Annotated in this window: 54 protein-coding genes and 3 tRNA genes (2 of these 57 cut by a window edge); 32 read left to right on the top strand and 25 right to left on the bottom strand. The window is 41.8% G+C overall.

Annotated features, from left to right (window positions below; genetic code table 11):
* From IQ31_RS01800 to IQ31_RS27825, 7 genes are all read left to right on the top strand, one after another.
* Window positions 1-31, top strand: partial view of a transcriptional regulator gene (locus IQ31_RS01800; protein WP_145326927.1) — the final stretch only. The gene continues 620 nt to the left of window position 1, outside the view; the window shows 31 of its 651 coding nt (coding positions 621-651); its start codon lies off the left edge, out of view; it ends in the stop codon at window positions 29-31.
* A 152-nt stretch (window positions 32-183) separates the two neighbouring features.
* The gene (locus IQ31_RS01795) at window positions 184-960 is read left to right on the top strand and encodes an SDR family NAD(P)-dependent oxidoreductase (RefSeq protein WP_088161796.1); all 777 of its coding nucleotides are present in this window, start codon (window positions 184-186) and stop codon (window positions 958-960) included.
* Window positions 961-1,018: 58 nt separating this feature from the next.
* Window positions 1,019-1,945, top strand: coding sequence for a helix-turn-helix domain-containing protein (locus IQ31_RS01790; RefSeq protein WP_145326926.1), 927 nt, complete (start codon window positions 1,019-1,021; stop codon window positions 1,943-1,945).
* 444 nt (window positions 1,946-2,389) lie between these two features.
* The gene (mdlD, locus tag IQ31_RS01785; protein WP_145326925.1) at window positions 2,390-3,709 is read left to right on the top strand and encodes an NAD(P)-dependent benzaldehyde dehydrogenase MdlD; all 1,320 of its coding nucleotides are present in this window, start codon (window positions 2,390-2,392) and stop codon (window positions 3,707-3,709) included.
* 442 nt (window positions 3,710-4,151) lie between these two features.
* On the top strand, window positions 4,152-4,907 hold the full coding sequence (locus tag IQ31_RS01780; protein ID WP_145326924.1) for an SDR family oxidoreductase: 756 nt from the start codon (window positions 4,152-4,154) through the stop codon (window positions 4,905-4,907).
* A gap of 203 nt (window positions 4,908-5,110) precedes the next feature.
* Entirely contained in the window at window positions 5,111-5,953 is an 843-nt protein-coding gene (locus tag IQ31_RS01775) for a helix-turn-helix domain-containing protein (protein WP_145326923.1), read from the top strand.
* Window positions 5,954-6,345: 392 nt separating this feature from the next.
* Window positions 6,346-6,549: a cyclic nucleotide-binding domain-containing protein gene (locus IQ31_RS27825; RefSeq protein ID WP_236586045.1), complete on the top strand. Its 204-nt coding sequence runs from the start codon at window positions 6,346-6,348 to the stop codon at window positions 6,547-6,549.
* 411 nt (window positions 6,550-6,960) lie between these two features.
* Here IQ31_RS27825 and IQ31_RS01765 read toward each other — a convergent pair whose 3' ends face one another.
* The 7 genes from IQ31_RS01765 to IQ31_RS01735 form a co-directional block, all read right to left on the bottom strand.
* On the bottom strand, window positions 6,961-9,291 hold the full coding sequence (locus IQ31_RS01765) for a GAF domain-containing protein (RefSeq protein ID WP_145326922.1): 2,331 nt from the start codon (window positions 9,289-9,291) through the stop codon (window positions 6,961-6,963).
* Window positions 9,292-9,311: 20 nt separating this feature from the next.
* Window positions 9,312-9,677, bottom strand: a complete 366-nt coding sequence (locus tag IQ31_RS01760; RefSeq protein ID WP_145326921.1) for an NHL repeat-containing protein — start codon at window positions 9,675-9,677, stop codon at window positions 9,312-9,314.
* Window positions 9,678-9,704: 27 nt separating this feature from the next.
* Window positions 9,705-10,589, bottom strand: coding sequence for a serine hydrolase domain-containing protein (locus tag IQ31_RS01755; protein WP_145326920.1), 885 nt, complete (start codon window positions 10,587-10,589; stop codon window positions 9,705-9,707).
* Window positions 10,590-10,893: 304 nt separating this feature from the next.
* Window positions 10,894-11,565, bottom strand: coding sequence for a diacylglycerol/polyprenol kinase family protein (locus tag IQ31_RS01750; RefSeq protein WP_145326919.1), 672 nt, complete (start codon window positions 11,563-11,565; stop codon window positions 10,894-10,896).
* A 10-nt stretch (window positions 11,566-11,575) separates the two neighbouring features.
* On the bottom strand, window positions 11,576-12,286 hold the full coding sequence (locus tag IQ31_RS01745; RefSeq protein WP_145326918.1) for a phosphatidate cytidylyltransferase: 711 nt from the start codon (window positions 12,284-12,286) through the stop codon (window positions 11,576-11,578).
* Between the two features lie 2 nt (window positions 12,287-12,288).
* Complete coding sequence (locus IQ31_RS01740; RefSeq protein ID WP_145326917.1) at window positions 12,289-12,870, bottom strand: CDP-alcohol phosphatidyltransferase family protein; 582 nt, start codon at window positions 12,868-12,870, stop codon at window positions 12,289-12,291.
* A gap of 1 nt (window position 12,871) precedes the next feature.
* Window positions 12,872-13,993 carry a hydroxymethylglutaryl-CoA reductase gene (locus IQ31_RS01735; RefSeq protein WP_145326916.1) on the bottom strand — a complete coding sequence of 374 codons (1,122 nt, stop codon included), beginning with the start codon at window positions 13,991-13,993 and terminating at the stop codon, window positions 12,872-12,874.
* 126 nt (window positions 13,994-14,119) lie between these two features.
* On the opposite strand from IQ31_RS01735, the gene IQ31_RS01730 reads away from it, so the two are divergent.
* Both IQ31_RS01730 and IQ31_RS01725 read left to right on the top strand, forming a co-directional pair.
* Window positions 14,120-15,073 carry a hypothetical protein gene (locus IQ31_RS01730; RefSeq protein ID WP_145326915.1) on the top strand — a complete coding sequence of 318 codons (954 nt, stop codon included), beginning with the start codon at window positions 14,120-14,122 and terminating at the stop codon, window positions 15,071-15,073.
* Between the two features lie 141 nt (window positions 15,074-15,214).
* Window positions 15,215-15,811, top strand: a complete 597-nt coding sequence (locus tag IQ31_RS01725; RefSeq protein WP_145326914.1) for an FMN-dependent NADH-azoreductase — start codon at window positions 15,215-15,217, stop codon at window positions 15,809-15,811.
* 88 nt (window positions 15,812-15,899) lie between these two features.
* Here IQ31_RS01725 and IQ31_RS01720 read toward each other — a convergent pair whose 3' ends face one another.
* The 13 genes from IQ31_RS01720 to pfkA form a co-directional block, all read right to left on the bottom strand.
* Window positions 15,900-17,135, bottom strand: a complete 1,236-nt coding sequence (locus IQ31_RS01720) for an RNA polymerase sigma factor (protein ID WP_235032732.1) — start codon at window positions 17,133-17,135, stop codon at window positions 15,900-15,902.
* A gap of 5 nt (window positions 17,136-17,140) precedes the next feature.
* The gene (locus IQ31_RS01715; protein ID WP_145326913.1) at window positions 17,141-17,479 is read right to left on the bottom strand and encodes a YciI family protein; all 339 of its coding nucleotides are present in this window, start codon (window positions 17,477-17,479) and stop codon (window positions 17,141-17,143) included.
* 164 nt (window positions 17,480-17,643) lie between these two features.
* Window positions 17,644-18,552, bottom strand: a complete 909-nt coding sequence (locus tag IQ31_RS01710; protein WP_145326912.1) for an SMP-30/gluconolactonase/LRE family protein — start codon at window positions 18,550-18,552, stop codon at window positions 17,644-17,646.
* Window positions 18,553-18,565: 13 nt separating this feature from the next.
* On the bottom strand, window positions 18,566-19,669 hold the full coding sequence (gene arsB / locus IQ31_RS01705) for an ACR3 family arsenite efflux transporter (RefSeq protein WP_145326911.1): 1,104 nt from the start codon (window positions 19,667-19,669) through the stop codon (window positions 18,566-18,568).
* A gap of 22 nt (window positions 19,670-19,691) precedes the next feature.
* Complete coding sequence (locus IQ31_RS01700; RefSeq protein ID WP_075992911.1) at window positions 19,692-20,111, bottom strand: arsenate reductase ArsC; 420 nt, start codon at window positions 20,109-20,111, stop codon at window positions 19,692-19,694.
* A gap of 15 nt (window positions 20,112-20,126) precedes the next feature.
* Window positions 20,127-20,696 (bottom strand): DUF6428 family protein, encoded by a 570-nt coding sequence (locus tag IQ31_RS01695; RefSeq protein WP_145326910.1) that lies wholly within the window; start codon window positions 20,694-20,696, stop codon window positions 20,127-20,129.
* A gap of 38 nt (window positions 20,697-20,734) precedes the next feature.
* Window positions 20,735-21,064 (bottom strand): ArsR/SmtB family transcription factor, encoded by a 330-nt coding sequence (locus tag IQ31_RS01690; protein ID WP_075992909.1) that lies wholly within the window; start codon window positions 21,062-21,064, stop codon window positions 20,735-20,737.
* Window positions 21,065-21,253: 189 nt separating this feature from the next.
* A tRNA-Leu gene (locus IQ31_RS01685) sits at window positions 21,254-21,338 on the bottom strand.
* Between the two features lie 5 nt (window positions 21,339-21,343).
* Window positions 21,344-21,416, bottom strand: a tRNA-Gly gene (locus IQ31_RS01680).
* A gap of 50 nt (window positions 21,417-21,466) precedes the next feature.
* Window positions 21,467-21,542: transfer RNA gene (locus IQ31_RS01675), tRNA-Phe, on the bottom strand.
* A 175-nt stretch (window positions 21,543-21,717) separates the two neighbouring features.
* Complete coding sequence (gene gap / locus IQ31_RS01670) at window positions 21,718-22,716, bottom strand: type I glyceraldehyde-3-phosphate dehydrogenase (RefSeq protein WP_070561154.1); 999 nt, start codon at window positions 22,714-22,716, stop codon at window positions 21,718-21,720.
* A gap of 4 nt (window positions 22,717-22,720) precedes the next feature.
* Window positions 22,721-23,572, bottom strand: coding sequence for a hypothetical protein (locus tag IQ31_RS01665; RefSeq protein WP_075992907.1), 852 nt, complete (start codon window positions 23,570-23,572; stop codon window positions 22,721-22,723).
* 17 nt (window positions 23,573-23,589) lie between these two features.
* Window positions 23,590-24,567 carry a 6-phosphofructokinase gene (gene pfkA, locus IQ31_RS01660; protein WP_075994837.1) on the bottom strand — a complete coding sequence of 326 codons (978 nt, stop codon included), beginning with the start codon at window positions 24,565-24,567 and terminating at the stop codon, window positions 23,590-23,592.
* Window positions 24,568-24,752: 185 nt separating this feature from the next.
* On the opposite strand from pfkA, the gene IQ31_RS01655 reads away from it, so the two are divergent.
* From IQ31_RS01655 to IQ31_RS01625, 7 genes are all read left to right on the top strand, one after another.
* Window positions 24,753-25,424, top strand: coding sequence for an NUDIX hydrolase (locus tag IQ31_RS01655; RefSeq protein WP_075992906.1), 672 nt, complete (start codon window positions 24,753-24,755; stop codon window positions 25,422-25,424).
* 255 nt (window positions 25,425-25,679) lie between these two features.
* Complete coding sequence (locus tag IQ31_RS01650) at window positions 25,680-26,279, top strand: TetR/AcrR family transcriptional regulator (protein WP_115049042.1); 600 nt, start codon at window positions 25,680-25,682, stop codon at window positions 26,277-26,279.
* A gap of 28 nt (window positions 26,280-26,307) precedes the next feature.
* The gene (locus tag IQ31_RS01645) at window positions 26,308-27,624 is read left to right on the top strand and encodes a TolC family protein (RefSeq protein WP_145326909.1); all 1,317 of its coding nucleotides are present in this window, start codon (window positions 26,308-26,310) and stop codon (window positions 27,622-27,624) included.
* A gap of 14 nt (window positions 27,625-27,638) precedes the next feature.
* Entirely contained in the window at window positions 27,639-28,694 is a 1,056-nt protein-coding gene (locus IQ31_RS01640) for an efflux RND transporter periplasmic adaptor subunit (protein WP_145326908.1), read from the top strand.
* A 64-nt stretch (window positions 28,695-28,758) separates the two neighbouring features.
* Complete coding sequence (locus IQ31_RS01635; protein ID WP_145326907.1) at window positions 28,759-31,941, top strand: efflux RND transporter permease subunit; 3,183 nt, start codon at window positions 28,759-28,761, stop codon at window positions 31,939-31,941.
* A 150-nt stretch (window positions 31,942-32,091) separates the two neighbouring features.
* A complete protein-coding gene (gene glmS, locus IQ31_RS01630; protein ID WP_145326906.1) occupies window positions 32,092-33,933 on the top strand; it encodes a glutamine--fructose-6-phosphate transaminase (isomerizing) in 1,842 nt (613 codons plus the stop codon).
* 8 nt (window positions 33,934-33,941) lie between these two features.
* Entirely contained in the window at window positions 33,942-36,122 is a 2,181-nt protein-coding gene (locus IQ31_RS01625) for a DUF4954 family protein (protein WP_145326905.1), read from the top strand.
* Between the two features lie 166 nt (window positions 36,123-36,288).
* Here the strand turns inward: IQ31_RS01625 and IQ31_RS01620 are convergent, their stop codons facing one another.
* The 5 genes from IQ31_RS01620 to lgt all read right to left on the bottom strand — a co-directional run bounded on the left by IQ31_RS01620 (window position 36,289) and on the right by lgt (window position 40,076).
* Window positions 36,289-36,855 (bottom strand): helix-turn-helix domain-containing protein, encoded by a 567-nt coding sequence (locus IQ31_RS01620; RefSeq protein WP_145326904.1) that lies wholly within the window; start codon window positions 36,853-36,855, stop codon window positions 36,289-36,291.
* A gap of 422 nt (window positions 36,856-37,277) precedes the next feature.
* The gene (locus IQ31_RS27820) at window positions 37,278-37,397 is read right to left on the bottom strand and encodes a L,D-transpeptidase (RefSeq protein WP_342212499.1); all 120 of its coding nucleotides are present in this window, start codon (window positions 37,395-37,397) and stop codon (window positions 37,278-37,280) included.
* 56 nt (window positions 37,398-37,453) lie between these two features.
* On the bottom strand, window positions 37,454-37,819 hold the full coding sequence (locus IQ31_RS01615) for a L,D-transpeptidase family protein (RefSeq protein WP_244294291.1): 366 nt from the start codon (window positions 37,817-37,819) through the stop codon (window positions 37,454-37,456).
* A gap of 94 nt (window positions 37,820-37,913) precedes the next feature.
* A complete protein-coding gene (gene trpB, locus IQ31_RS01610; RefSeq protein WP_244294290.1) occupies window positions 37,914-39,104 on the bottom strand; it encodes a tryptophan synthase subunit beta in 1,191 nt (396 codons plus the stop codon).
* Between the two features lie 156 nt (window positions 39,105-39,260).
* Complete coding sequence (gene lgt, locus IQ31_RS01605; RefSeq protein ID WP_145326903.1) at window positions 39,261-40,076, bottom strand: prolipoprotein diacylglyceryl transferase; 816 nt, start codon at window positions 40,074-40,076, stop codon at window positions 39,261-39,263.
* A 271-nt stretch (window positions 40,077-40,347) separates the two neighbouring features.
* Between lgt and IQ31_RS01600 the strand changes: the two genes are divergently transcribed.
* From IQ31_RS01600 to IQ31_RS01525, 16 genes are all read left to right on the top strand, one after another.
* The gene (locus IQ31_RS01600; protein WP_145326902.1) at window positions 40,348-41,466 is read left to right on the top strand and encodes a M42 family metallopeptidase; all 1,119 of its coding nucleotides are present in this window, start codon (window positions 40,348-40,350) and stop codon (window positions 41,464-41,466) included.
* Between the two features lie 36 nt (window positions 41,467-41,502).
* Entirely contained in the window at window positions 41,503-41,844 is a 342-nt protein-coding gene (locus IQ31_RS01595; RefSeq protein WP_046672455.1) for a DUF3467 domain-containing protein, read from the top strand.
* Window positions 41,845-42,261: 417 nt separating this feature from the next.
* Window positions 42,262-43,770 carry a carbon-nitrogen hydrolase family protein gene (locus tag IQ31_RS01590; protein WP_145326901.1) on the top strand — a complete coding sequence of 503 codons (1,509 nt, stop codon included), beginning with the start codon at window positions 42,262-42,264 and terminating at the stop codon, window positions 43,768-43,770.
* A gap of 29 nt (window positions 43,771-43,799) precedes the next feature.
* Window positions 43,800-45,842: a M13 family metallopeptidase gene (locus IQ31_RS01585; protein ID WP_145326900.1), complete on the top strand. Its 2,043-nt coding sequence runs from the start codon at window positions 43,800-43,802 to the stop codon at window positions 45,840-45,842.
* 160 nt (window positions 45,843-46,002) lie between these two features.
* Entirely contained in the window at window positions 46,003-46,314 is a 312-nt protein-coding gene (gene rplU, locus IQ31_RS01580) for a 50S ribosomal protein L21 (protein WP_028068281.1), read from the top strand.
* Window positions 46,315-46,358: 44 nt separating this feature from the next.
* Complete coding sequence (rpmA, locus tag IQ31_RS01575) at window positions 46,359-46,622, top strand: 50S ribosomal protein L27 (RefSeq protein WP_046672918.1); 264 nt, start codon at window positions 46,359-46,361, stop codon at window positions 46,620-46,622.
* A 324-nt stretch (window positions 46,623-46,946) separates the two neighbouring features.
* Window positions 46,947-47,690 carry a hypothetical protein gene (locus IQ31_RS01570; RefSeq protein ID WP_145326899.1) on the top strand — a complete coding sequence of 248 codons (744 nt, stop codon included), beginning with the start codon at window positions 46,947-46,949 and terminating at the stop codon, window positions 47,688-47,690.
* A 5-nt stretch (window positions 47,691-47,695) separates the two neighbouring features.
* Entirely contained in the window at window positions 47,696-48,286 is a 591-nt protein-coding gene (locus IQ31_RS01565; RefSeq protein WP_145326898.1) for a hypothetical protein, read from the top strand.
* Between the two features lie 236 nt (window positions 48,287-48,522).
* On the top strand, window positions 48,523-49,491 hold the full coding sequence (locus tag IQ31_RS01560) for a formylglycine-generating enzyme family protein (protein ID WP_075992891.1): 969 nt from the start codon (window positions 48,523-48,525) through the stop codon (window positions 49,489-49,491).
* Between the two features lie 26 nt (window positions 49,492-49,517).
* The gene (locus IQ31_RS01555) at window positions 49,518-50,831 is read left to right on the top strand and encodes a Gfo/Idh/MocA family oxidoreductase (RefSeq protein WP_046672915.1); all 1,314 of its coding nucleotides are present in this window, start codon (window positions 49,518-49,520) and stop codon (window positions 50,829-50,831) included.
* Between the two features lie 12 nt (window positions 50,832-50,843).
* The gene (locus IQ31_RS01550) at window positions 50,844-51,866 is read left to right on the top strand and encodes an FAD:protein FMN transferase (protein WP_145326897.1); all 1,023 of its coding nucleotides are present in this window, start codon (window positions 50,844-50,846) and stop codon (window positions 51,864-51,866) included.
* A 15-nt stretch (window positions 51,867-51,881) separates the two neighbouring features.
* Entirely contained in the window at window positions 51,882-52,805 is a 924-nt protein-coding gene (locus tag IQ31_RS01545) for a hydroxypyruvate isomerase family protein (RefSeq protein ID WP_145326896.1), read from the top strand.
* A gap of 95 nt (window positions 52,806-52,900) precedes the next feature.
* Window positions 52,901-54,139, top strand: coding sequence for a nucleoside permease (locus IQ31_RS01540; RefSeq protein WP_145327011.1), 1,239 nt, complete (start codon window positions 52,901-52,903; stop codon window positions 54,137-54,139).
* Window positions 54,140-54,181: 42 nt separating this feature from the next.
* Entirely contained in the window at window positions 54,182-55,867 is a 1,686-nt protein-coding gene (locus IQ31_RS01535) for a GMC oxidoreductase (RefSeq protein ID WP_145326895.1), read from the top strand.
* A 19-nt stretch (window positions 55,868-55,886) separates the two neighbouring features.
* Window positions 55,887-57,320 carry a Gfo/Idh/MocA family protein gene (locus tag IQ31_RS01530; protein ID WP_075992887.1) on the top strand — a complete coding sequence of 478 codons (1,434 nt, stop codon included), beginning with the start codon at window positions 55,887-55,889 and terminating at the stop codon, window positions 57,318-57,320.
* Window positions 57,321-57,339: 19 nt separating this feature from the next.
* Window positions 57,340-57,671, top strand: partial view of a gluconate 2-dehydrogenase subunit 3 family protein gene (locus IQ31_RS01525; protein ID WP_145326894.1) — the 5' portion only. The gene runs 298 nt beyond the window's last position; 332 of the gene's 630 nt are visible here — the first part of the coding sequence; the start codon lies at window positions 57,340-57,342; its stop codon lies off the right edge, out of view.

The raw sequence follows: 57,671 nt of genomic DNA, 5'->3' as shown, positions 1-57,671 counted from the left end.
TCCAGCGCCAACGTATCCCGCGCGCAATTAATCATTCCACATTAATAAATAAAGTACAGTCGCCCAACCGTTGAATCTGAATCTGAATCTACCCTTATTTTGGTTAGAAATATCCTCAATTCAGCTACAATTGTCCGCCCATAGTTGCGGAACTTTGTCCTGTTACATTTAAATAAGTTTAACATGCAGACAAATGAAATAAAAGTAGCCCTAGTTACAGGTGCCAATACAGGTGTTGGTTTTCAGATTGCCAAAGCTCTTGCTGAAAATGGATATCATGTGTTTGTTGGATCACGAGATTTAGAAAAAGGAAAGGATGCCGCCAATCAGATAGAAGGTGAAGCGCATGCCATTCAGCTGGATATTACCGACAATAATTCAATCAGGAATGCTGTCAGTAAAATAGAAAATGAGTTTGGGTACCTTACTTTGCTGGTCAATAATGCGGCGATTTCAAACGCAGGGATCCCCGGCCGTACAATGTGGGAAATTCTGAGTGCGCAGAAGGCAAGCGTCACATCCATAGCTGAAATGCGCCAGGTTTGGGAAACCAATGTCTTTGGCACGCTTGCCATAACACAGGCCTTATTGCCCTTCCTCCGGAATGCAAAACAATCTAGGATCGTAACCGTTTCAAGTTCTCTAGGCTCACTAACCCTGAATGCAGATCCGGACAATACATTCCGTAGTGGATTTGATGCCGTATATGGCGCTTCGAAAACCGCTTTAAATGGTGTTTTCCTTTCTCTTGCAAATGAATTGGAAAATACAAATGTTAAGGTGCATCTGGTAAGTCCGGGTTTTACAGCGACAGCCCTGAATAACTTTGAAGGTACAGATACGGTGGAGGAAGGCTCACTTGAACCGATACGCGTGGCACTGGCGGAAGATATACCCAATGGAAGCTTTACGGGACCGGCGACCTATCGCACAGAACAAGGCGATCAAGTGCCATGGTAGAATCACACAAAGGAAGACCTGTAGCTATAAGCTACAGGTTTTTTTATAAATTTATTGTATGAAAAAGAAAGAGGATAAGTTAAAACGCTTTATTTCTATATCCGAGAGTCACGAAGCTTTTGGCCTGCCAAAACCGCAGCATCCCCTGATTAGCCTGGTCCATTTCAATCAGGATAATCCATTCAATACCGATATGGCACCAATATACGATGTCCTAAGTTTCTACAAGATCACTTTTATAACAAAAAACAGCGGAAAACTCAAGTACGGCAGGGGTTATTATGATTTTAATGAAGGAAGTATGCTTTTCTTTGCGCCCAATCAATTGGTGGGTAGCACAGAATATAATAGGGATACCTATGCTTATCTGCTGCTGATCCATCCTGACTTTTTCCTGGGTTCCCCTTTAGCCCATAAAATTAGGAAGTACGGCTATTTCTCCTATTCTGTGAATGAAGCGTTACATTTATCTGATCAGGAAAGAGAAACGATGATAGCGATCTTGAATTTCATGAAAAATGAACTTGACAACCGGATAGACGAATTTAGCCAAGAAGTCATTATCTCGCAGGTGGAGTTGATGCTGAGCTACGTCAACCGGTTTTACAAGCGGCAGTTCATTACGCGGAGAAATATCAACAATGATATTCTACTGAAGGCAGAAGCGCTGCTGGATGATTATCTGGATCAGGATCATTCGGTAATTCAGGGAGTTCCAACGGTCCATTTTCTTTCGGAGCAGTTGAATGTGTCTGCGGGTTATCTAAGCGATATGCTACGTTCGCTCATTGGCCAGAGCACGCAGCAGTATATCCACCATAAACTTATTGAGCGAGCAAAAGAGAAATTATCAACGACACAACTTACCGTAAATGAAATTGCTTACGAACTGGGTTTTGAGCATGCACAGAGTTTCAGCAAACTGTTCAAAAAGAAAACCGCCCAGACGCCACTGGAATTTAGAGGGATGTTTAAATCAAAGTAAAAATATATGTTCGGAGTATAAACGAGCAGATCAAGTTCTGCCTGATTGGCCCAGATTATAACCCCTTCGCTGTTGACCCAATGCAGGGATAGGGAGGTTTTATTGTTGCAACCCTTCAAAGGTATTGATGTCCGCCATAGATCTTTCAGATAGAAAATTTTATTCATGAGCCTAAAATAGGTGTTACAGTCCAGTTTTGAATGGGCAAAATTACGTACTCTGCAAGGGTAATAATAACGTTAAACTGCGGTATGAATACAGGTTTCAGCTAATATATATGACAATATTATGTTTTGCGCAATATAAAATTATTTTAACTTTGTTTTGTATCAAAGCATCTTAATCTTGTTCTACAAGATATAAAACACACTAGACACTTTTACTTTATTAAAACAAACAGTTTATGCGCTAGGTGTGTTTTAAAATGCATAAAATCACAAACAAATGACGACAGAAATTAAAAACAGAATAAAAGAAGTATTCGAAAAACAGAAAGACTTTTTCGGCACGCAAGCAACGAAGGAAATCACATTCCGTAAAAGACAGTTGCAAAATTTCCGTAAAGTTTTTGCGAGTTATACGGATGCGATCTGTGAAGCAGTGAATATCGATCTTGGAAAAAGCAGGGCAGAAGCAGAATACGTTGAAGTTCAGATTGTTCTCGATGAACTCGACGATATGATCGAAAATATGGAAGAATGGGCAAAACCAACCTATGTCAAATCAAAACCGCATGCTTCGGGAGCGGAAGTCATCAGTAAGTACATTTATGAGCCCTACGGTGTAAACTATATTATAGGTCCCTTCAATTACCCGGTGCAGTTGACTTTCAGTCCGCTGATCGGGGCCCTGATGGCCGGAAATACGGCTATCATCAAACCTTCTGAAAACACGCCCCATGTTGCCCAGGTGATTGAAGATATTGTTAGCGAAGCTTTTGATGAACAATATGTTGCCGTTTTTCAGGGCGCTATTGAAGAAAACACCTATTTATTGAGCCTTGCTTTTGATTACATCTTTTTTACGGGAAGCCCTAATGTTGGCAAAATTGTTATGAAAGCCGCTGCCGAACAACTGATTCCGCTTACTTTGGAACTGGGCGGAAAATCCCCAACGATCGTACACCATGATGCGGATATCGAAAAAGCCGTTCAGCGCATTTCTGCCGGCAAATGGATCAATTGCGGACAGACCTGTGTTGCTCCGGATTACGTGTATGTGCATGAATCTGTGAAGGGCGCCTTTATCGATCAGTTGAAATCTTATCTTAAAGCTGCGTACAACGACGAATCTTTAGGGAAAATCGGTAAGATTGTAAGTCAGCATCAGATCGGGAATTTAGCGGGATACCTGAATGCCGCTCCCGAAAAAGTTATTTATGGGGGAAAATATGATCTGGAAACACGCCATTTTGAAGCAACCTTGATGGACGATGTCAACTGGAATGACGCGGTGATGCAGCAGGAAATTTTTGGTCCGATCCTTCCTATTTTAACTTACAGCAATATCGATGAAGTGCTGAAAGAGATTAATAGCAGACCCAAGCCATTGGCGCTTTATGTGTTTTCTGAAAGTCAGCAATTTGCCGATGACGTGATCGCAAGAACCACCAGCGGCGATGCGGAGATCAATAGTACATTGATCCACGTCGGATCGCATTATCTTCCTTTCGGTGGCGTAGGTGCTTCGGGAATGGGAAAATATCACGGCAGATTTAGTCTGGAAAACTTTAGTCACCAGCGTTCGATCCTGCAGGTAAAATAGAGATAATTCACGCAATGGCTATAATTCACGCATACAATTAATCAATTAATCAGGACCACCTCAACGGGTGGTCCTTTTTTGGGGGGGATATTTCCGGACGTTATATTTCCGTTCCAATCTCAGATCGGGTTAGTTAACTGTTGAATCCTCAGATCAGATTAGTTAACTGTTTAATGAAAATCACTTCGACCTAGCTACTCTTTCTAGCAATCGAAGCATATGGATTGATAACCACGGGACTACCTGCTATTTTGATAAGTGTGATAGCAGTGTGAAACCCTGTTTTTTTTGATTGGCAGCTCAATTATTGATATTTGGTTTGAGAGATTCTAGCGGGGTAAAATGGCTTTGAGAGGCCAGAATAAGCGCTGATAGAATCTAAACCTGTAATCCAGCACGTCCACGGCAAATCAGTGGGCGATGGATTCAAATTTTCAAATTTATGGCAAATCAAGAAGTAAATGGAAAAGTAGTTTTGATCGCAGGTGGTGCGAAAAACTTAGGGGGACTGTTGAGCCGGGATTTTGCGTCACAAGGAGCAAAGCTTGTCATTCACTACAATAGTGAGAGCACAAGAGCCGAGGCAGAAAAAACATTGTCGGATGTAAAGGCGTTTGGTGCCGAGGGACTGCTTGTCCAGGGCGACCTTACACAGCTATCAAATATAAAAGCGCTATTCGACAAAGCCGAAGAAAAGTTCGGTAAGGTTGATATCGCAATCAATACAGTCGGTAAAGTACTGAAAAAACCATTTGTGGAGACTTCAGAGATTGAGTACGACAGCATGAGTGATATTAATTCGAAGGTCGCTTATTTTTTTATTCTCGAAGCCGGCAAGCGGATCAACGATAATGGCAAAATCTGTACTGTCGTTACGTCTTTATTAGCAGCCTATACAGGCCTTTATTCGACGTATGCGGGAATGAAAGCTCCTGTAGAACATTTTACAAGGGCTGCTTCTAAGGAATTCGGACCGCGTGGAATCTCAGTTACGGCGGTAGCTCCTGGTCCGATGGATACACCTTTCTTCTATGGACAGGAATCTGAAGATGCTGTGGCCTATCACAAGTCGGCGTCTGCGTTGGGTGGACTGACCGATATTAAGGACATTGCACCACTGATTGAGTTTCTGGTAACGGATGGCTGGTGGATAACCGGACAGACTATTTTCGCCAATGGCGGGTATACCACAAGATAACATGTGTAAGCAAAAGGCAGTCAAAGCTGACTGTCTTTTGATACACAGATAACAGAGCATGATAACATAGCACAGCTTCATAACATAGCACAGCTTCCAATCCGATGTGGGTTCCAAATAGGATCAGCTTATGATCTCAGACAAGTGAAGATGATCTGCAGGAGGTTTTAGTGCTGATAACTGTATAAACGCTTATCGAGACGATGATGAATAGTAAGGACCTAGAAATAGGGCTACAGGATTTTGGGATTTGTACACTCGCCGAATTCCAACAAACCGAAAGTGATATAGCAAGTGATACTTATTACATCATAAAAATAGATGAACCGATCGTCATTGCTGTAAATAGGGAGTTTTATACGCTGAATAGCGGACAGCTACTATTTGTAGGGCCTAGAAAGCGAATCAAATTCATGAACGATGCGCCAATAGGGGGCTATGTGCTATCATTTACCGCGGCGTTTTATCTGAGATCGAAATCCGACGTGAAGATGCTCAACTCCATATTGTTCTATGGCATTCAGAATGCCATACAGATTGAAGGTAAAATGGGAAATCAGGCCTATTTTGATACGGCTATTATTGAACGCATAAAAATGGCGCGGGTACAGGGACCGGAAATATTGGATCTGGTCGCTCATCACTGTGTCGAGTCAATTTTGCTTGAAGGGCATTACAGGCTCTCTCTTCAGGGGATCCTATCAAAGCTGTGCAGTTCATCGGAACAGATCGTCTTTAATAGCTTTAACATTCTGGTATACAAGTATTATCGTGAAAGTACGTCCGTCAGTTTTTATGCTAATAAATTAAAACTTACAAGTAGAAGGCTTTCCGAGCTCTGCGCAGCGAATAGCGGGAAATCTGCAAAAGCATTCATTTCTGGAATTGTAGTCCGGGAGGCTATCCGCTTGATCAGACATTCGAATCTATCCATTTCGCAGATTTCTTTCGAAATAGGTTTTAGTAATGTCGCAAATTTCAGAAGTTTCATCAAGAAACATACCGGCAAACAGCCCCATTTGCACCGTAACGAAAGAGATAATTAATTTTGGATAACGTATATCATTTGCGGTCTAAAGGCAGGGATGAGTATAAACCAGACAGACCGGTGAGGGCAAGCAACCGCAAACCCTAAATGGCATTTCGCAAAGACTATTTTTTCAATGACGCAGCCCCCGGGCTGCTTCATTTGTTATGAAGCAATATCCACTGCTTCATAAAAGGCTCTCGCAAAGCGTGACTTTGCTTTTTCAAATCCTGATTCAAATCAAGTATTTATTTCAATAAATTGATATTTGTTTACTAATTTTATTAGTATGTCAATCGCTTTTAGTATATTTGTTTAGTCAACGAAACGTTTCCCCGGATGCAATATCACGCTCAAAGCATGAGGAATGTACATAGCGCAAGGGTGAGGGGCACGAATAAAATAGATACAATGCACGCAAAGTTTATTCAGCTTATCAAACAACACTGCCAGTTATCGGAGGCAGAAATTGATCTGTGTAAGAACTATATGGAGCCAGTGCGCTATGCCAAACATCAGATCATCGAAGAGGAGGGAAAAGTACCGGCTTACCTCTATTTCGTTGTATCGGGCTTTGTACGTCTTTTCATTATAACGATAAAGGCGACGAACTGACGACACATATCAACTGTCCCCCGGGATTTATATGCTCTTACCAGAATTTTAGCAATCAGACGCGTTCCGAAGAAAACCTGGAAAGCATCACCGACTGCGAACTGCTGCGTATCACTAAAGCAAACCTCGATATGCTAACTGCACAATCGCCTGCATTTAAAGACTTTAGTGTGTATGTGTTTCAGTAAGCCTTGAGTTATAATGAGAAGAGATCGAAAGAGCTAGCCACGCTTACGGCCGAAAAACGCTACCTCAAGCTCATGGCCGAACAGCCAGATCTGCTGCACAACGTACCCATGCAATATATCGCATCGTTCCTCGGCATGAACCCCAAAAGTTTGAGCCGTATCCGCAAACAGATCATTAGATGATACTCTTCTTGGCCTACCTGATGGAACACCAGGAATTACTTTAGTGCAAATCTTGAAAATTGAATCCCACACGGATCGCTTTCAGGCCAACCAGTCCCTGCAGATCTTCCACCTCAAACTGCTCGATATTTTCGTCGAGTAATCCTTTGTGCTGTAGTAGGTTGATGTATCCCATATATTCTGTTTCTTCATGTACATTGGAGTAGACAACAACCAGTTTGCCTTTTTGTGTGATGCGCTCCGTCGAGCCCTTGATCTTGGCTTTATCAATGCGTTTCTTGGCAATCTCGTAGCGTACATTATAGGATCCATCGATATCAAACTGCTTCTCGTCCATGCGAAAGCGGATGGAAATGGGGGTGGCAAAGACCAGTACCAATGAGGTCACTTCCAGCTGATGCGGAAGGGCGGGCTGGAGCTGCCTAAACTCGCGTTCCATCGCGCACATCACCTGCAGCTGCCACAGCCGTAAATTGCGTAGGTAGTAGAGCTCAAAATTCCGACCGGGAGCGATGGAGGCCCCGATATACATGTTGTGCTCGATACCGTCTGTCTTGTAGCGCTCGTAGTAATGTGGAAAGTATTCTTGGGCTTCCACCTGCTTTTCGTCGAGGATGGCCACCAGCTTTTTATTGATCAGCGTGATGGAGTTGTCATAATCCTGTCGGGCCTCATAAAAACCGCCGATAGAGAGGTTGATTCGCTCAAAATAGCGGTCGATGGCTTCGGTGGCGACGCTATTTTTGTTGTTTTTCCTGAAATTTTCTAGAATAGGGTGAATATCCTGGTTAAAATAATCGAGCATAAGCTGTTCCGTATCGGTCAGCAGCGCTTGCTGCAGCGTAGTCAGGTTTCTTTCCAGATCGAAGACCTTTTGCTCAAAGAGCGGTAATCGCTGCGTTTGGTTGATCGCCGTGAACAATGCGATCAGTTCCTTGCTCTGATTGATGAGGTCCTGACGGATGGCCTGATTGCGGGATTCTGAGGAGCCCTGTACGTCGATCTGCCCATAGAGCGGATAAACATGGTCAAAGACGATTTCCTGCAGGGCATAGTCTTTTCCAAAGGCGCGGTCGTTGAGGAAATGCATGGCTTCTTCCTGAAACCGCCATTTAACACTCGGGTGTATAGCGGTATATTCCTTTTGGATCACCGCTTCGATCTGATTTTCAGTTTCGGCAAAGGCTTTCGATACTTTATCTTTGATAAAGGGCAAGATGAAGTTGAGCTTGTTGGCATTGACCGAATTGAGTTCCCGCACCTTGGATGAGGACATTTCCAGTAGACCCAGCACTTTGTCGCCTTCGACGAGGGGAACAAAAATAAAGCTCTTCACCTGTTGCTGCTTGAGCTTGTTGATAAAATAGGCCTGCTTTGGATCATCCAGCGACAGCTTGTCAATATCCGGTACAACAAAATATTCGTCCTTGGTGAGCAGGTTCTCCAAGGTCTCGCTGCAGAGCATGTTTTCACATTCCTCGATCGTCGAGTCGTAAAGCAGATGACTGTACAGCTGTTTTTCGACAATCCGTAAGTTGTACTCGTTCCTGACCTTTTCAAAGGAGGTCAATCCGATGCGCAGATCATTTATTTTATAAATCGACCGGAAAATGCTTTCTATTTCTGCCAGCTGGACAGCGCTTTTTTCGCGCAGCAGATTGCTCTTGAAGCTGGATACCGCATTTTCAATGGTCGCATCAAAAAGCGTCATAATGGAAAAACCTTTCAGGATCCAGCTCTGCTCGGGGAATTTGGACTTCCATAGGGCAATATCCGAAAAGTTGTCGACCAGTTCGGTAATATCTTCAACCGTAAGATCGAGTGCCCGTTCTGTCGGAAGGACATCGATAAAATCGGCATTGAATAGGACGCGGTAATGATGGATGATATTATCCTTGTCTGGAATATCCAAAAAGAGGGGAGCATCCATGGCATCCACCTTAAACCCATAATACTGGCTGATGATAACGCAGCAATTGAGAATATAATAGGTATCGGGCGAGATATCACGAAGGCTAAATTCATAGTGATCGCCGGCATCCGCTAATATTTTTTCCAGTCTTGCGGTATGGTTGAACGTATAGAGATGGAAGGGAATGGTGACGGCCTTGATCTCATTATGTGTCAGTGAGCTCGGGAACAGGTCGGCCAGCAGCACCTTGATAATAGGCTCATAGCGCAGCAGGTCTTCTGCTTTTTCGACCCCATCGATAAGTTCGGGGTATTTGCTGATTTCTTCCAGCAGCGATCGGGCATAGCTGGCCTGAAAGCCAACCGGCGATAGGGCCGCTGCTTCAAAGGATGGTATAATCTTATGAAAAGCGATCAGGGTTTTAAACGGACTGGAATCAAAGGCGAAGTTAAACTGCATAATGGTTGTTCCCGACTAAATTAGATTATTGCTGGAAGATGTACAAAAATATAAAATAATCGGCGAAAAGAAAACCCAAAGCGGACGGATAAAAACACTGCAATGACATTGGCGCCATTGAACTGTGCTGCTTTTCCGATACCGTCTTTGCTGCTGTTGGTCGGGTTGTTGCCACCAGCAATGGTGGTCACTACACCATAGCTATTGACAACCCGGATACTATAATAATGGTTGTTGTAGTCGTTATCACAGACGACAATATACTGGTCTGACCACAGGGCTATACCCATCGGACTGCCAAATAATGCGGCATTGCCCTGGCCATCCTTGGCGGGTTTATGGTTGTTATTATTGGCTCCGGCAAGGAGGTAAAAGCAAAACTGCACAAATTTGTTGCCGGACGGCGACGCTAGCTATTCGGTAAGCCAAGTTCGTCTGATGTTATCCTTCAGTTCCGCTAATCTGTCCTGGCCGCTACTATCGTTTGCAAGGATGATAATAGCGGTATTCTTTTCGGGGTATAGGTAGCATAGTACAGTGAAGCCACAACCGTCGCGCCCCGTGTGCATAAGGTAGGAGATACCATTTTCCTCCTTATCCATCATCCAACCCAATCCCATGTGCATACCGTCGGGCCTTGTAAACGTAGTTTTATGACTTAGTGCAATGGCTGCATGGTTGTTCTTTAGATTAGCGGATGCATACTTGAGCATATCACCGAGTGTTGAAAACATGGAGGGAGCAGCTCTGTAACCATAGTCTGGAATAAAGGGCAAGATTTTGTCACGTTCGTCATGACCGGCGATGAGCCTCCGCTCATCCTTTGCTAAGAGTTGTGGTTTTGTATCCTTCATACCCAGTTGATCTGTTAAATATGATGTTACCAGATCGTTGTAGGGTTTATGATAAACGCGTTCCAATAGGGCAATCAACACCATCATCGCATTTCCATTGTAGTGGAATTTTGTGCCAGGAACCGTATCAAGCACAAATTTGTGCATATCCCGGAACATGCTGTCGGCGGTATAAACACGGTAAAACTCCCGAAATGCTTTGTGGGGCAATTTGGTGATGCTATCGAGATATTTATCATCATAATTTCTCGACATCGAAGGTAGGGCTGAAGTATGGTTTGCCAGATCTACCAGTCGAACAGGATGCCCCTTATACTGCAAATTTGGATAATCCCCAGGCAAATATTTTCGGATATCATCATTCAGATTTACTTTCTTTTCGATGACGGCCTGCGCAAGCATTATGCCGACGAACGTTTTTGCAATGGAACCTAAACCGAAAATGGTATTGCTGTGCTAAATCGCCTGTTATTATTCCGATTGATAGGTCAACGGTAATCGGAGATTGTAGATAGTGTTCTGCCGACCGTTGAACTAAGCTATCCAGCGAAGTTTTCAAAGGGTTGCTGCTTAAAATCGAGTCCTGAGAAGTTTGGCCGAAACAGAATTGTATCGTGAGAATGAAAAAAACAATAACTTTTAAAGGAGTTGATTTCATATAGATCTAACAATGATAGCATAAATATAGCCAAAGAATTCGTATTCAATAACTTTGCAAACGAAATTAAGATTTCTGGACTGTTCGTTATCAGGGAAATAGAATATACAGACTGAGCATGCTACTGACCGGAATGCTTATATTGTCGTAACCGTCTTTGCTACATGCTTCGGCTATGGTCACGACGAGAGCCAGGGTACATATCATGGTGATTTCGCTCATGTGCAGGCTTGGCTCTTGCATATAGTGTCCAATTACAATCACGGTAATCAAAGCGCATACAAAGAACACTGCGGACCCTAGTAGTGTTTTTCGCGCACCGAATAGGCGGTAAGAACCATAAGGCCATTTTTTGCCAGATAATGCTGCCATCGGATCACATATTGCCAAGGTGAGCAAGGGCAAATAATAAAAAATAGACCCTTTGTCCAACAATACCTGTGCGAGAAAGCAAAGATAGACTGCCGCAGGATAGGCCAGGCTACCGACAGATTTTCGGTCGATTGCATGGATAGATTTCAATAAATCGAACTTGATGGACAGCAATAAAATCAAAGTGAACAATCCGCATAGGATGAAAACAGACCAGTGGCTGCTGATCAAAATCGGAAATGACATGCAGATTATCCCCGTACCTACATGGACGAGTTTTCGGGTAAACTCAGCTTTGACCTTAAACTGTTGATACAATAGTTCAGCAAGTCCGAATAGCAGCAAGAAAAGGGTGCCTAATAGGAGCATGTTCTCTAAATCGTTTTTCATGATGTTGTTTTTAAAGATAAATTAGTCCGTACATGGCTCCGCTGAATATAAAGCTGTCAAATCGATCCAGTATTCCGCCATGCCCTGGAATGAGGGTGCCGTAATCTTTAATTTGACAGCTTCGTTTGTACCACGAAGCCAATAGATCGCCCAGCAATGCGGAAAAGCAAATAAAAAGGGCGGTCTTTAAAGTTTGCGTGATGGACAGGTCGATGGATGGAAAGAGGAAAAGGCTGGTGCCAGTGGCAATGACCAAAGCGCCAATTAGACCTTCAACAGTTTTATTGGGACTAACCGAGGGAATAAGTTTTCTTTTGCCGAATAATTGACCGCAGAGCTGGCTGAATCCATCAAAAATCACCACCATAAAATACATAAAACAAACCTTTTCTGTCGATGCCCTATGCCCGAAGTTTATAAACGCCGCTATAAGAGCGAGATAAAGGACCACTACAGGACATAAGAATAGCAGCGGTCGTTCTGAATTTAGGTGGGCCTTGACAATTTCGTAAAAACCGACTATTCCAATGCAAATAGCCAAAAGTCTGACATAGTCCGTATAAATGGAAAAAAAGACAAGGATTAAAATCAGAAAGTAAAAACCCAGTTTTAACCAGCGTTCTCTGGCTTGCGCAACTTGACTATTCTTATTGAGATAGCCTGTGACCAATGCCCCGATGCCAAAAAATAACAACACTATATTCGCCATCAATACATACATAATCAAGCTTTTTTTTGTAATTGGATAAGGAATATACTTTTCAGATTGGATTGCAGCTTCGGGAGAATAATCACGAGGACCAATTCTTCCAGGTAGGCCAAATAACTTACGGTTAGCATCAGGTGGAAATAAAAACTGTTAAATCCGAATACAAAATAGCTAAAGATAAATATGCCCTGGAGATAGCCCGTTAATTTATAGGACCATAAATGGAAGCTGGGAAAGCGTTTAAATCGGATAAGAGCATAGATCTGGGGAACAATCCACAGGGCAATAAGTAGGATAAATTCGATTTTATAGGCCATTACAAATTCTTTTTCCAATGTTATCATCCCGATGAATGCCATGAGGTATGTTCCGATATCTGCGATCGAATCTATTTTGGCGCCAAATTCCGTCTGAAGGTTAAATAGCCTGGCGATTAATCCATCGAGGATATCGCTAATCAGGTTGATGGACAGCAATAGGATAAAGAGATCCCTGTCTGCCGTTAAAAGGGCATAGCTGATAAAGGGTAATGCCAGTATGCGGTAGGCGGAAAGTGCATTGGGCACATTCCATCTGTTTTCTTTTTTAGTTTCCATTTTATAGTGATTTTTTTCTGCCTAATTTTTGATGTGCCTGTGTAAAATGACCTGCCGAAAGGGCCGCGGCAATAGATAATTCTCCTGCGAGTGCAAGGGCTGCAGCTATTTCGGCATATTTTATGGCCTTCCCTTCGCCATAACAGTCCATCATTTCCAGGCACTCTCTTTGGGTCGGAAGTGCTGTTCCACCACCGATAGTGCCGACAATAAGATTGGGTAAAGTCACGGCTGCATAGAGTGATCCGTCTTTATTCTGCTCCATTCGCGTGATACCCGTTGCCGCTTCGGCGACACAGGCGACATCCTGACCTGTTGCCAAAAACAAAGCGGCCAATCCATTGGCATAATGCCCCTGTGCACCTATAGCTCCACTTTGGATAACACCCATGGTGGACGTACGCCAATAGCGATCCATCAGCTCGGCTGAAGTTTTAAGGATTTCGGACACGATGTTGGCCGGTAATGTTATTTCAGCTGTTACCTTTTTACCCCTGACATGATTGAAAGCCGCGGCGGTCGCTTTTTTGTCTCCCGAGCTGTTTCCCTCAATAAACCAGTGACTTGGCTTAATAGGACAAGAGTCAATCATAAACCGGCAGATGGCCTCTGTGCAGATGGTAACCATATTCTGGCCGGCCGCATCGGCAGTGAAATATTCAAAGGATATGGTTAAATGGTTGCCTTCAATCTGTATGCGGGTATCGGTTAACTTAGCAAATCTGCTTGTGCGTTTGACGATTTCCTGAAAGTTTTCTTTCTCTGCGAGGAACCAGGAAACAAAAAGACTTAAATCCTTGATGTTCTCAAATTTGAATACGGGGCTTCTCTGAACCCCTTCTTGCAGACAGATCGATGTAATCCCGCCAGCGAGCAAACAGGCTTTAGATCCGCGGTGATAGGATGCAACCAATGCACCCTCAGTTGTGGCAAGGGGAATATGGTAATTTCCGTTGGCTGAAGTGCCATGAACTTTAAGGGGGCTGATGACCCCTGTAGGGATTTGACTCATGCCGATGAAGTTTTCAATGTTGCCATGGAAGAGCGATGGCGATAGACGGGTGTCTGTCAAGATCGGGAATCGGCTTGCGAATTCCTCTTGTTTATTTAATACGGTTTTCATAGCTGGCTTTTAATAAAATAAATGTGTATTGTCTTCCAAAGTTATTGTGATAATCGCAGTTAAAATTGTGGGAAACAATAATATAAATTTTTATTTTTGTGATTATCGCAAAAAAATAGTTGGCTTATGTATCAGGAAAAGTTGATTCAGGAAATACAGCGAAAAATTGATCCCTCGAAATCTCTTATTGAGGTGATTGCAGACGCGCTTGATATTAGTTATGATGCGGCGCACCGCAGAATTTCAATGAAGAGCAAATTTTCAATAGGAGAGACGGTGCAGCTTGCAAATCGCTTTTCAATTTCTTTGGATAAGCTATTTCAGCAAAGTGATCACATCTTAGTAAAAAAAACAGCGGAAATCCAGTCCTTTAATGATCTTTCAAATTATCTGGAGCATTCGTTTAAATCGTTAACGGAGTTTGAACCCAATCTTCAGACTTACCTGTATTACTCGGCAAAGGATATTCCGATCTTTTATACCATCAATACAGGGCTTTTGTCTATATTCAAAAAATATGTATGGCTCAATTTATTGAGTCCAGACGGTTTGGAGTTGTCTTTCGAATCTTTTTTGTCGAAAACACCCATCGATAGTAGGGGGCAGAAGCTTTACGATTATTATTCGTCCATCCGGGTGAAAGAGATCTGGAATGATACCACAATTAACAGTACACTCCAGCAGATCATCTATTTTTCCCAGGCCGGCTTACTGACCGCCGAAAACGGAAAGATGCTCTGTGAGCAGCTTAAAGAACTGCTGTTTTCACTGGAGAAAAGTTGTGTGCCAAACAATGACCAGTACCAGCTGTACTACCATGAGCTATTGATTTTAAACAATAATGTCCTTGTTGGAAATAACGACAGAAAGTCATTATTCGTTCCGCATACGATGCTGGGCTATTTCATTACCAATGATAAAGACAGCTGTCGACACGCTTTCAATTTCTATCAGCATCAGCTCAAAAATTCCAGGTTGTTAAATACGGCCGGAACACGGGACAAGAAAATGTTTTTTAACAAAGTTTACCAAAAGATTGATCGCTATAAGGCACAGGTAAGTGCGGATAATGGAATGTAAGAAGAGAGCGCGATTGGTACATCGTTAAGGTTGAATTGGGTAATCGGAACGAGAGTGATGTTCGGATTGGGTGTTATTTCGAAGAATGGAGTGTCCCCTTTTGTTTTTCTTGGTCGTTAAGTCGTAAAATAGTTAAAACGAATGAAGACCATTTTACACATTACATCAAGTGCAAGAGCAGACAGCTCCTATAGCACAAATTTGGGCAAAGAAATTATCGATCGTATCAGAAAAAAATACGGCTCAATCTCCGTGATCACATGGGATCTGGTTGATACACCTCCGCCTTTGTATACCCATGAGATGGTTCAGGGATTTTATACTCCAGTAGATACGCCAGATTATTGTTCGATTAAGTCATTGGCCTATGCGAATGATTTAATTGAGCGAATTAATGCGGCAGACATGCTCGTCATCAGTACGCCAATGCATAATTTCGGCATTTCTGCGCACCTTAAAGCATGGATCGATCAACTGGTTCGTTTTGGTGTTACCTATACGTATGATGGCACGGGTAATCGTGTTGGACTTATCGCGGATAAAGATGTCTATTTGGCTATTGCTTCCGGTGGAACGCAAAGTTCATCGCCGGTACAAGACTACATCGCGGATTATTTAACTGCTGTCTTCCGAACATATGTTGGGATAACGAAAATCCAGACTTATCGGATAGAAGGTACGGCCTTCCCTAATTTTTCACCCGATTACAACGCGATATTGGCTGACTTTCCACACTAAGGTCAAAACAAGGGAATAAAGCTGATACCTTAACCGTTGTTTTTAGCCCAGATCCCAAGTCTTTTGCTTTGGGATCTGGTATCGATTATCACCGGATTGCAAGGATTTGTTTTTGGTAAACATCCTGTTCAGTTAATGAAGAAGCTAAATTCAGCGCTTTAGTGTAGTTATCAATTGCTTCGGCTTGGTCAAGATCCCGATAGAGGTAGCCCAGTAATCCAAAATAATGGGACATTTTAATGAGATTAAGCTTTTTTGTTTCCTCGATACCCGCCTCCGCCCCATAGACCTTGGCATAGGCAAATGCCCGGTTGAGGGCCGTCACAGGCGAGTATTCGATCAGAATCAACTGATTATAAAATTTTAAAATGTATTCCCATTTCGATTGGTTATCCACCACGGTGTGCCAATAAGCGATGGCTGCTTCGATATGGTATTTGGAGGTTTCCTGCGTATCGGTCGCCTGTACCATATAGAAATTACCTTGATCGATCATATCGCTATCCCATTGTTGCACATCCTGTTGTTCAAAAAGTACGATTGCCCCATCCTTATCCATTCGGGCATCAAGCCGCGAGCTTTGGTAACACATCAACGCTATTAAAGCGTTGGTCTGTGGCAGGTTGGTTGTTTCATGTGCTGTCAATAGGAGAGCTAATCGTATGGCCTCCATGCATAGTTCTTTTCGAATGATGTGATTTTCATGTTGAGCATAATATCCTTCGTTGAAAAGAAGATATATCGTTTTCAATACTGCGGCTAGGCGAGCGCTTATTTGGCTATCGGATAATTCTTTTAGTTCAAATTTGCTATCCCTTAAGGCTGTTTTTGCTCTAAATATGCGCTTCTTAATGGTTTCTTTATTTGTGAGCAGCGCCTGGGCGACCTCTAGGATACTAAATCCGCATAAGATCTGCAATGCTAAACTAATCTGTCCCGCTATGGGTATTATCGGGTCACAGATGGCAAATAGCATCGCCAATTGGCTGTCGCTAATGGTACGTTGGTCTATGTCGTCTGGCAGCGTCTTTTTATTCAGTTCCTTTAAGATATTGTCTTTGACTTTAAGTTCAAAGACAGCCTTATGTTTAAAGTAATCTTTTACCTTGTTTTTGGCGACAGTGTAGAGCCAGGCCTGTGGGTTTGCTGGGATGCCGGTAATCGGCCAGACTTCCGAAGCTTTTAAAAATGTATCGCTCGCAATATCTTCCGCAAGCTGGATGTCGGACAATCCAAAATGACGGCATAATACAGCCGTCATTTTGGAATATAGGTCGCGAAACAGACCTGGTATCAACTCAGCTGTTGATGTAGGCTTTTCCAACGGAATTAGGATTTTAGGAGCTCACGCACTTCAATACTTCCTCCAATTTTAAATATTGGATTCTGTTTGGCAATTTCTACAGCTTCATCAATGTTTTCGGTCCGCACCACAATAAAGCCACTGACGTATTCCTTTAATTCGGTAAAGGGGCCGTCGGTAACTACTTGATCAGCGGATATATGTCGTCCACTGTCGATCGTCGGTAAAAGTGTTTTTCCCTTATCCACCAATTTTTCCTGAGCAGCGATACTGGCCAGCCAGTTCATACGCTCCTGCATTTGTGCTGGAGAAGGCTTGAAATCAGCGCTGGCCTTTAGTCTGAAGATTAGCATAAATTCTTTCATCGTTTTTAAATTTTAGTATTTACCATCAAACGATCGAGCATTACAAAAGGGGACATCTGTGCTGATAATTGAAAAAAATAACATTGGAAACAGTCCATTTTAAAATGCTGCGGTGTATGGCAAGTTACGAAATATCAGGTGATTGTTTTTTTCTTTCTTTGGTATTAATCCACTCCCTGGGTATGCATGGGGATCCTATAGATGGCTGTTGAAGCGGTGATAAATAAAACCGTACGATCTTTACCTCCAAAACAGACATTGGATGTCCATGGTTCATTTACTTCAATATGGCCGATCAGCAGGCCTTTCGGACTATAAATAAAAACGCCTTTGCCTGTCAGATAAATATTTCCGTGATGGTCCAATGTCATCCCGTCAGATCCCTGATCGATAAGCGCTGTCTGTCCGCTGAGCTTGCCGTCAGATTCAATGGTGTACCTGTACGTTTTATTCCGTTCGATATCTGCGACATAGAGGTATCTTCCATCGGGCGAGCCGACAATGCCGTTCGGTTTGCTTACATCATCAGCTACTACGATGGGTTTTTTCGCTTTTCCTGGCGGAAGGTAGTAGACTTTTTGCCCCGCTATTTCTGGCTTTTTCCGGGTCCAATAATCGCGCAGATAAAAGGGGTCTGTAAAGTAGATGCCACCTTTCTTGTCTGCCCAAAGGTCATTTGGACCATTCAGTTTCCTTCCGTCGATAGCTGTCAGCAGGACGGTAACCTGACCATCTTTGCTGATTGACCAGATTTCGTTCTTTTCGTCGGCACAGGCAAGGAGCTGACCCTGATGGTTAAAGTACAATCCATTTGCGCGGCCTGCAGAATCTTTAAAAAGCGAAAGTTGCCCTTTGGTGCTATATTTCCAGATTTTGTTATTGGGCTGGTCGGTAAAATAGATGTCCCCGGCCTTGTCCACTGCCGGCCCTTCGGTAAAGGCAAACTGTCGGGCTATTAATTTTAGGCTGTCCTGATGAAACAACTGTGCGCTGAGATCTAAGCCATTTAAGGAGAAGAGTACGGACAGCAAGAGTGTAGGCCAGTGCCTGCGAGAATGAGCTGAATGGAACATATCAACTAATTTATCAATTTTCCGGGAATAAATAATTTTCTTGGGCTACCACCTGGCCTTTGTAATATTTCTTTCTTAACCAGAAAGCTACATTGACTAAGGCAATCAATGCGGGTACTTCCACGAGCGGACCGATGACGCCGGCAAATGCCTGGCCACTGTTGATGCCGAAGACGCCAATAGCAACTGCAATAGCTAACTCAAAATTATTACCAGAAGCTGTAAAGGAAATGGCTGCATTTTTGGAATAATCTGCGCCCATTCGTTTACCGATAAAAAAGCTCACCAGGAACATAATGGCAAAATAGATCACCAAAGGACCCGCAATTCTGACAACGTCCATAGGAATCTGAACGATCAGTTCACCTTTCAGGCTGAACATGACTACAATTGTAAATAATAATGCGATTAAGGTGATGGGAGAGATCAGCGGCACAAATTTGCTTTGGAACCATTCTTCTCCATTTAACTTAATCAGGCCATAACGGCTGATTATGCCCATTGCAAAGGGAATACCCAAATAAATTCCGACACTTTCCGCAATCTGACCGATCGAAATATTGACATCAAGACCTTTCATCCCAAATACTTGAGGCAGAACGGTGATAAAGATATAAGCATAGACACTGTACAATAAAACCTGAAAAATGCTATTGAGGGCGATGAGTCCTGCAGCATACTCGCGGTTTCCTTCCGCTAGCTCATTCCATACAACGACCATTGCAATGCAGCGGGCTAGCCCGATAAGAATAAGGCCGATCATATATTCGGGATAGCCCCGAAGAAATACAATCGCCAGGATAAACATTAAAATAGGCCCTATGATCCAGTTCAGGAGTAGGGAAGTCCCCAGTATCTTTGTGTCCTTAAATACGTTGCCCATATTTTCATATTTCACCTTGGCAAGTGGTGGATACATCATCAGGATCAGGCCAATGGCAAGTGGAATATTGGTGGTGCCGCTCGAGAAAGAATTGATAAAATCAGATGAAGACGGGAAAAGGAATCCAATAGATACTCCGATTGCCATCGCCAGGAAAATCCATAAGGTAAGGTATCGGTCGAGGAAACTCAGTTTTTTCCTTTCATGTGCTGGGGCGCAGTTGTTGGCTGACATATTTTTTTGTTAGTGGGTATGTTTATTTATCGAGATTTTCCGCTACAAATTCAGCACTGTATGTTTTGATAAGATCACGTACCCTTCTGAATTCATTCATAACTTCTTCCTCCGTCCCGGTAGCTTTTGCCGGGTCTGGGAAATTGTAATGTAGTTTTTTAGCCCTTGAAGGAAAATATGGACAACTCTCTTTGGCATTATCACAGACCGTAATTACATAGTCAAAGTCTATTGCCGCATACTCATTGACATGATTAGAGGTGTGGGATGAGATATCAATGCCGGCTTCAGCCATAACCTGAATGGCTTTAGGGTTAACGCCATGCGTTTCTATACCGGCGCTATAAACCTCGGCTCGGCTACCTGCGAAATGTCTTAAAAATCCTTCTGCAATTTGGCTGCGGCAACTGTTGCCGGTGCAGAGTACCAATATTTTTTCCATTTTTTAATGTTTTGATTAGCAGCAGCCGCCACCAGGTTTACAAACGGGGCCATCAGCAGCCAGATTAACCATTTCCAGCTTTACAGGTTCGGCTTTAGCAACGGGTGCGCAGCATTCTTCTCCAGCTGACGTGTTGCCACAGCTTCCTCCACGGTTAATGGCTTTGCACTGGGTATAATCTGGAGTAAGGTTAACGATTAAATCTTGTCCGGACACGGTAAAATTACCCGGATACATTTGGCGTGTATCGAACTGCGAGTTGCCAAATTCAATTTTTACAATAGCATTGGGATTAAGCGGCAATTTCTTTTCAACGATATCCACGATAGACATCGCTTTACTTGCTTGCATTGCACGGCCTTCTTCTGTTTCCCTTGGTTCCCATAGTTGGACAATGATTTCAGTCCAGGAGTTCATTACGCCACCACAATCGACGGATATGATCGGAGCCTGTTTGATTTCTGTAATATGGTAGGAGGGATCTACCCATTTACCTTCTGCATATTCAAATTGTAAAATTTGATTCGGGTTTTGCTGGAGCTGCGTTTTAAACGTTTCCCAGTTGATAAATGCGGAGTTGTTCATGTTATATTGCAATTTAACGATTAATTGATGTAAATTTTTTAGCAACAGTTTGTGTTCTCTTTATAAGAGTCAAAGAAAGCTGCCAGGTTTGTTTTCAATAATTTCCAGGCTTTAGGTTCAATGCAATAGCATACCCGTACACCTTCAATGGTGCCCTGGATAATACCCGCATTCTTCAATTCTTTAAGGTGCTGGGAAATTGTTGGCTGTGCCAATCCTAGTTCCTCAACCAGATCACCACAGATACACGAATTTGCACGGATGATAGATTGAAGGATCGCAATACGAGCAGGATGGCCCAACGCTTTGAGCATTGTAGCGAGCTGATTCTGCTCTTCTGTGAATATTTCTGTCTTAGTAAGTCCCATAATGTTATTGCAATATTACGATTAATTTTTTTGAAATCCCAAATTGGCAACATAAAAATTATGCTACGATGATATTAATCGTAGTATTGCGCTCAAATCGAACTCGAAATGGCCTAATATTAAATTTGGAGCAAAGGGTTATATTGGTATAAAAAAAAAGAGACAACCGATATTCGGCGTCTCTTTTTGTACCTAGGGCGGGAATCGAACCCGCACTCCCTTAACGGGAACAGGATTTTAAGTCCTGCGTGTCTACCAGTTCCACCACCTAGGCAGGTGAGCGAAAAACGAGATTCGAACTCGCGACCCCAACCTTGGCAAGGTTGTGCTCTACCAGCTGAGCTATTTTCGCATTGGAATTATTATTCTTTCAATCTGTCAGAACCTTGCGTTCTTCCTTTTTGGTGGTGCCAGCTGGATTCGAACCAGCGACACAAGGATTTTCAGTCCTTTGCTCTACCAACTGAGCTATGGCACCTTTTCAATTTAGCTGTCTGCCTTATTGATGATGCAAATATAGACGGATTATTTGAATTACGAAAGCTAAAAGCGCTTTTTTTTGCGTTTAAACGCCAACCTGCTGATTTTTAAGGAAAAAAAATAAGGGGCTATTCTACACGAATAGCCCCTTTATAGGATATTGGTCGAGTTGATTAAGACAATTTACCAACTTCTAATACCAAGTCAACGATTTTGTTTGAATATCCCCATTCGTTGTCATACCAAGATACAACTTTAACGAAGTTATCATTCAATGAAATTCCTGCTTTTGCATCGAAGATTGATGTACGTGCATCACCTAAGAAATCTGAAGAAACAACTTCGTCTTCAGTATAACCTAAGATACCTTTCAATTCACCTTCAGAAGCTTCTTTCATTGCAGTTTTGATTTCTTCATATGAAGCACCTTTGTTCAAACGTACTGTTAAGTCAACAACTGAAACGTCTGCTGTAGGAACGCGCAATGACATACCTGTCAATTTACCTTTCAATTCTGGAAGAACCAAACCTACTGCTTTAGCAGCACCTGTAGATGAAGGGATGATGTTTTGGTATGCACCACGACCACCTCTCCAGTCTTTTACTGAAGGACCGTCTACAGTTTTTTGTGTTGCGGTAACCGCATGTACTGTTGTCATCAAACCTTCAACGATACCAAATTTATCGTTTAATACTTTAGCGATAGGTGCTAAACAGTTTGTTGTACATGAAGCGTTTGAAACGATGTGTTGATCAGCTTTCAATTCTTTGTGGTTTACACCCATTACGAAAGTAGGGGTGTCGTCTTTCGCTGGAGCAGACATCACTACTTTTTTAGCACCTGCATCGATGTGTTTTTGAGCCAACTCTTGAGTCAAGAAGAAACCTGTAGATTCGATGATTACTTCAGCACCTACTTCATTCCATTTCAAGTTTGCCGGATCTTTCTCAGCTGTAACACGGATAGTTTTTCCGTTAACAACCAAATTACCGTCTTTTACTTCTACAGAACCGTCAAATTTGCCATGTGTTGAATCATATTTCAACATATAAGCCATATAATCTGGTTCAACTAAGTCATTGATACCAACAATTTCAATTTCTGGACGATTGATAGCCGCTCTAAATGCTAAACGACCAATACGGCCAAATCCGTTAATTCCAATTTTCATATTCTTAATTTTTATTGATATAATATTTAATTAAATTATGTATCGGTTCTTTTACAACAGTACCAATACTGATATTAAATTCGTCTGTGGCAACTTCCCGAAGCAAGTGCTCATAATTAAACGCTACTGAACCCGTAAAGTTTACGTCACTGTCCGGATATTCTTTCATTAAGGGCTTGATGTAGGTTTTTATAAACGTACGAAGCCCATTTTTAACCAATTGACTAATGAATAGATGATCCTTATTTTCGAGGACAAAGTCTGTAAATGAATTCAGAAAATTTGTCGGTTGTGGGGAAATATACACCCTTTCCAAAATGGTTTTCTTATCGATGTTAAATTCTCTTTCCAGTTTGTCCCGCAGATCAACAGGTAAGGTATCCGTCATGTAATGTTTGAGCAGCTGCTGGCTATTCCAGTTTGTCGCCCCCTCATCGGCCAGAATATAACCTAGACCATAGTTATTGTCAATGATTTTTTTCCCTGTATAATAAGCTGCATTTGATCCACTCCCAATGATGCCAATAATTCCTCTTTCGTCGCCGAAAGTGGAAATTGCCGAAGCAATGACATCATGATCAACCCGTACGCGCGCATTGACGAAAAAACGTTCGAGGACGTTTTTTATTTTATCTTTACGTTCCTTCGACGAAGATCCCGCTCCGAAAAAATAGATCCGTCTGATTTTTTCGGCGTTGTTGATCAGGTTGGTGTTTTTATGCAAATGCTGTAGTATGGAGCGCTCATCCTGAAGATAAGGATTGATCCCGTTCATGCGGAACCCCGTAGTGATCCGCCCCTTGTCGGCCAACCGCCAGTCTGAAAATCGAGATCCACTATATACTACTGCTATCATGTCTGTTCAAATTACGATTATAAAATCTCAGCCATTTCCAATAAATCAGGGCTAAGTTTAATTTCCTTATTGCTGATTGCTTCTTCAATTGGAGTTGTCTTGATTTCATTACCACGAAGCCCAACAGTAACTCGTGTGTTTCCGGCCAATAATTCATTGACCGCAGCAAAGCCCAATCTACTCGCAAGCACGCGGTCGAAACTCGTCGGAGAACCACCCCGTTGCAAATGCCCTAATATACTAACTTTCGTGTCGTAATGATCAAACTTTTCTTTTACTTTTTTTGCGACATAATAAGCACCACCATTTTGGTCGCCCTCTGCAACAATAACTATAGATGACGATTTCTTCTTAATGGCACCGTCTTCTAAATGACGGATTAGATCGTCAATGGCCGTTTCTTTCTCTGGAAGTAAAATGGCTTCGGCTCCGCCAGCAATACCGGCATTTAAGGCGATACAGCCTGAATCACGGCCCATCACTTCAACAAAGAAAAGACGTTCATGTGACGCCGCAGTATCTCTGATTTTATCAATAGCTTCAATGACTGTATTGTTGGCCGTATCATAACCGATGGTATAATCAGAACCGTAAAGGTCATTATCTATTGTACCAGGTATACCTATAATAGGTATCTCAAATTCTTTGGAGAAAAAATTAGCCCCTGTAAAGGTACCGTCACCACCAATGACCACCAAGGCATCTACACCGGCAGCGATCAGATTGTCATAGCCTTTTCGACGGCCTTCCGGCGTCTTAAACTCCATGCAACGCGCGGTTTTTAATATTGTACCACCACGTTGTATAATATTGCTGACCGAACGCGTATCCATTTCAATGAAATTTGCGTCGATCAAACCTTGGTATCCTTGATAAATACCCGTTACTTGCAATCCTTTATGTAATGCTGTTCGAACGACAGCACGAATACAGGCATTCATGCCAGGAGCATCACCTCCCGACGTCAATACACCTATTTTTTTAATTTCTTTTATCACACGCTATATTTTAGGTTTTACGAATATAAGATTTTTATAGTGTATATTCTACACTTTGAATAAATTTTTCAATATTTTTTTGCGCATCACGTTTAGGAAGCGTATAATTGTTACAGATAACCCGATGATTAGTAACCGCTAAATTTAGCTCAGTATATTGCACATAAATAAATTTAGAAGTTTTGTATAGTAATTTTACCGTTGACTGTGTCATATTAGGCTTTCACGAAGGAGAATTAAAAGTTCTTTTGGCCGAAAGAAATGAATATCCTTTTAAGGATTGGTGGGCATTGCCAGGTTTTTTCGTGGATAATGACGAAGAGATGGAAGATGCCGTAAAACGAATTCTGTATGAGAATACAGGTTTGAAAGATGTATTTATGGATCAGCTGCATTCCTTTGCCGGATTAAAACGGCATCCAAAGGGGCGCATTCTGACGGTGGCATATTACGCCCTCGTGCAGCTGGATAATACCAAATTGAAAACCAAACCTGTTACAAACTATATGAAGCAGGCCAAATGGTTCCCCGTTCGGAATGTACCTGAACTGGCCTTTGACCATAAGCAGATTTTGGACCTCTGTCTGGAGCGGTTGCAGCGCCGCCTTGCCTATAAGCCGATTGCTTTCGAGCTGCTGCCTGAAAAATTTACACTCACCCAGTTACAGCTGGTGTATGAGGGAATCTTGAATAAACCACTCGATAAACGCAATTTTAGAAAGAAAATGCAAAATTATGGCTTTCTAAAAGAGCTCGATGAAGTGCAGACTGGAGTAGCCTATCGTGCAGCAAGGCTCTATAAATTGGATAAACGAAAGTTTTTAAAACATTTTCAGAACACGGTCGCATTCTAATAGATCTGTTCGTATAATAAAAGGCAAACTTTCGAGTTTGCCTTTTTTTTTCTGAAAGTGTATGATCTTATTGGCCAGAAAGAACATTCAGTTTACTTTCATTGCTGTTGGTGCGGCGAAGTCATGAAGGTTTTGTTGTCAGGTTAATATCAAAATTATTACAATTTCAAAATTTATTTTGTATAACATGTTACTTTTTATATTTTTGAACAATTTTTGATAAAAGTCAGAAAGTAGAAAGGAGTTTTTTGAAGAATGGAAGATAGAAAAGATCAAATCATTCATGCGGCGATAAGACGCTTTATGCATTACGGTTTTAGTAAGACTACGATGAATGAAATTGCGGAGGATATAAAAATTACCAAAGCGAATTTGTATTACTATTATTCGGAAAAGAATGAACTTATACGGGATGTGATTGTGCGTTTGACGGATGAATATAGGGAAGAGGAGGAGAAGATGGTGGCTGTGCATGTGGGCACCACCTACGAGCTGATCATTAAAATTTTGGAACTGCGCGATGCATTTGTCCGGAAATACTATATGTTGCACATGAATGAAAATCTGGAATGGATCAAGGGACTTTCCATGCAGGATTTTTTCCAGTGCCTACACGACCGTGATGTGAAAGCCTTGTTTGAGATCCTTGAGATCGGTGCCGAAAAAGGTGAAATCGATGGGGAGCATCTCTATGAAACGGCCGAAATCTATGTGGAATTGATGAAAAGTTTATCCCTGATGTGCAATATCTCCGATATCATTTCGGGAATTCCTAATCAGGATCGTTTTGATGAAGTGCTGCAAAAGCAAAAGCTGGCTACCAAGCTCTTTTTTAATGGTATAAATAAAAAGTAGATATAAAATTAGGATAAATAAATTAGGAATGAAAACAATCAGAATACTAGCCAGCCTTTTATTAGGTACGATGGTTTTCCAGAGTCATGCACAGCAACAATTGAGCTTAAGTGATGCGATTAAATTTGCTTTGCAGAACAAAAAGGAAGCTAAAAAGGCAAAGTTAGATCTCGAAAACTCGCAATACCAGATTGATGAGGTTAGGGGGAGCGCGTTGCCACAAATTACAGCAAATGGTTCCTTAAAATACAATGTGTTAATTCCAGAAATGGTATTGGAAGCCGGTGGTCAGACTCAGAAAATTAAAATGGGACAACCCTGGAATTCTACAGCGGCCATTTCCTTAAATCAACAGCTTTTTAATCAATCGATCTTTACAGGCTTGAAAGCTGCTAAGACAACAAAAGAGTTTTACCAAATAAATGCGCAGTTAACAGATGAACAGGTGATCGAAAAAGTAGCAAATGCTTATTATGATATCTACCAAGAACATCTGAAACTTCAAACGATAGAAAATAATTTGCAAAGTACCACAAAAACGAAAGATGTGACGGAAGGACTTGTCAAAGCTGGACTTGCAAAAAAAATAGATTTAGATCGCTTGGTGGTTAATGTGAATAACCTAGAGGCACAAAAACAACAAACAACCAACGCTGTACAGATCAAAGAAAATGCATTGAAATTCGCAATCGGAAAGCCGATCGAGGAAGATATTGAATTATCTGGAGAGACGTTTGATATCAACGTAGCACTGGCGGTAGAATCGGATAATGTAGAAAATAGGACTGAGGTACAGTTGATGAAAAAGCAAATTGAGCTTTACGAACTGAACAAGAAATCGAAAGTTGCTGATCTATATCCTAAATTATCCTTAGGTGGAGATTTTGGTTTTAATGGATTTGGTAAAGGCTTTCCAATTGGTGGCGATTTTAGCTGGCCAAAGACCTCGAGCATAGGTTTAAATCTTTCGGTTCCAATCTTTACCGGAGGAACAACAAAAGCGAGAATCAACCAGGCCGATATTCAGATTAGACAAGCACAGGTTGATCTTGAGGATACCAAATTGGGCCTTAATCTGGCGAAAGAAAATGCCAAATCACAGATTAAGATTAGCTTGTTGACGATCGACAATAATCGCCGGAATGTTAAATTGGCCAAAGGTGTGCTAGATGATACCAAAAACAATTTTAACAATGGTTTAGCAACTTTAACAGAATTACTTGATGCTGAAAAAGCATTAGCTGATGCAGAAAATAATCTAAATACGAGTCTGTTGAACTATAAAGTAGCCGAAGTACAGATTATTAAGGCAAATGGCGAATTAAAATCACTAATTAAAGAATAATTGACTAATACAATATGAAACGCGGAATTATTACCTTACTTATTATTGCTGCTGGTCTAGCAGGAATATTTTTTGTGTTAAATAAAAATAAAAAGAAAAATGAGGCCGAAACTGCAGAGGTAGCAAAGAAAAATGTGGCTATTGCAGTGCGTATCGATACGGCAAAAGTATCTTCCATGGACTTACGCTATACGGCTAACGGAACATTTTCTCCGAAACAAGAAGTAACTGTTTCAGCTGAAACTGCAGGTAGAGTGGTGAAAGTATTGGTTGATGAAGGTTCTCATGTAAGTGCCGGACAGACTTTGGCGATCATCGAGGGCGATAAACTGAATGTGAACGTAGCGAATGCGCAGGCTGCATTTACCAATGCGCAGGCCGATCTGCATCGCTTTGAAAGTGCCTTCTCTACAGGTGGTGTAACCAAACAACAGTTAGACCAGGTGAAATTGCAATTTGAGAATGCGAAAAATAACTTAAAAGCGTCTAAATTGAATGCTGGCGATGTGACCATCAAAACTTCGGTTTCGGGTATCGTCAATGCACGTAAAATCGAACCGGGTACTTACCTAAATGTGGGCGCTGCAGCCTTCGATATTGTCAATGTTGCCACCTTGAAATTGCGTGTCAATGTGGACGAAAAGAATGTGGCTACCTTAAGGATCGGTCAATCTGTTGATGTGACAGCGAGTGTGTATGCAGACCAACGCTTTAACGGTAAAGTAACTTTTATTGCGCCTAAATCGGATGGCAGCTTAAACTTCCCGGTGGAAATCGAGGTAAATAATGCATCGAACCAATTGCGTGCTGGTATGTACGGTACAGCCATCTTCGGTGAAGGTGTTGCTAGCAATACGTTGATCGTACCTCGTAATGCCTTTGTGGGTAGTGTGAGCGACAACAAGATCTTTGTGCTGAAAAACGGTAAAGCCATCGAAACAAACGTCAAGTCAGGCAGAAACTTTGGTGATTACATCGAGATCTTAGGTGGTTTGCAAAATGGGGATCAAGTGATTGTTTCGGGTCAGATCAATCTATTTGACCAAAGCCCTGTAGAGATTATTAAATAGAGCATACTGTAATCGGTAGCAGATGGAACCTCGGTTGCATAGCTATTAAAAATAAATTATTCGAATGAAAATTACCGAAATATCGATAAAACGCCCCAGTATAATTATCGTATTATTTATAATACTGACATTAGGCGGGTTGTTTTCTTATACGCGATTGGGCTATGAATTGGTCCCTAAATTTGAAATTAACGTCATTACGGTACAGACGGTCTATCCGGGAGCTTCACCTGCAGAGGTGGAGAGTTCGGTGACCAAAAAAATAGAGGATGCCATTTCATCCTTGGAAAGTATCAAAAAGGTGGAGTCGACTTCCCTTGAAGGGGTATCGATTGTCATGATTACCCTCAACAACGGTGCGGATGTCAACTTCCTGCTTACGGATGCTCAACGGAAAATCAATGCCGTGATCAACGATCTGCCGGATGATGTAAAGACACCTTCACTCTCCAAATTCTCCCTGGATGATGTGGCCATCATGAGTTTGGCCGTCACGTCCAACTTATCGGAAAAAGAACTCTACGATCTTTTGGACAATAAAATCCAGCCGGTCTTTGCGCGGATCAATGGTGTTGCCAAAGTGGACCTGATCGGTGGTGAGGAACGGGAAATCCAGATCTCTGTAGACCCGAAGAAAATTGAAGGTTATGGACTGACAATTTCGCAGGTACAACAAATTGTAGCATCATCCAATCTCGATTTCCCGACAGGTAACGTCAGTACTCGTGATAACCGGACAACCATCCGTCTTTCGGGTAAAGTAACTTCGATCGAGGAGCTGCGTAACCTCCCGATCACAACGCCGGCAGGGGTGCAGATTTATCTGCGCGATATCGCCGATGTGCGGGATGGTATCAAAGAGATTGAAAAAGTAGCCCGCCTGGACCGTCAGAATACAATCTTATTGCAGGTCTTTAAACAGTCTGATGCAAATGCGGTAGCGGTGTCCGAAGCGGTCAAGAAAACCATTGCGGTACACGATAAAGACGGAAAAGTAATTTCTGGTGTAGAGAAGGATTATGCGGCACAGAATATTAAAATTCTGGTGGCCAATGACTCTTCAGAATTTACCTTGAATGCAGCTGATAACGTGATCCATGACTTAATGATTGCCATCGCATTGGTGGGCTTTATCATGTTGTTCTTCTTACAAAGTTTACGTAATGCGGCGATTACCATGGTGGCGATTCCTTTATCTTTGATTGCTACCTTTATTGGCTTGCTTTTGATGGGCTATACCTTAAACTTGATGTCTTTACTCGGTTTATCCCTGGTAGTAGGTATTCTTGTGGATGACGCGATCGTTGTTATCGAGAATATTCACCGCCACATGGAGATGGGTAAAAACAAGGTGCGTGCGGCCTATGATGGTGCTTCGGAAATCGGATTTACCGTAACGGCGATCACCTTGGTTATCGTGGTAGTGTTCCTGCCGATCGCGATGTCTACGGGTTTGGTGGCCAATATCCTGGCACAATTCTGTGTGACGGTAATCATCTCGACTTTATTATCCTTATTGGTGTCATTTACGGTAGTGCCTTGGTTATACTCGCGTTTCGGTAAATTGGAGCACTTGAGCAAAACTTCTTTCTTTGGTCGTATTATTCATGGTTTTGAAAGCGGTTTGAACAGCTTTACACATTGGGTTGCTGGATTGTTGACCTGGGCTTTAAAGAACGTCGGTACGAAATTGGCTACGTTGTTTTTGGCAATCGGTTTACTTGTTGCATCGTTTTTTTTGGTCGGTATGGGGTATATTGGTTCGGACTTCTTCCCGAGTATCGACCGTAAGGAGTTTTTCATCCAGTTGGAACTCGATAAAGATGCTTCCCTGGAGAAGACCAACTTGTTGACGCAAAAAGCGGAGGCTTATATTAAATCGAAACCTGATGTCAAAGAAATTATTACGACAGTGGGGCAGTCTTCGGACGGTATGGCTTCAACAACGGGTTCGCGTTATAAATCGGAGATCCACGTGATCCTCGACAAGGAAAATTTTGAGGGTAACTCACAGGTGTATTCAGCGACGCTGAAGCGTGAACTGGAAAATAAACTGATCGGTGCAAAAATCAAAACCGTCAACGTGGGTATCATGGGAGCGGAGCAGGCACCATTGAAGCTGACCATTATCGGTGCTTCTGTCGAAGATGCACAGGAATTTGCAGAGAAGGCGGCAGATCAATTACGTAAGATTCCTGGGGCAGCGGGTGTCAAATTGACTTCTGAAGCGGGTAACCCTGAGATTAATGTGAAGATCGACCGTGATAAAATGACCTCTTTGGGACTGAATGTCTCTACTGTGGGGATGACAATGCAGACGGCATTTTCAGGAAATACGGATAACAAATACAGAGCGGGTGATAACGAGTACGATATCAATATCCGCTATGCGGAAAATGGTCGTGCCAATATCGACAACGTACGTGATCTGAAATTTATCAATAATCAGGGTGCCTCTATTTCTTTGGATCAATTTGCCAATGTAACTTTTGGTTCGGGACCTACGTTGTTGGAACGTCGCGACAAGTCGCCGGCAGTATCCATTCAGGGACAGGCAATCGGTAGACCAATGGGTACCGTAGCGCAAGAGTGGCAGGCACAGTTTGAAAAACTGCCGCGTAAACCGGGTATCGTCTTTATCTGGGGTGGTAATATGGAAAACCAAACCGAAGGTTTTGGTACTTTGGGTATTGCCTTATTGGCATCTATTATCCTAGTATACTTGGTAATGGTTGCTTTATACGATAGTTTTATCACACCATTTGTGGTCTTGTTTTCGATTCCATTGTCGTTTATCGGAGCCCTATTGTTCTTGGCGCTGGGAAATCAGACCTTGAATATCTTTACGATTTTGGGTATCATCATGTTGATTGGTCTGGTGGCCAAAAATGCGATCATGCTGGTTGACTTTGCCAACCATCGTAAGGAAGCTGGCGATAATACACACGATGCGTTGGTGGCAGCCAATCACGCGCGTCTTCGTCCGATTTTGATGACGACAATTGCCATGGTATTTGGTATGATTCCTATCGCAATCGCTACTGGAGACGGTGCCGATATGAATAGAGGTCTGGCGATCGTTATCATTGGTGGTTTGTTATCTTCTTTATTTTTAACCTTGGTTGTTGTACCGGTGGTGTACTCCATATTTGACAGTCTTCAACGTCGTTTTGGAAAGAAAGAAAAGACAAATTATGAAGCCTTGATGAAGGAAGATTATGACCATGTCGACGTGGCAGAACATTAAAAAATAATACATTTTACAATAGAAAAAGGCGGCTAATAAAACATTAGCCGCCTTTTTTGTGTTAATTTTAGGTTAATCAATCGATTGCGTAAATATTTTTTATTACATTGCGGCGCATTAACAAAATATACACTTAAAATTGAGACATACATGTGTGGAATTGTAGGATACACAGGTTATCGTCAGGCGTATGGTATCGTCATTGACGGATTACAAAAGTTAGAATACCGTGGTTATGACAGTGCTGGAGTGGCATTGCATAAAGGTGAGCAGATCGATGTTTACAAAAAAACAGGTAAAGTCGCAAACTTGGAAGAGTTTGTGTACGGAAAAGATCTACAGTCGACCACAGGGATAGGCCACACCCGTTGGGCTACCCATGGTGAACCTTCTGATCGGAATGCACATCCGCATTATTCCAATAGCCGACGCATCTCGATGATTCATAATGGCATCATTGAAAACTATGCTTCCTTAAAATCAGAATTAATCAATAAAGGTTATACGTTTAAAAGTGATACCGATACAGAGGTTCTGGTCAACTTTATCGAAGAAATCCAATTGCAGAATGAATGCTCGTTAGAAGAAGCGATCCGTATTGCTTTAAAACGGGTCGTCGGGGCCTATGTGATCCTCGTATTGGAAGCTGGTCATCCGGATCGTATTATTGCAGCACGTAAGGGAAGTCCTTTGGTAATTGGTATCGGTAAAAATGAGCATTTTTTGGGTTCAGATGCTTCCCCGATGTTAGCGTATACCAAAGAAGTTGTTTACATCAATGACTATGAACTGGCCATTATCACACCGGAGGAGTTGATCCTTAAAAATTTGGGTAATGAGCGCATCACACCTTATGTCCAAAAATTGGATCTGGAACTGTCAGCTATTGAAAAAGGAGGCTTTGATCACTTTATGTTGAAAGAGATCTTTGAGCAACCGCAAACGATCTTTGACTCCATGCGTGGACGTTTGGATCTGCAATCTCATCAGATTACACTCAGCGGCATTGAAAAATTTGCCAATGAGATCAGCAATACCAATCGCATTGTAATTGTTGCCTGCGGTACCAGCTGGCATGCCGGACTTATTGCAGAATATGTTATTGAGGAATTGTGCCGCATAAATGTAGAAGTTGAATATGCATCGGAATTCCGCTACCGTAATCCGGTTATTCATCCAGGAGATGTGATCCTGGCGATTTCCCAAAGTGGTGAAACGGCTGATACATTGGTTGCGTTGGAAAATGCAAAAAAACAGGGTGCTATTATATTGGGTGTGGTCAATGTTGTTGGATCTTCTATCGCCCGACTTTCGGATGCAGGTGCCTATACCCATGCTGGACCAGAAATCGGCGTAGCAAGTACAAAAGCATTTACAGCACAGTTGACTGTATTGAATCTGATTGCCTTAAAGATTGCTTCTTTGAGAGGCTCCATCAGTGAAGAGCGTTATCAAAAACTCGCAAAGGAATTAAATGAAGTGCCTGAAAAGGTGGAGTGGATTTTGGATACGCAAGTTGATAAAATTAAAACCATTGCCAAAAAGTACAAAGATGCCCGCGACTTTCTTTTCTTGGGTAGGGGATATAATTTCCCGGTTGCTCTGGAAGGTGCGCTTAAACTCAAGGAAATTTCCTATATCCATGCCGAAGGTTACCCTGCAGCAGAGATGAAACATGGACCGATCGCATTGGTTGATGAGAACTTGCCTGTTGTTTTTATCGCTACAAAAGATGCTTATCACGAGAAGATTGTTTCAAATATTCAGGAGATCAAAGCACGTAAGGGAAAGATCATATCGGTGGTTACCAAGGGCGATACCGTTTCTGAAAATCTATCCGATGATTTTATGGAAATTCCGGAGGCCGATGAGATTATTGCGCCATTGATTTCGGTTGTACCATTGCAACTGCTATCGTATTATATTGGTGTAGAACTCGGATTGGATGTGGACAAACCACGTAACCTGGCGAAGTCGGTAACTGTAGAGTAAGGAGGCCTATGAGTGTATTGAAGAAGAAACCTTTGGAACAGCTGGGCTATGGATTTATCCCAGATGAATTTATTCCAGCAGGACAAGATGAATATACCCTGCGCTTTCAGCAAAACCCGCGTAATGACTACCGCGATCTGACGGAAACGGAGATTCAACAGTTGATTCATAACGGTAACTGGTCAAGCGACTGGGCCAAGGTCAAAGTATCGGCAGTCTTCGATCCGAATCAGGTGCAGCACTGTAAGTTCTACGGTCTGGTCCGTATCGGCAATTTGAGTCCGAGTTACCTGGATTACCGCAATTTGCAGCTGCCCATTGGCCTGTACCATTCGACGATCATCAGCTCGGACTTTGGTGACGATGTTGCTGTTCATTATGTGGGCTACTTGTCCTACTTTATTGTTGGTAATGAAGTGCTGTTGAGCCAGATCAAGGAAATGGAGACCGGTAGTACAGCCAAGTTTGGTAATGGCATCCTCCGTGACGGTGAAGAGTCGGAGAAACGGATCGAGCTGGAGCTCTGCAACGAAAATGGTGCCCGCTCGGTTTACCCTTTTGATGGCATGCAGGCTGCAGATGTATACCTTTGGACCCGCAATCGGCATGATCATGCTTTACAGCAGCGATTTGGAGAACTGACGGATCAAAAATTTGGAAGTCAACGCGGCTATTACAGCCAAATTGGCGACCGTTGTGTCATCAAAAATACGTTAACGATCAAGAATGTCAAGATTGGGACTGATGTTTATATCAAAGGGGTCAGTAAGCTGAAAAATGTAACCGTCAATTCCTCACAGGAATCGTATACACAGATCGGTGAGGGTTGTGAGCTTGTTAATGGAATTATTGGCTATGGCTGTCGTATATTTTACGGCGTTAAAGCTGTACGTTTTATCCTGGCTTCCTATTCGCAGTTGAAATATGGCGCGCGCCTGATCAACTCTTATTTGGGAGACAACTCGACAATTTCCTGTTGTGAAGTATTAAATTCCTTGATTTTTCCAGCACATGAACAGCACCATAACAACTCGTTTTTATGTGCGGCATTGGTGATGGGCCAAAGTAATATGGCTGCTGGAGCAACCGTAGGATCTAATCACAACTCCAGAGCTGCGGACGGTGAAATTATTGCGGGACGTGGTTTTTGGCCTGGACTCTGTGTGAGCCTAAAACACAACTCCAGGTTTGCATCGTATTGCCTTATTGTAAAAGGGGATTTTCTGCATGAACTGGATATCAAGTTGCCTTTTACCTTAGTGAGCAATGACGTACAACATGATCAACTGGTCTTGATTCCGGGGTATTGGTTTATGTACAATATGTATGCTTTGGTACGGAATGCCAATAAGTATGCGGCGCGGGACAATCGACATTTTAAAAACCAATATTTTGAATACGATATGTTGGCACCGGATACGGTGAATGAAATGTTTGAAGGGATGGATATGCTGGCCTTGGCCGTGGCAGATAGTCTCCACACTGCAGTTGGGAAGGATAAGCACGAACGTATTGTTGCGGGCCGGGCACTGCTTGCCAACAACATGGACCTAAAAGATCAGACAATTGTGCTGCAAGGAGCCGAAAATTCACGAAGACCGACTGTTATTCAGAAGGTTGGCGAGGCTTATCATTTATATCGTTCGTTTATTAAATACTATGGTGTACTGCACCTGATGGATGCGCTCGAGGAAGGCCTGTCACTGCAGGATATTATTGAAGCCTTATCGGGTAGATCGCGTACGAGCTGGGAAAATATAGGTGGACAGCTGATCGAAAGCAATGCCCTGCAAACTTTCCTAGATGACGTCAAATCAAAAAAAATAGATTCATGGGATGGTATTCATGAATTCTATCACGATAAAAGTAAAGCATACCCCTTAGATAAACGTGAACATGCACTCTTGTCTTTAATAGAAATCTTAAATTTGGAAGGTATGGTTTTATCAACAGATAAAATTGTATCTTTGTTGGATCAGGCGCTTGGACACCGGATCTGGATTGGTGAACAGATTTATAAATCCCGTGCCAAAGACTACAAAAATCAGTTCAAAAACATGGTTTATGCCAATGATGAAGAGCGTGATATTGTGGTAGGAAAACTGGAGGAAAATTCTTTTATCAATCAACAACAAAAAGAATTAGAGATATTTAAGATAAGGGTTGCTAATTTGAAAGGGCAATTTTAAAAGAAAGGCTTCCGCTCGGAAGCCTTTTCTTTTTTTTTGAACCACGGATTAACGGTCTTGACAGTTGGTAATGTCCCAAAAGTGGTTTTGTAGATTCTTTTTCTGCGATAGCCAGAAGCGGTCAAACTTTGATTTCTTCCTGCGCTGTGAAGCGCATCGCAGGTCCTTAGTCGTTGATCTTATCAAGTGGTTTGCGTTTATTGTCTTTGATTTGCTTAAAGTGGCTTGGCGTCAATCCGGTTACTTTTTTGAATTGATTGCTTAAATAAGCAACACTGGAGTAATTGAGTTTATAGGCAATTTCACTCAAGGTAAGTTCATCGTAAACCAATAACTCTTTGACATATTCAATTTTCTGGCCGATGAAGTATTTTTCGATGGTTATGCCTTCAACATCCGAAAAAAGATTGGAGATGTAGTTGTAATCATGGTGCACTTTCGTGCTGATGATTTCGGAAAGATTAAGGGGGGTGTCGTTATGTTGATTACGGATAAGATCCAATACGACATGTTTTACCTGTTCGATGATGACGGTTCTTTTATCGTCAATCAATTCAAAACCAAGTGCCGAAAAATTTGAGGCAAGTTGCTTGCTCTCCGCTTTGCTCAGCTCTTCTTCAATCTCAACCTGGCCCAAAGAAATATGCTTAACATGGAGATTGAGCTTAGCCAATTCATTTTCAACAACCATAATGCATCTATTGCATACCATATTCTTTATTGCAAGTTTCATATCTAAATTATTACTGATTTAAGTCTGCATCCAATGGTATTTATGAATGCTTCGCATGTTGTCTTTTAGAGGTCCTATGGAATATCCTGTTGATTTTGTGCAGGTGTATTTAATTCTTGGATGCCGTGCATGCTGTGATGTGGTCATCGGTATTTGTGTTTATCACATTGGATATTCCATCGGAATTATTTTAAATACAAGTTACTAATGTAAACTCAAAAATCGATAATTTATTAGACATGGGGTTGTAATATTTAGGGTTTATCTTGTAGTATTTTGAAAACGAGGTATAGGGTAAAATAGGGGGAACGGCTAAGCGGCCAGCGGATGAGCGTAATGGACGGGCCATTCGGCGCTTTAGCCTTCAGGTCGTTAGGGGTGTGTTCCAGCCAAGAGTTGTTTTAGTTAAGTCTTTATTCCAGTTAGGGTTTTATTTCAATAGCTGCACCTATGGGAACAGCATCAAAAAGTTCGTCAATCTCTGCATTTGTAAGTGCCATACAACCGAAAGTCCAGTCCATGTGGCGCTGCAATTTACCAATAAAGCCTAGTCCGTTTCGAAGTCCGTGGATCTTGATGTCGCCACCGGCCTCTTTTCCTAAACTTTTGGCGTGGGCAATATCCTGTTCATTTGGGTAGGAGACCCCAGGTTTTTGTGATAGCTGCTATATTGATTTTTATCGTTGATCGTGTAAAGCCCTTCGGGTGTTTTTAAATCGCCTTCAAATTCTTTGGCGCCCACAGGTTGGCCGCCCAATGAAATACGGTAAGATTTTAGGAGCTTTCCCTTACTATAGGCCAATAGTGTTCTTTTTGATTTATAGACGATAAGCTTGTCTACTTTGGCATGCTGATCCAACGTTGGTTCTGGATAAAGATTATAGCCTATCAGGCCCAGGCAAAGTAAGATGACGAGGCTGATTACTGTTTTTAAAACTATTCGACGATTTCTTGGTCGCTTCATCTTGGAGATTGTTAGCTAATGGATAAAACGTTTAGACCGAGTGCCTAACCTAGGGCCCTGCACTCGGCCTACTCATGTATTTTGATGCTGCCTTCTAGAATTCGCGGTCAACATCTTTGTCGCCACGTCCCGAGAGGTTCACAATAGCGACTTTGTTTTTGTCTTTTAGCAATTTCACCGCAAGGGCAACAGCATGTGATGATTCAATGGCAGGAATAATACCTTCCAGTCGGGAAAGTAACTTGTAGGCATCGATAGCCTCCGCATCTGTCACGGGGTGATAGTTTGCACGATTGCTATCTTTTAGCTGGGCATGTTGTGGCGATATCCCCGGGTAGTCAAGGCCCGCAGACACCGAGGTTGACGGGATCGGATTGCCCTCATCATCGACCAAACAGTACGAAAAGGTTCCCTGGAATACGGTTGGTTTGCCAAAAGAAAGTGTCGCAGCTGTTTTTGGATAAGTTCCGGTTCCACCGCCTTCGCCACCATGAATCTCGACGTCATGATCATCGAGAAAACCCGAAAATAAGCCAATAGCATTTGAGCCACCACCTACACAGGCGAAGATGCTGTCTGGAAGGCGCCCTTCCTGATCAAGTATCTGCTGGCGTGCTTCCTTACCGATAACGCTTTGAAAATAGCCGACCATTTTTGGATAGGGGTGCGGGCCGACATGCGATCCCAGTAGATAATAGGATGTTGGATTTTCAACGTAATACATCAAGGCCGCATCGACGGCATCCTTCAATGTACGGCTACCTAAGTTGGTCGTTACAACTTCGGCGCCTAACAATTCCATGCGTTTGACGTTCAGCGCCTGGCGTGCAGCGTCGATTTCGCCCATAAATACTTTACATGGTATGTTTAACAATGCTGCCGCTGTTGCTGTTGCAACACCGTGTTGACCGGCGCCAGTTTCGGCAATGATCTCTGTTGCTCCCATCTGTTTGGCCAGAAGAATTTGACCGATACAGTTGTTTATCTTATGGGAACCCGTATGGTTGAGATCTTCCCGCTTTAAATAGATTTTGGAGCCAATATACTCACTTAAATTCTTCGCGTAATATAAAGGTGAGGGACGACCGACATAATGTTTTAAGATCGCAATAAACTCTTTCTGAAATTCTTCTTTTTGGACATGGCTATCGAAAAAAGAAGCCAGTTTATTTAATTGCTCTTCCAGTACCGGGGGGATATAAGATCCGCCGTACGCTCCATATTGGCCATTGTATTGAAGCATCTTTTCGTTTGCTTCGACAGATGCTGCTTGTGTTAGACTCATTTTAGGCTTAAGTTTCTTGTTGTAAAAGGATATATTATTTATTGAAGCCTAATATAGTAATCTTTGTAGGTATTGGGAAAAAAAACCAGGCATCTTTTCTAGAAAAGATGCCTGTTAAATCTTGTATTTGCAAACAAGGATATATTGCGCCCTGTTTTAAGCTTTGGTTTTCCGGAAGATAAAGTAGAAACCCACCAGGATAAAAGGTATACTCAGTAATTGGCCCATGTTTAAAGCCATACTTTGCTCGAAGGCTTCCTGATCAATTTTAAAATGTTCCAACACCATACGTGCACCAAATAATAAGACTAGGAATATGCCAAATAATTGACCTTTTTGGCGATTGGGATTCGATTTGAATAGGGAACCGATGATAATAAAGATCAAAATATAGGCGATTGCTTCATAAAGCTGTCCCGGGTGGCGCGGTACATTGTCGACACGTTCAAACACGATAGCCCAAGGTAAATCTGTAGGCGTACCAATTATTTCAGAATTGAAGAAATTTCCGATACGGATAAGTGCACCGGCAATAGGGACTACGACAACCAATCGGTCCGCTAGCCATAGAAAGTCGGTTTTTGTTTTTCTGCAGAATAAATATAATGCGAGGATAATTCCGATGGCGCCACCGTGAGAAGCCAAACCTGCAAAGCCGGTGATATGAAATCCTGTTTTATCCCATTTAAATGGAAGGAAGATTTCAAGTATATGATCTTTGTAATAGTCAAAATCGTAAAATAGGCAGTGTCCTAATCGAGCTCCGATCAAAGTGCCCAGGAAAATATAAATTGAAAGCTGATCCAGCTTTTCTTGTGTGCGGCCTTCCTTTTTGAATATACGCAACATGATCACGTATGAAACAAAAAACGCTAATAACCAGCATAAGGCATAATAGCGAAGGGCAAAGGCGCCAAAGTTGAACATTTCAGGGTCAATATTCCAATGTATTGCACTTAATATTGAATTCATAAATTTTATAGCTGTTTAAATTACTTTGGAGTAAAGATAAGCTTTAATCTCATTTTTTATTCCTACAATTTGTTTTTAAATATAATATCATTGGGCTGCGAACTTAATTGATTCATCGTGAATGAAATATTGTCTTTTGCTGATCCTTTTTACTAAAATAAAGGGCTATGATCTAAAATAAATTGCGCAAACAATATTTCAAAAAACATTTTTACTTTTGCATTTCATTGAAATTTTCATATTTTGACGAAAGTAAATAGAAAAGGAAAAGATGGCAGAAAAAAACAAGAAAAAAGAGCCGAAGCACAACGCGGTTGTGACTAAAGATTCGCTTTCATTTTTTGAAAAATATATCAATAATGCTTCTCCTACAGGATTTGAGTGGGAAGGACAGCGACTGTGGTTGGATTATTTGAAGCCTTATGTCGATGATACATTCGTTGACAACTACGGTACAGCTGTAGGGGTAATCAATCCAAAAGCGGAGTACAAGGTCGTTATAGAGGCTCATGCGGATGAGATTTCTTGGTTTGTCAATTACATTACCAAAGATGGACTGATCTATGTGATTCGTAACGGTGGTTCGGATCACCAGATTGCACCGTCTAAGCGCGTGAATATCCATACGGAAAAGGGCATTGTCAAAGCTGTATTCGGCTGGCCGGCAATTCATACACGTTCGGGAGAGAAAGAAGAAAATCCTTCGCTGAAAAATATCTTTTTGGACTGCGGCTGTAGTACCAAAGAAGAGGTTGAAGCCCTGGGTATACATGTGGGTTGTGTTATTACCTACGAAGATACATTCTCTATCCTCAACGACCGTTATTATGTTGGGCGGGCTATGGACAATCGTGCCGGTGGTTTTATGATCGCTGAGGTTGCTCGTTTGCTAAAAGAGAATAAAAAGAAATTGCCATTTGGATTATATATCGTAAATTCGGTGCAGGAAGAGATTGGTTTACGTGGCGCCGAAATGATTGCAGATCGTATCAAACCGAATGTCGCTATCGTAACCGATGTGACACATGATACACAAACTCCGATGATCAATAAGATCACGCAGGGAGATCTGTTTTCAGGAAAAGGCCCTGTATTGTCTTATGCTCCAGCGGTTCAGATCAATCTGAATAAACTGTTGGTGAAGGTTGCTGAAAAGAATGATATTCCTTTCCAGCGTCAGGCTTCCTCTCGTTTTACAGGAACTGATACGGATGCATTTGCCTATAGCAATGGTGGTGTACCGTCGGCATTGATTTCCTTACCGCTCCGTTATATGCACACAACAGTGGAGATGGTACATAAAGAAGATGTTGACAACGTGATCAGATTGATCTACGAGACATTATTGAATATCGAGAACGGACAAGACTTTAGAACATTTACAAAGTAGAATTTAAGAATATATTAACTTATCATTAGAATTATTATGGAAAATAACCAAAATCAAAACGAATTGAGCATTGAGTTGACAGAAGAAGTAGCAGAAGGAACCTACTCAAATCTTGCGATTATCACTCACTCTAATACTGAATTTGTGGTTGACTTTATCCGTGTGATGCCAGGAGTGCCAAAAGCAAAAGTGAAATCAAGAATCGTTTTGACTCCAGAGCATGCAAAACGCTTGTTAGGTGCATTGGTTGATAACGTGAACCGTTTCGAAGCATTAAATGGCCCAATTAAAATGGACTTAGGTGTTGCTGAACAACCTCAACAAGGTGGCGATCCTACAGTTGCATTCCCTTTTGGAACGCCACAAGGTCAAGCATAGTTGAGAGCAGCTATCATTGAGATATCAGAAGCGCCAATTGAACATTGGCGCTTTTTTTTGGCTTTATTTTTAGTATGTCTTTCCGATGCTCCGATTCGGTTTATGTATGAAAAAGACGATGATCCTAACTGCCTGTTAAGATATTGGATCATCAAGATCTATATTAAAATTGAAACATCTGCATACTAGGTAGTAACTATTAACATTTTTTAATCAATGTTTAGACAGTAATAAGTCAGTGCATATTCAGTGTACACTGAGCAAGCACTGAACGAGCACTGAACAATCACTGAGTAAGCACTGTCTAAAATACGAAATTGTATGCCATCTGGTGTTCGCTTGTTGCCTATTGCTAGTTTTGGACTTGGCCTTTACTTTTACTAAATTTAAATAACTAATTTCAAAAAGGAGATTTATATGGATATTCAAGTGCGGAACTTGACAAAGAAGGATTATGTTGATTTGAAAAAATCGATGGAACAGGCATATGATGGTGTTGGTGAGACCTGGTCAAAGGAAAATATTCAGGATTTGATAGAGTTATTTCCTGAAGGGCAGCTATGTGTGGAGATTGATGGACATGTGGTCGCTTGTGCCTTGTCGATTATCCTGAATTCAAAGAAGAATAATATTTACGATAGTTATTATGATATTATCGATGACGGTAAGTTTACCAAACATAGTGATGATGGAGATACACTGTACGGAATAGAAGTGTTTGTTCATCCGGCACATCGGGCCTTACGTCTTGGACGCCGTCTCTATGATGCACGTAAGGAGCTGTGTGAACAGATGAACCTCAAATGTATTGTTGCCGGGGGGCGTATTCCCAATTACCATAACTATGCGGATAAAATGAGTCCGCGGGTTTATATCGAGAAAGTCAAACGTAAGGAGATCTATGATCCGACGCTGACCTTTCAGCTATCGAATGATTTTCATGTCAAAAAAATACTTAAGCACTATCTGCCCGAGGATGCTGAATCGATGGAGTTCGCTACCCTGTTGGAATGGAATAATATTTATTATGAGCCCGAGACAAGGTCTATTTCGACGACTAAGCAGACAATCCGTTTGGGACTGGTGCAATGGCAGATGCGTTTATTTGATAATCTTGAGGCATTTTACGATCAGATAGAATTCTTTGTGGATACGGTGAGTGATTATGGAACCGATTTTATCATGTTTCCGGAATTCTTTAATACGCCGTTGATGAGTCCGTATAATGATCTTCCCGAGCGCCTGGCAATGGAGAGGCTTGCGCAGCATACCTCGGAGATTATCGATCGCATTCAACAGTTTGCCGTTTCCTACAATGTGAATATCATTGCCGGGTCGATGCCTTTGGTGGAAAACAAAAAACTCTATAATGTTTCCTACCTCTGCCATCGCAACGGTAAGCTGGATGAGTTTAAAAAAATTCATATCACACCAAATGAATTTAAATATTATGGTATGGTGGGCGGAAGTGAGGTGAAGGTGTTTGACACCGATTGTGGTAAAGTGGGGCTGTTGATCTGTTACGATGTAGAGTTTCCTGAACTGAGCCGTATTTTGGCCGATCAGGGGATGCAGATCCTATTTGTGCCCTTTATGACGGATACTCAAAACGGATACATCCGGGTGCGTACCTGTGCGCAGGCTAGGGCGATAGAAAATGAATGTTATGTGGCCATTGCAGGCTCCGTGGGCAATTTGCCGCGTGTGAATAATATGGATATACAATATTCGCAGTCCGCTGTTTTTACCCCTTCGGACTTTGCTTTTCCCAATAATGCCATTAAAGCTGAGGCGACACCGAATGCTGAGATGGTGCTTATTGCCGACGTTGATCTTTATGCCCTACGAGACCTGCATGAGTACGGTACCGTTAAAGTCAAGAAGGATAGACGGAAGGATTTGTATGAAGTGAAACTTTTGAAGTAAATTTAAATACTCTTTTAATCTCTTAAAATATGATACAAAAAGTCAAATGGGGGACGCTATCCATGGTCTTAATGATGATGTCATGTCAGTCAAATAAGAAAAGCGATACTGCTCAGGAGGTCCGCACAAATTTTTTTGATGTCTCAGGCATGGACACCACAGTGAATCCAGGAGATAATTTCTTCCAATATGCGAATGGAAGCTGGATGAAAAATACCCAGATCCCGGCTTCTGAAACTGGCTGGGGTTCATTTTATATTCTTGCTGATGAAAACCTGGCAAACCTGAAATCTATTTTGGAGGGTGCGGCGAAGTCTGACAACAAAAAAGGTTCCGATCAGCAAAAGGCCGGCGATTTCTATGCGAGTGGTATGGATACGGTGACGATTGATAAATTGGGCGCGAAACCGATCGAAGGGGCTATTCAAAAAATCAATGGGTTGAAAAGTATGGATGAATTGATCGCTTATGCTGCGGATGGATTTAAAGAGGGTGATGGTGATCTTTTTACATTTTATGTAGCAGCAGATGACCGGATCAGCACTAAAAATGCATTGCAATTTTTCCAGGGGGGACTTAACCTGCCTGAAGCAAGTTATTACTTGGATCAGGATGACAAAGCGAAGAAAATCCGGGAGGCCTATGTTGCGTATCTGGTAAAATTATTCGGACTGATCGGCGAAGGGGCAAATGCGCAAAAGTCGGCTGAGGAAGTGCTGCGCTTGGAAACAGAAATAGCCAAATCGCATGCTACACCGGTGGAATTGCGGGATCCCATCAAAAACTACCATAAATTTGCGGTACAGGAATTTCAAAAACAAACACCAAACCTCAATTGGAAAGATATTTTGCAACGTTTGGATGTGAAGACCGATACCATTTTGGTACAGCAACCCAAATTTTATCTTGCTCTGAATAATTTGTTGAAATCACAGTCCTTAGCTAGTTGGAAAACAAAACTAAAAGCAGATTTAGCGAATGCTTCTGCGACGGCACTGAGCAAAGGTTTCAGGGATGCAAAGTTTGAATTATTCGGAAAAACCCTAAATGGACAGAAGCAGGAGAAGGAACGTTGGAAGCTGATGGTGAGCTCGGCCGACGAGAACCTTGGCGAGATTGTCGGAAAGTTGTATGTGGATGAGTATTTTAAACCCGAAGCAAAAAAACGAATGCTCGAATTGGTCGATAATTTGCAAAAAGTCTATAAGAGCCGTATCGAGAAATTGGACTGGATGACACCTGAAACCAAAAAGAAAGCGATTGAAAAATTGGAAGCATTTACCAAAAAAATCGGTTACCCGGAGAAGTGGAAAGATTACAGTGATGTGGAGGTTGCCAAAGATACCTACTATGCCAATTTACAGTCTGCTGCAAAGCATGCCTATAAAGAAATGGCAGGTAAAATCGGCAAACCGGTTGACAAGGCCGAATGGCTGATGACGACACCTACGGTGAATGCCTATTACAATCCACCGTATAATGAAATTGTATTCCCGGCCGGCATCTTGCAGTTCCCATTCTTTGATGCCAATGCGGACGATGCGATCAATTATGGCGCTATAGGTGCCGTTATCGGACACGAGATGACACATGGTTTTGATGACCAGGGGCGTCAATATGATAAAGATGGTAACTTGAACGATTGGTGGACGGCAGTGGATGCGAAACAGTTTACGGAACGCGCCAATCAGGTAGCGAAGTTATATGGTGGCTTTACACTGTTGGACAATCAACATGTAAACGGTGAGCTTACTTTAGGTGAAAATCTGGCAGATATCGGCGGTTTGAATATTGCTTATGATGCTTTCAAATTAACCAAGCAAGGGCAGGGACAGGATAAAATTGATGGTTTTACACCAGATCAACGTTTCTTCCTGAGTTTTGCGCAAGTGTGGCGCGTAAAGAGCAGCGATGAGCGCATGCGGTTACGTTTAAAAGTTGATCCACATAGCCCCGAACAATTTCGGGTAAATGGTCCCGTATACAATATGGAGGCCTTCTATAAAGCATTTAATGTACAGCCTACGGCAAAAATGTATGTAGCACCAGAGAAGAGAATTTTGGTTTGGTAAGCGAAAACAGGGGTGAACAGCATTGTCCCGATACGGATTAAGACAATGCTGTTCAACTCATAACGTTTAATTGGAAACGAAAAAGTAAATTTGTCTTTGAATTATGATAAAAACTGATTACTTTTGCCCTTCATTTAATAACACATTTAATTAATTAACAATGTACGCAATAGTAAATATAGCAGGACAGCAATTTAAGGTTGCAAAAGACCAGTTCCTTTTTGTACACCGTTTACAAGGAGATGAAGGCGCTAGTATTGAATTTGACAATGTATTGTTAGCAGAAGACGGTGGTAAATTTACCATTGGTACACCTAGCGTTGCTGGTGCAAAAGTTTCGGCTAAAATTTTGTCTCATTTAAAAGGCGATAAAGTTATCGTTTTCAAGAAAAAACGTCGTAAAGGCTACAAAAAGAAAAACGGTCACCGTCAACAATTTTCTAAAATCCAGATCACTGGTATTACGTTATAATTGAATTTTTAATCAGACAAATAGTCTTAAATTAAGATAAAGAAATGGCACACAAAAAAGGTGCGGGTAGTTCTAAGAACGGCCGTGAGTCACATAGCAAGCGTTTAGGTATCAAAATCTTCGGTGGTCAACAAGCAATCGCTGGTAACATCATCGTACGCCAACGCGGTACACAACACAATCCTGACACAAACGTTGGTATTGGTAAAGACCACACATTGTTCGCTTTAGTAGACGGTAAAGTAGTTTTCCGTAAAAAAGCTAACAATAAATCTTATGTATCTGTAGTTCCTACAGAACAAGCATAAGGTTTTGCAACAATATTGGAAAGGCATCAAGAAATTGATGCCTTTTTTTGTTGTTTATACTTTTAGCTACTGTTCCGATGTGTCTGCTATCGGGTGATGCTGGAGCAGGATAGCGGGCTGCTCTGCGGAATTGCTACCTGGTATGCTGAATTTATCGGGCTTGGTACTGAGCTTTTTAAGCTTTTTGGGCTGTTTAAATTGTTATTTTCTGTTAAATGTAACCGCTTTGGTACAATTTTTATAAGGGATAGGTGTTTTTAAGACAATAGGCGTAGCATTCGTAAATATCACTGGATGCAAGCACGATTGAATAAATACTTACATATGAAATACAACAAGTTTGGATATGGTTTGTGTGCCGGGTTATTTGCCTGTTCATTTTATTCCTGTAGTTCGATTTACATGCCTAATGTGCCTTCAGCGCCGATGTTTACAGAAGCTGGCGAGGTCTATGTTTCCGGCAATATCAATACAAAGGCCAATGTATCGGCCAACCTGGGGGTAGCTGTAACTGATCATGTGGCTGTCATTGCCAATGGTTCATATGTCGATAATAGATCCAATATCAAAGACTACGCACAAAAGATGGGTGAAGCGGGGATAGGTTATTTTACACGCTTTGGTAGAAAAAATAATCGTGTATTTGAGGTTTACGGGGGCTATGGACTGGGTAATACCAGCGTGGTTGATAAGCGTTCGTCGACAATGGGACAAGCCGTTGTAGAAACGAAGGACATGGATTTTGACAAGGTGTTTGTGCAGGTGAACTTTTCATCGGAGAAAAAGGATGCTCTGAAATTGTTCGGCAACCGGCATGATATCGATTACGGTACCATCATCCGGCTGAGCAATATGCGTATGAAAAATTTTGCTATTGATGGCCTTCCGGCAGAGAAAGAAGATAATATGCTTATTGAACCTGTATTTTATACAAGAATGGGGTTAGGGAAAGGATGGAAGTTGCAATATACGAACGGTATGGTATTCGGTTTTAAAAGTAATACCTATTTAAAAGCAGGGTACCCATTGTTTACACTGGGAGTTTTATATAAATTTGGAGGAAAATAGTGGCTATGAGCAAGAAAATTTTATTTGGATGTTTGGTTCTGCTGGGGTTGTTTATTTCCGGCTGTGGTGTGAGTCGACAAAAGGCACAGATCGAAAATTTGGCGAAATGTAAATTCGATGTGGAATCGGTAGATAGTATTCGATTGGCTGGAACATCATTGCAACGACTGATCAGGAATAATCAAATTGACCTAGGTGCCGCGCCGAGCTTGGCATTGGCCTATTTGCGGAAAGATATTCCATTGGATGCAGTTATCCGACTTAAAATTGATAACCCGACGCTCAAAAAAGCGTCTATCAATAAGTTCCAGTATATCATTCTTTACGGCGGACAGCAGCTTGTGGAAGGGATTGTGAATCAATCATTACAAATAGAGCCCGGAGAATCTACAGTGGCCAATGTGCGTATAGCCACCAATATCTATGATTTGTTGAAGAATTCGGACCTGCAGGATTTTTTAATGTCAAGCGATGAGAATAAAAAGGGAATATTTACGTTAAAAGTTAAACCTTCTATCAATATCGCAGGGCAGTCGGTGTTCTACCCGGGGTATATTACCATCGATAAGGCGGTAAGTCGTAAGATTCTGCTTTAGACACAGGCATGCTGTGATAAGATATCGAGGTTTTCCATGAAAATGGAAAACCTTTTTTATTGATCTTGATTTTCAGGCTAATTAAGTTCCCCGAGGATCCTAATCAGTATCTTGCTAAATCGTTATTACGAATGGACTATTATGTTAAGAATTAAACTGTAATAAAAAAGTTATAGTGTCAAAGTGTAAAGTATACACCTTATTTTATATTTTAGTCTCTAATTACAAACCTAAATATGTTAAAAAGAATCTTTATTCCTGTTTTGTTATTTGCTGGCGTGCACGCTATGGCTCAGAAGACGTTCGAACCGTATGAGCAACCCATTGAAGGAACCAATCTGACGTTCAAAATGCTAGCAATCCCTGGTGGTAGTTTTAAAATGGGAACTACAAGCGGCGGGAAAGAAGATGAAAAACCTGCACATGAGGTGAAGTTGGACCCATTTTGGATGGGGCAGTATGAAGTAACCTGGGATCTCTTTGAACCGTTTCTGTATAAAGATTATGAGATCGCAAAGAGTAAGGACGGTAAAGTATCCAAAGAGATTGATGCCGTTACGCGACCTACCAAACCCTATTTGGATATGACTTTTGGTTTTGGAAAAGAAGGACACCCGGCCTTGGCGATGACCCATTACAATGCCATCCAATTCTGTAAGTGGTTGTATGTCCGTACGGGTGTGTTTTATCGTTTACCAACAGAGGCTGAGTGGGAATATGCAGCTCGAGCTGGTTCAAAGACAACTTATTTTTTCGGTGATCAAGCAACGCCATTAGCAGATTATGCCTGGTTTAAAGATAACGGTGAACAGAAAACACATATTGTAGGACAGAAGAAACCGAACCCTTGGGGCCTTTATGATATTTATGGCAATGTTGCTGAGTGGACTTATGACCAATATAAGGCCGATAGTTACAATGAAGGCAAAGGAAAGGTATTGACCAACCCCGTAGTTGTTCCGACAACCCTGTATCCACATGTTGTACGAGGTGGTGCTTTTGACAGTGGGGCCGAGGACATGCGCTCTGCAGCGCGTGGTGCTTCAGATCCCGTGTGGAAACAGTTGGATCCACAAATTCCAAAAAGTAACTGGTGGTTTCCGGAAGCCCCATTTGTGGGTATGAGACTGGTAAGACCCCTTAATCCACCCAGTCACGAAGAAATTATGGCTTATTACGACAAACAGCCAATCAAAGACTTTTAATATAAAATAATCAATATAAAACTGTTATGGAAAATCTAGAAAGAAGAGATTTTATTAAAACTTCTGCTGTAGTTGCTGGGGGCGCTGTGTTGAGCTCAATGCCTTTATCAGGTGCATATGCTGCTGGTTCAGATGTTATCAAAGTTGCCTTAGTGGGCTGTGGGGGCCGCGGAACTGGAGCTACATTTGATGCGTTAAGTTCGGGAATGAACATTAAAGTGGTGGCACTTGCAGATGCTTTTAAAGATAATTTAGAAAGTACTTATAAAACGCTGAAAGAAAAATGGCAAGATAAGATCGATGTAAGTGACAACCATAAATTTGTAGGGTTCGATGCGTATAAAGATGCAATTCAATTGGCCGATGTTGTTATTTTGGCAACTCCTCCAGGATTTAGACCAATGCATTTTGAGGAAGCGATCCGTCAAGGTAAACATGTTTTCATGGAGAAACCGGTAGCGGTTGATATACCTGGTGTACAACAGGTCTTACGTGTGGCTGCAGAAGCTAAACGTAAAAAATTGAATGTTGTGGTTGGTTTGCAACGCCGTTATCAAACGAATTACCGTGAGGCTATCAAACGTATTCACGAAGGTGCTATCGGTGATGTTACCTCTGGACAAGTCTACTGGAACTCAGGTGGCGTATGGGTGCGTCCGCGCAAGCCAGAGCAAACTGAAATGGAGTACCAAATGCGTAACTGGTATTATTTTAACTGGTTGTGTGGCGATCATATCGTTGAGCAGCACGTGCACAATATTGATATCGCCAATTGGGTAAAAGGCGCTTATCCCGTATCGATCCAAGGTACAGGGAGCAGAGCACACCGTACAGGCAAAGAGTATGGTGAAATCTATGATAATTTTGCATTAGAATTAACCTATGCTGATAACAGTGTTGTTTATAGTCAGTGTAGACACTTTGAGGGTATACATAACCGTGTAGACGAGCAATTCCAGGCAACAAAAGGACGTGCTTATCTTTCTGCAGGTGGACAGGCTGTATTGTACGACTGGAAAGGAAAAGAAATCTATCGCCATGATGCCAAGGGCAATCCAAATCCTTATCAACAAGAACATAAGGAACTTTTTACAGCAATTTCGAAAGGCGAATATAAATTTGATAATGCAGAATATGGTGCTTATAGTACGTTGACAGGTATTATCGGGCGTATCGCTTGTTATACAGGTAAGGTGATCAAATGGGATGAAGCCTTGAAATCTACTATCAAACTGGGGCCGGATGTACTTGCTTGGGATGCTAAACCAAAGTTACTTCCGGATGCAGAAGGTTTTTACCCTGTAGCGATGCCTGGTCAAAACACAAACCTATATATTTAAGTTTTTGGGCCGATGGGATTAAGGTGGAATTTGTGTCTTCTATTTTTTGTCACGATTTGTTGCATTGATGTACAGGCGCAAATACCATCAACGAAACTCCATAAAATTCGGCTGGAAGGACCCGCGCAGGGGACTCAATTCCATATCACTTACTTCGCTTCCGACAGTCTTGTTAGACGGTCGGAAGTTGACAGTATTTTAACGGCGATTGATTTTTCGATGTCAATTTATCGGAAGGACTCGAGAATATCCAAGTTCAATACAGATACGGTAATGTCTATTGTGATGGATAGCCATATGGCCAAGGTGATAAAAGCTTCCTTTAAATATCATAAATTATCGAAAGGTCAATTCGATATTACTATTGCCCCGCTAGTCAACCTATGGGGCTTTGGTGCTAATAAGAGTCCGGTCGCCCCAGATTCGGCGACGGTGCTAAAAGCGAAGGAACTAGTGGGAATGCACTATCTGAAGGTTAGCGGCAATCGGCTGATCAAAAAGAAGAAAGGGATTAAAATAGATGTAAATGGTATTGCCCAGGGCTATACGGTAGATGTTTTGGCCGACTATCTTGGGCGAAAGGGGATTGCCAATTATATGGTAGAGGTCGGTGGTGAAATCAGGGCTTTAGGGACTCCGCCAAGTGGGCAGGGCTTTTCTATTGGTATTGTTCAGCCCGATGATGCGGGCGGGGAGGAATTGATGACCGCTGTTGCGCAGCTCAAAGAAGGGGCGCTGACAACGGCAGGCAGTTTCGAAAAGTTTATTAAGTATAAAGGGAAAAAATTGGGTCATCATATCGACCCTGTTTCGGGTTTTCCATACATGACCGATATATTGAGTGTCAGCGTCTATGCGAAGACTGCTATGGAAGCAGATGCACTGGATAATTATTTTATGGGCATGGAACCCGAACAAGTTAAGACAAAGGCCAAAAAATTGAAGGGTGTGGAGGTTTTTGTCATTTTTAAAAATAAAAATCAGTCCATCGAAGCGATTTATTCGGATGGATTTGGTAAATTATTTAAAAATTAATCAATTATAAATAAAATGAAGAGATCGGATTTTATTAAAGGTAGTCTTTTGGCCGCCGGGGCAGGACTAGCTGGACAGACTTTTGCGTCAACCACTCAAAATACAGCAAATACGATGGATAAAGGAAAGACATTTAACTTAAATTATGCCCCGCATCAGGGGATGTTCAAAAATCATGCAGGTGACAATTTCCTGGATGAAATTCGGTATATGTATGATTTGGGATTTCGTGGAATAGAAGATAATGGCTATTTGGGCAGAACATTGGATGAGCAGAAGAAGATCGGTGATTTATTGGCTAAGTTAGGCATGACAATGGGTGTATTTGTTGTGGATGGCGGACAAAACTGGATGCCTTCTTTAGCGACGGGTAAACAAGAGTATTTAGATAAGTTTGTCGAAACATGCAAGAAGTCTGTCGAAGCTGCCAAGCGTTGCAATGCAAAATGGCTGACTGTGGTACCGGGCTTTTATGAAAGAAAACTACCTTGGGGTAATCAGTTCAGCAACATACTTACTGCGATGCGTAAGGGTGCTGAGATCTTTGAACCACATGGTTTGGTGATGGTGTTGGAAACCTTAAGTGATACACCAGATTTATTTTTGCAGCAAACACATGAGACGTATGCTTTATGTAAGGCCGTGAACAGTCCATCCTGTAAAATTTTATATGATATTTATCATATGCAGCGTACCGAAGGAGATTTAATTGCAAATATGAATCGTTGCTGGGATGAAATTGCTTATATTCAGATTGGCGATAATCCAGGCCGTAAAGAACCGACTACAGGAGAGATCAATTATAAAAACGTATTCAAACACATTCATAGTAAAGGATATAAGGGTGTCATGGGGATGGAACATGGTATTTCCAAACCTGGTAAAGAGGGTGAGGATCGCTTGGTGGCGGCTTATCGGGAGGTCGATAGCTTTTTGTAATATTTTAATAGTGTACTATTGACAATTAGATTTAATTTCTTAAATTGAGCAGGTAAAACCAATTAGTAGTATTGTAAAACACCATTTTTTTTATGATTTCATCAACAATAAAATTTAAACTATCCTTCATGATGTTCCTCGAATTTTTTATTTGGGGGGGATGGTTTGTCACATTAGGTACTTTTTTGAGCAAGAATTTGAATGCAACAGAATTTGAAAAGGCTAATGTATTTTCTACACAATCATTGGGTGCTATTATTGCTCCCTTTATTGTCGGAATGATTGCAGATCGCTATTTCAATGCGGAGCGTATTTTGGGTGTTTTACACTTGGTCGGTGCGGTATTGATGTATCAGATGTATGGTGCTGCAGACATGTCGACATTTTATCCGTATGTTTTGGCCTATATGATACTTTACATGCCAACATTAGCTTTGACTAGTTCAGTTTCTTTTCGCCAATTGACGAATCCAGAAAAACAGTTCTCAGGTATACGTATTTGGGGAACTATTGGTTGGATAGTAGCTGGTTTAGTTATCAGTTATTTTTGGGATGCAAAAGCATCAGAAGGAGCATTAAAAAATACTTTCCTATTATCGGGTGTTGCTTCTTTAGTATTGGGTGTATTTTCTTTTGCACTGCCTAAAACGCCGCCGGTTAAATTGGATGAAACCGAAAAACCATCCTTTGCATCAATCATTGGTCTGGATGCGATTAAATTGTTAAAAGACAAGAACTTCTTTATTTTTTTCATTTCTTCGGTATTGATCTGTATTCCTCTGGCATTTTATTATTCGAATGCAAACCCTTTTCTTTCCGAGATAGGGCTAGAAAATGCTACTGGTAAAATGACAATCGGTCAGGGCTCTGAGGTATTGTTCTTATTGGCCTTACCAATTTTCTTTACAAGATTTGGCTTTAAGAAAACAATTTTAGTCGGTATGTTGGCTTGGGTAATCCGTTATCTGTTATTTGCTTATGGCAATGCGGGCGAACTATCGTTCATGTTGTTGATCGGTATTGCATTGCACGGTATCTGTTACGACTTTTTCTTTGTTTCGGGACAGATTTATACAGATAGCAAAGCTGGCGTTAAATACAAATCAGCAGCACAGGGCTTGATCACTTTGGCAACCTATGGCGTTGGACAGTTGATCGGTTTTTGGGTAGCTGGTTACGTAGGAGACAAATACAAAGAAATGAAGACAACAGACCTAGCGGGATTTTGGAATCATACTTGGGTTGTACCTGCAATAATCGCAGCTGTTGTATTTTTTATCTTTTTAGCTTTTTTCAAGGACGAAAAGATCGACAGTACAAATGCTGCACACTAAACAGAAAAAATAACTATTTAAAAACAAATAATTAGAAGAGAGATGGCAACAAATACTTATGACGCAATTGTAATCGGTTCGGGGATAAGTGGTGGATGGGCTGCGAAAGAATTGACAGAGAAAGGGCTGAAAACAATTATGCTGGAGCGTGGTCGTAACATTGAACACATCAAGGATTATACTGCGCCAAATAAAAATCCATGGGAATGGCCTCATGCTGGTGGTCGTACGCAACAAATGATCGAAGATTATCCGGTTTTGCGTAGAGATTATCCTTTGAATGAGAAGAACCTGGATTTTTGGGTAAATGAAAAAGAGAGTCCATATACAGAGGTAAAACGTTTTGACTGGTACCGTGGGTATCATGTTGGTGGACGTTCTTTAATGTGGGGAAGACAATCTTATCGTTTGGGCGATTTGGATTTTGAAGCTAACTTAAAAGATGGCCACGGTGTGGATTGGCCGATTCGTTATAATGAAATTGCTCCTTGGTATAGTTATGCTGAAAAATTTGCGGGTATCTCTGGAAATAGAGACGGTGTACCGTCTTTGCCAGATGGAGATTACATGCCTGCAATGGCGATGAACATTGTTGAAAAAGACCTGGCTGAGCGTTTGAAAAAACAATATGGTGGTCAACGTCATTTCATCATGGGTAGAACAGCAAACATTACCGTTCCGCATCATGACCGTGTAAATTGTCAATATCAAAATCAATGTTGGTTGGGCTGTAACTTTGGTGCTTATTTCAGTACACAATCGGCGACTCTTCCTGCGGCAAAAAAGACAAATAACTTGACATTACGTCCTTTTTCCATCGTAACAAAAATTATCTACGATAAAAACACGAAAAAGGCAAAAGGCGTTGAGATTGTAGATGCTGAAACAAACCAAACTTATGAATTTTTTGCTAAAGTGATTTTTGTTTGTGCATCTGCATTGAACTCGACTTGGGTATTGATGAACTCGGCTACAGATGTTTGGGAAGGCGGACTTGGTAGTAGCAGCGGTGAATTGGGCCACAATTTGATGGATCACCATTTCCGTTGTGGTGCTGGTGGTAAAATAGATGGCTATTTGGATAGCTATGTATATGGCCGTAGACCAACAGGTTTATATGTACCACGATTCGTGAACGTCGAAGGTGATACCAAAAAACGCGACTATGTACGCGGATTTGGCTACCAAGGTGCTGCGGGTCGTGGACGTTGGTCTGGTGCTGTTGCCGAGATGGAAGTAGGTGGCGCTTGGAAAGATGCAATCTGTGAGCCAGGCGACTGGACGGTTGGCTTCACCGCATTTGGGGAAACCTTGCCATATCACGAAAATAAAATTACACTTGACAAGTCCAAAAAAGATAAATGGGGTTTACCTGTATTGTCTTTTGACGCTGAGATCAAGGATAATGAATTGAAGATGCGTGGTGACATGCAAAATGAAATGAAGGAAATGTTGGAAAGCATTGGCGTAAAAGATACGTATACGTACGATAATGTATATGGTCTGGGCCAAGGTATCCACGAAATGGGAACTGCCCGTATGGGACGTGATCCGAAAACTTCGGTATTAAATGGTAACAACCAAGTTTGGGATGCATTGAATGTTTTTGTAACGGACGGTGCTTGTATGACTTCTGCAGGTTGTGTCAACCCTTCATTAACGTATATGGCGCTTACTGCTCGTGCGGTTGATTTCGCAGTGAGCGAATTGAAAAAAGGTAACATCTAATAGCTAAAGATTGATAACAATGGAAAATAACTCAAATAAGACGAGTAGAAGAGGTTTTATAAAGAGCGCGGCAACAGCTGCTGCGGCTTTTATGATCGTCCCTCGCCATGTATTGGGCGGAAATGGCTTTACAGCTCCAAGTGACAAATTACAAGTAGCAGGTATTGGTGTAGGGGGTAAAGGTTTTAGTGACATCAACGCATTCCATGATTCAGGAAAAGCAGATCTAGCTTTCTTGTGTGATGTGGACGACCGTCGTGCAGCTGGTGCGTTGAAACGTTACCCGAAAGCAAAATATTACAAAGACTACCGTGAGATGTTGGATAAGGAGCACAAACGTATAGAAGCCGTTTCTGTATCAACTCCAGATCATCAACATGCGATTCAAGCGCTTGCAGCTATGCAATTGGGTAAACACGTGTACGTTCAAAAACCGTTGACTCACGATGTATGGGAAGCGAGAGCATTGACGCATGCAGCTAAGAAATATAAGGTTGTTACCCAAATGGGAAATCAAGGTGCATCAAATGATGGACCGCGTTTTGTACGTGAATGGTACGAAGCAGGTCTGATCGGTGATGTACATACGGTATATTGTTGGACAGATCGTCCGGTATGGCCTTCAGGTATTGCATGGCCTACAGGTAAAGCTGAAATTCCAAAAGAATTGGATTGGGACCTTTGGTTAGGTACAGCGCCGCATAAAGAGTATGTTGACAAATTGGTGCCTTTCAACTGGCGTGGCTGGTGGGATTATGGTACTGGCGCATTGGGCGATATGGGCTGCCACTTGTTGGAAGTTCCTTTCAGTACTTTAGGATTGACTTATGTACAAGATGTACAGGCAACTGTTGGATCGGTGTATGTGGATGAGTTCAAACGGGGATATTTCCCTGAAAGTTGCCCTCCATCGAGCCATGCGACATTAACTTTCCCTAAAACGCCGCGTACAAATGGTCCTGTTACGTTACATTGGATGGATGGTGGTATTCAGCCTGCCCGTCCAGATGAATTAGGTCCAAACGAAATTTTTGGTGACGGTGGTAATGGTATCTTACTTGTCGGTACAAAAGGTAAAATCCTTGCTGATACCTACGGCCAAAATGCACGCTTGTTACCTACTTCGAGAAAAGAGCAAGTGGCACAGAAATATGCCCGTGTTCAAGGACAAGAAGGCGGACACTATGCACAATGGGTTGAAGCTTGTCAAGCTGGATACGGCAAGAAAGAAGTGAGCTCACCTTTTGAAATAGCAGGTCCGTTGACAGAAGCTTTATTAATGGCTAACCTGGCGATCAGAGGGGCTGATTTACGTATTGATGGTAAATACCCTGGACGTAACTTAAAATTGTTGTGGGATAACGATAACATGCGTGTCACCAATTTTGACAACGTCAATCAATATGTAAAACGTAATTACAGAGAAGGTTGGGAAATGAAATATAATTTCTAAAATTAAGATATTTAGTAGTATGAATAGAAGAGAAGCATTACAACGAGTTGCCTTAATTTTAGGAGGTACCGTTATCGGCGCTAATTTATTTTTGGAAGGTTGTACACGCTCAGCAACAAAAGATGTACAAGCCTTGTTTGAAGCGAAGATAACTGATTTATTAGGTGACTTGGCTGAAGCAATTTTACCAGCTACCGCAACTCCGGGCGCGAAAGAAGCAGGGGTAGGAAGTTTTATTCCGGTCATGGTTCGCGATTGTTATACGGAGAAGCAACAAAAAGCATTTTTAACGGGTTTTGGGAGCTTAGATGATAAAGCAAAAGAGGTGAAAGGAAAACCATTCCTGGAGCT

This window comes from Sphingobacterium siyangense, from assembly GCF_007830445.1.
Lineage (GTDB): Bacteria > Bacteroidota > Bacteroidia > Sphingobacteriales > Sphingobacteriaceae > Sphingobacterium > Sphingobacterium siyangense.
Note: the sequence above shows the minus strand (reverse complement) of the source record. Positions and strands in the feature narration are given on the sequence as shown.

Coding starts and splice junctions, on each gene's coding strand:
- IQ31_RS01545 (WP_145326896.1), top strand. CDS start 51,882: ATGAAGAGATCGGATTTTATTAAAGGTAGTCTTTTGGCCGCCGGGGCA.
- IQ31_RS01745 (WP_145326918.1), bottom strand. CDS start 12,286: ATGTATGTATTGATGGCGAATATAGTGTTGTTATTTTTTGGCATCGGG.
- IQ31_RS01615 (WP_244294291.1), bottom strand. CDS start 37,819: ATGAAGCGACCAAGAAATCGTCGAATAGTTTTAAAAACAGTAATCAGC.
- IQ31_RS01650 (WP_115049042.1), top strand. CDS start 25,680: ATGGAAGATAGAAAAGATCAAATCATTCATGCGGCGATAAGACGCTTT.
- IQ31_RS01590 (WP_145326901.1), top strand. CDS start 42,262: ATGGATATTCAAGTGCGGAACTTGACAAAGAAGGATTATGTTGATTTG.
- IQ31_RS01730 (WP_145326915.1), top strand. CDS start 14,120: ATGTATCAGGAAAAGTTGATTCAGGAAATACAGCGAAAAATTGATCCC.
- IQ31_RS01550 (WP_145326897.1), top strand. CDS start 50,844: ATGGGATTAAGGTGGAATTTGTGTCTTCTATTTTTTGTCACGATTTGT.
- IQ31_RS01585 (WP_145326900.1), top strand. CDS start 43,800: ATGATACAAAAAGTCAAATGGGGGACGCTATCCATGGTCTTAATGATG.
- IQ31_RS01795 (WP_088161796.1), top strand. CDS start 184: ATGCAGACAAATGAAATAAAAGTAGCCCTAGTTACAGGTGCCAATACA.
- IQ31_RS01700 (WP_075992911.1), bottom strand. CDS start 20,111: ATGGAAAAAATATTGGTACTCTGCACCGGCAACAGTTGCCGCAGCCAA.
- IQ31_RS01645 (WP_145326909.1), top strand. CDS start 26,308: ATGAAAACAATCAGAATACTAGCCAGCCTTTTATTAGGTACGATGGTT.
- rplU (WP_028068281.1), top strand. CDS start 46,003: ATGTACGCAATAGTAAATATAGCAGGACAGCAATTTAAGGTTGCAAAA.
- IQ31_RS01640 (WP_145326908.1), top strand. CDS start 27,639: ATGAAACGCGGAATTATTACCTTACTTATTATTGCTGCTGGTCTAGCA.
- IQ31_RS01535 (WP_145326895.1), top strand. CDS start 54,182: ATGGCAACAAATACTTATGACGCAATTGTAATCGGTTCGGGGATAAGT.
- IQ31_RS01780 (WP_145326924.1), top strand. CDS start 4,152: ATGGCAAATCAAGAAGTAAATGGAAAAGTAGTTTTGATCGCAGGTGGT.
- IQ31_RS01530 (WP_075992887.1), top strand. CDS start 55,887: ATGGAAAATAACTCAAATAAGACGAGTAGAAGAGGTTTTATAAAGAGC.
- arsB (WP_145326911.1), bottom strand. CDS start 19,669: ATGTCAGCCAACAACTGCGCCCCAGCACATGAAAGGAAAAAACTGAGT.
- IQ31_RS01715 (WP_145326913.1), bottom strand. CDS start 17,479: ATGAAAGAATTTATGCTAATCTTCAGACTAAAGGCCAGCGCTGATTTC.
- lgt (WP_145326903.1), bottom strand. CDS start 40,076: ATGAATTCAATATTAAGTGCAATACATTGGAATATTGACCCTGAAATG.
- IQ31_RS01595 (WP_046672455.1), top strand. CDS start 41,503: ATGGAAAATAACCAAAATCAAAACGAATTGAGCATTGAGTTGACAGAA.
- IQ31_RS01625 (WP_145326905.1), top strand. CDS start 33,942: ATGAGTGTATTGAAGAAGAAACCTTTGGAACAGCTGGGCTATGGATTT.
- IQ31_RS01740 (WP_145326917.1), bottom strand. CDS start 12,870: ATGGAAACTAAAAAAGAAAACAGATGGAATGTGCCCAATGCACTTTCC.
- mdlD (WP_145326925.1), top strand. CDS start 2,390: ATGACGACAGAAATTAAAAACAGAATAAAAGAAGTATTCGAAAAACAG.
- gap (WP_070561154.1), bottom strand. CDS start 22,716: ATGAAAATTGGAATTAACGGATTTGGCCGTATTGGTCGTTTAGCATTT.
- IQ31_RS01695 (WP_145326910.1), bottom strand. CDS start 20,696: ATGAACAACTCCGCATTTATCAACTGGGAAACGTTTAAAACGCAGCTC.
- IQ31_RS01725 (WP_145326914.1), top strand. CDS start 15,215: ATGAAGACCATTTTACACATTACATCAAGTGCAAGAGCAGACAGCTCC.
- IQ31_RS01635 (WP_145326907.1), top strand. CDS start 28,759: ATGAAAATTACCGAAATATCGATAAAACGCCCCAGTATAATTATCGTA.
- IQ31_RS01750 (WP_145326919.1), bottom strand. CDS start 11,565: ATGAAAAACGATTTAGAGAACATGCTCCTATTAGGCACCCTTTTCTTG.
- IQ31_RS27825 (WP_236586045.1), top strand. CDS start 6,346: ATGCACGCAAAGTTTATTCAGCTTATCAAACAACACTGCCAGTTATCG.
- IQ31_RS01775 (WP_145326923.1), top strand. CDS start 5,111: ATGATGAATAGTAAGGACCTAGAAATAGGGCTACAGGATTTTGGGATT.
- IQ31_RS01690 (WP_075992909.1), bottom strand. CDS start 21,064: ATGGGACTTACTAAGACAGAAATATTCACAGAAGAGCAGAATCAGCTC.
- IQ31_RS01600 (WP_145326902.1), top strand. CDS start 40,348: ATGGCAGAAAAAAACAAGAAAAAAGAGCCGAAGCACAACGCGGTTGTG.
- rpmA (WP_046672918.1), top strand. CDS start 46,359: ATGGCACACAAAAAAGGTGCGGGTAGTTCTAAGAACGGCCGTGAGTCA.
- IQ31_RS01620 (WP_145326904.1), bottom strand. CDS start 36,855: ATGAAACTTGCAATAAAGAATATGGTATGCAATAGATGCATTATGGTT.
- IQ31_RS01735 (WP_145326916.1), bottom strand. CDS start 13,993: ATGAAAACCGTATTAAATAAACAAGAGGAATTCGCAAGCCGATTCCCG.
- trpB (WP_244294290.1), bottom strand. CDS start 39,104: ATGAGTCTAACACAAGCAGCATCTGTCGAAGCAAACGAAAAGATGCTT.
- IQ31_RS01555 (WP_046672915.1), top strand. CDS start 49,518: ATGGAAAATCTAGAAAGAAGAGATTTTATTAAAACTTCTGCTGTAGTT.
- glmS (WP_145326906.1), top strand. CDS start 32,092: ATGTGTGGAATTGTAGGATACACAGGTTATCGTCAGGCGTATGGTATC.
- IQ31_RS01570 (WP_145326899.1), top strand. CDS start 46,947: ATGAAATACAACAAGTTTGGATATGGTTTGTGTGCCGGGTTATTTGCC.
- IQ31_RS01665 (WP_075992907.1), bottom strand. CDS start 23,572: ATGATAGCAGTAGTATATAGTGGATCTCGATTTTCAGACTGGCGGTTG.
- IQ31_RS01560 (WP_075992891.1), top strand. CDS start 48,523: ATGTTAAAAAGAATCTTTATTCCTGTTTTGTTATTTGCTGGCGTGCAC.
- IQ31_RS01790 (WP_145326926.1), top strand. CDS start 1,019: ATGAAAAAGAAAGAGGATAAGTTAAAACGCTTTATTTCTATATCCGAG.
- IQ31_RS01765 (WP_145326922.1), bottom strand. CDS start 9,291: ATGCAGTTTAACTTCGCCTTTGATTCCAGTCCGTTTAAAACCCTGATC.
- IQ31_RS01565 (WP_145326898.1), top strand. CDS start 47,696: ATGAGCAAGAAAATTTTATTTGGATGTTTGGTTCTGCTGGGGTTGTTT.
- IQ31_RS01710 (WP_145326912.1), bottom strand. CDS start 18,552: ATGTTCCATTCAGCTCATTCTCGCAGGCACTGGCCTACACTCTTGCTG.